Annotated in this window: 44 protein-coding genes (1 of these 44 cut by a window edge); 29 read left to right on the forward strand and 15 right to left on the reverse strand. The window is 54.3% G+C overall.

Going from position 1 to position 45,999, the window contains the following annotated elements; translation table 11 throughout:
- Positions 1 to 1,254, forward strand: the 3' portion of a protein-coding gene (gene clcA / locus C5687_RS06850) for a H(+)/Cl(-) exchange transporter ClcA (protein WP_104556638.1). It extends 147 nt beyond the left edge of the window; the window shows 1,254 of its 1,401 coding nt (coding positions 148-1,401); its start codon lies off the left edge, out of view; the stop codon is at positions 1,252 to 1,254.
- A gap of 85 nt (positions 1,255 to 1,339) precedes the next feature.
- Positions 1,340 to 1,684: an iron-sulfur cluster insertion protein ErpA gene (gene erpA, locus C5687_RS06855; protein ID WP_008501923.1), complete on the forward strand. Its 345-nt coding sequence runs from the start codon at positions 1,340 to 1,342 to the stop codon at positions 1,682 to 1,684.
- A 93-nt stretch (positions 1,685 to 1,777) separates the two neighbouring features.
- Here erpA and C5687_RS06860 read toward each other — a convergent pair whose 3' ends face one another.
- From C5687_RS06860 to mtnN, 3 genes are read right to left on the reverse strand one after another with little or no spacing between them, the layout of a single operon-like run.
- Positions 1,778 to 2,395, reverse strand: a complete 618-nt coding sequence (locus C5687_RS06860; protein ID WP_025756809.1) for a TRIC cation channel family protein — start codon at positions 2,393 to 2,395, stop codon at positions 1,778 to 1,780.
- A 21-nt stretch (positions 2,396 to 2,416) separates the two neighbouring features.
- Positions 2,417 to 3,217: a vitamin B12 ABC transporter substrate-binding protein BtuF gene (gene btuF, locus C5687_RS06865; protein ID WP_047957781.1), complete on the reverse strand. Its 801-nt coding sequence runs from the start codon at positions 3,215 to 3,217 to the stop codon at positions 2,417 to 2,419.
- Complete coding sequence (mtnN, locus tag C5687_RS06870) at positions 3,210 to 3,908, reverse strand: 5'-methylthioadenosine/S-adenosylhomocysteine nucleosidase (protein ID WP_025756811.1); 699 nt, start codon at positions 3,906 to 3,908, stop codon at positions 3,210 to 3,212. Before mtnN ends, btuF begins: the two co-directional genes overlap by 8 nt.
- 82 nt (positions 3,909 to 3,990) lie before the next feature.
- On the opposite strand from mtnN, the gene dgt reads away from it, so the two are divergent.
- From dgt to cdaR, 3 genes are all read left to right on the forward strand, one after another.
- Positions 3,991 to 5,505: a dGTPase gene (gene dgt / locus C5687_RS06875; protein ID WP_104556639.1), complete on the forward strand. Its 1,515-nt coding sequence runs from the start codon at positions 3,991 to 3,993 to the stop codon at positions 5,503 to 5,505.
- 131 nt (positions 5,506 to 5,636) lie between these two features.
- The gene (gene degP, locus C5687_RS06880) at positions 5,637 to 7,073 is read left to right on the forward strand and encodes a serine endoprotease DegP (RefSeq protein WP_025756813.1); all 1,437 of its coding nucleotides are present in this window, start codon (positions 5,637 to 5,639) and stop codon (positions 7,071 to 7,073) included.
- A 146-nt stretch (positions 7,074 to 7,219) separates the two neighbouring features.
- Complete coding sequence (gene cdaR, locus C5687_RS06885; RefSeq protein WP_025756814.1) at positions 7,220 to 8,377, forward strand: DNA-binding transcriptional regulator CdaR; 1,158 nt, start codon at positions 7,220 to 7,222, stop codon at positions 8,375 to 8,377.
- Positions 8,378 to 8,481: 104 nt separating this feature from the next.
- Here the strand turns inward: cdaR and C5687_RS06890 are convergent, their stop codons facing one another.
- From C5687_RS06890 to map, 4 genes are all read right to left on the reverse strand, one after another.
- Positions 8,482 to 8,871 carry a DUF3461 family protein gene (locus C5687_RS06890; RefSeq protein WP_008501916.1) on the reverse strand — a complete coding sequence of 130 codons (390 nt, stop codon included), beginning with the start codon at positions 8,869 to 8,871 and terminating at the stop codon, positions 8,482 to 8,484.
- A 111-nt stretch (positions 8,872 to 8,982) separates the two neighbouring features.
- Positions 8,983 to 9,807 (reverse strand): 2,3,4,5-tetrahydropyridine-2,6-dicarboxylate N-succinyltransferase, encoded by an 825-nt coding sequence (gene dapD, locus C5687_RS06895; protein WP_008501915.1) that lies wholly within the window; start codon positions 9,805 to 9,807, stop codon positions 8,983 to 8,985.
- Positions 9,808 to 9,839: 32 nt separating this feature from the next.
- On the reverse strand, positions 9,840 to 12,515 hold the full coding sequence (gene glnD / locus C5687_RS06900; RefSeq protein WP_025756815.1) for a bifunctional uridylyltransferase/uridylyl-removing protein GlnD: 2,676 nt from the start codon (positions 12,513 to 12,515) through the stop codon (positions 9,840 to 9,842).
- Positions 12,516 to 12,578: 63 nt separating this feature from the next.
- Positions 12,579 to 13,373 carry a type I methionyl aminopeptidase gene (gene map / locus C5687_RS06905; protein ID WP_013095652.1) on the reverse strand — a complete coding sequence of 265 codons (795 nt, stop codon included), beginning with the start codon at positions 13,371 to 13,373 and terminating at the stop codon, positions 12,579 to 12,581.
- A gap of 321 nt (positions 13,374 to 13,694) precedes the next feature.
- Between map and rpsB the strand changes: the two genes are divergently transcribed.
- The 20 genes from rpsB to tilS all read left to right on the forward strand — a co-directional run bounded on the left by rpsB (position 13,695) and on the right by tilS (position 37,179).
- Entirely contained in the window at positions 13,695 to 14,420 is a 726-nt protein-coding gene (gene rpsB / locus C5687_RS06910) for a 30S ribosomal protein S2 (protein WP_013095653.1), read from the forward strand.
- 117 nt (positions 14,421 to 14,537) lie between these two features.
- Complete coding sequence (gene tsf / locus C5687_RS06915) at positions 14,538 to 15,389, forward strand: translation elongation factor Ts (RefSeq protein ID WP_008501911.1); 852 nt, start codon at positions 14,538 to 14,540, stop codon at positions 15,387 to 15,389.
- A gap of 151 nt (positions 15,390 to 15,540) precedes the next feature.
- Positions 15,541 to 16,266, forward strand: a complete 726-nt coding sequence (gene pyrH / locus C5687_RS06920) for a UMP kinase (RefSeq protein WP_003856194.1) — start codon at positions 15,541 to 15,543, stop codon at positions 16,264 to 16,266.
- A 167-nt stretch (positions 16,267 to 16,433) separates the two neighbouring features.
- A complete protein-coding gene (gene frr / locus C5687_RS06925; RefSeq protein WP_008501909.1) occupies positions 16,434 to 16,991 on the forward strand; it encodes a ribosome recycling factor in 558 nt (185 codons plus the stop codon).
- A 95-nt stretch (positions 16,992 to 17,086) separates the two neighbouring features.
- Positions 17,087 to 18,286 (forward strand): 1-deoxy-D-xylulose-5-phosphate reductoisomerase, encoded by a 1,200-nt coding sequence (gene ispC / locus C5687_RS06930; RefSeq protein ID WP_104556640.1) that lies wholly within the window; start codon positions 17,087 to 17,089, stop codon positions 18,284 to 18,286.
- Between the two features lie 186 nt (positions 18,287 to 18,472).
- Entirely contained in the window at positions 18,473 to 19,231 is a 759-nt protein-coding gene (gene ispU / locus C5687_RS06935; protein WP_104556641.1) for a (2E,6E)-farnesyl-diphosphate-specific ditrans,polycis-undecaprenyl-diphosphate synthase, read from the forward strand.
- A 12-nt stretch (positions 19,232 to 19,243) separates the two neighbouring features.
- A complete protein-coding gene (gene cdsA, locus C5687_RS06940; RefSeq protein ID WP_025756818.1) occupies positions 19,244 to 20,101 on the forward strand; it encodes a phosphatidate cytidylyltransferase in 858 nt (285 codons plus the stop codon).
- A gap of 11 nt (positions 20,102 to 20,112) precedes the next feature.
- On the forward strand, positions 20,113 to 21,465 hold the full coding sequence (gene rseP, locus C5687_RS06945) for a sigma E protease regulator RseP (protein WP_059385825.1): 1,353 nt from the start codon (positions 20,113 to 20,115) through the stop codon (positions 21,463 to 21,465).
- 31 nt (positions 21,466 to 21,496) lie between these two features.
- Positions 21,497 to 23,914, forward strand: a complete 2,418-nt coding sequence (bamA, locus tag C5687_RS06950) for an outer membrane protein assembly factor BamA (protein WP_045285877.1) — start codon at positions 21,497 to 21,499, stop codon at positions 23,912 to 23,914.
- A 121-nt stretch (positions 23,915 to 24,035) separates the two neighbouring features.
- On the forward strand, positions 24,036 to 24,530 hold the full coding sequence (gene skp, locus C5687_RS06955) for a molecular chaperone Skp (RefSeq protein WP_023334576.1): 495 nt from the start codon (positions 24,036 to 24,038) through the stop codon (positions 24,528 to 24,530).
- 3 nt (positions 24,531 to 24,533) lie between these two features.
- Complete coding sequence (lpxD, locus tag C5687_RS06960; RefSeq protein ID WP_025756821.1) at positions 24,534 to 25,559, forward strand: UDP-3-O-(3-hydroxymyristoyl)glucosamine N-acyltransferase; 1,026 nt, start codon at positions 24,534 to 24,536, stop codon at positions 25,557 to 25,559.
- 102 nt (positions 25,560 to 25,661) lie between these two features.
- On the forward strand, positions 25,662 to 26,117 hold the full coding sequence (gene fabZ / locus C5687_RS06965; RefSeq protein ID WP_010426706.1) for a 3-hydroxyacyl-ACP dehydratase FabZ: 456 nt from the start codon (positions 25,662 to 25,664) through the stop codon (positions 26,115 to 26,117).
- Between the two features lie 3 nt (positions 26,118 to 26,120).
- Positions 26,121 to 26,909 carry an acyl-ACP--UDP-N-acetylglucosamine O-acyltransferase gene (gene lpxA, locus C5687_RS06970; RefSeq protein WP_025756822.1) on the forward strand — a complete coding sequence of 263 codons (789 nt, stop codon included), beginning with the start codon at positions 26,121 to 26,123 and terminating at the stop codon, positions 26,907 to 26,909.
- A complete protein-coding gene (lpxB, locus tag C5687_RS06975) occupies positions 26,909 to 28,057 on the forward strand; it encodes a lipid-A-disaccharide synthase (protein ID WP_045285879.1) in 1,149 nt (382 codons plus the stop codon). Before lpxA ends, lpxB begins: the two co-directional genes overlap by 1 nt.
- A complete protein-coding gene (gene rnhB / locus C5687_RS06980) occupies positions 28,054 to 28,650 on the forward strand; it encodes a ribonuclease HII (protein ID WP_025756824.1) in 597 nt (198 codons plus the stop codon). The genes lpxB and rnhB overlap by 4 nt, the downstream gene beginning before the upstream one ends.
- A gap of 38 nt (positions 28,651 to 28,688) precedes the next feature.
- Entirely contained in the window at positions 28,689 to 32,171 is a 3,483-nt protein-coding gene (gene dnaE, locus C5687_RS06985; RefSeq protein ID WP_094917980.1) for a DNA polymerase III subunit alpha, read from the forward strand.
- A 12-nt stretch (positions 32,172 to 32,183) separates the two neighbouring features.
- Positions 32,184 to 33,143, forward strand: a complete 960-nt coding sequence (gene accA / locus C5687_RS06990) for an acetyl-CoA carboxylase carboxyl transferase subunit alpha (RefSeq protein ID WP_025756826.1) — start codon at positions 32,184 to 32,186, stop codon at positions 33,141 to 33,143.
- 100 nt (positions 33,144 to 33,243) lie between these two features.
- Positions 33,244 to 35,376 carry a lysine decarboxylase LdcC gene (locus tag C5687_RS06995; RefSeq protein ID WP_095451918.1) on the forward strand — a complete coding sequence of 711 codons (2,133 nt, stop codon included), beginning with the start codon at positions 33,244 to 33,246 and terminating at the stop codon, positions 35,374 to 35,376.
- A 65-nt stretch (positions 35,377 to 35,441) separates the two neighbouring features.
- Complete coding sequence (locus C5687_RS07000) at positions 35,442 to 35,831, forward strand: VOC family protein (RefSeq protein WP_025756828.1); 390 nt, start codon at positions 35,442 to 35,444, stop codon at positions 35,829 to 35,831.
- 58 nt (positions 35,832 to 35,889) lie between these two features.
- A complete protein-coding gene (tilS, locus tag C5687_RS07005; protein ID WP_104556642.1) occupies positions 35,890 to 37,179 on the forward strand; it encodes a tRNA lysidine(34) synthetase TilS in 1,290 nt (429 codons plus the stop codon).
- A gap of 28 nt (positions 37,180 to 37,207) precedes the next feature.
- Here the strand turns inward: tilS and rof are convergent, their stop codons facing one another.
- Both rof and C5687_RS07015 read right to left on the reverse strand, forming a co-directional pair.
- Positions 37,208 to 37,468: a Rho-binding antiterminator gene (gene rof, locus C5687_RS07010; RefSeq protein WP_025756830.1), complete on the reverse strand. Its 261-nt coding sequence runs from the start codon at positions 37,466 to 37,468 to the stop codon at positions 37,208 to 37,210.
- Complete coding sequence (locus C5687_RS07015; protein ID WP_008501889.1) at positions 37,455 to 37,655, reverse strand: YaeP family protein; 201 nt, start codon at positions 37,653 to 37,655, stop codon at positions 37,455 to 37,457. Before C5687_RS07015 ends, rof begins: the two co-directional genes overlap by 14 nt.
- Positions 37,656 to 37,851: 196 nt before the next feature.
- Between C5687_RS07015 and C5687_RS07020 the strand changes: the two genes are divergently transcribed.
- From C5687_RS07020 to nlpE, 3 genes are read left to right on the forward strand one after another with little or no spacing between them, the layout of a single operon-like run.
- Positions 37,852 to 38,397 (forward strand): YaeQ family protein, encoded by a 546-nt coding sequence (locus tag C5687_RS07020; RefSeq protein WP_025756831.1) that lies wholly within the window; start codon positions 37,852 to 37,854, stop codon positions 38,395 to 38,397.
- Positions 38,394 to 38,816, forward strand: coding sequence for an alternative ribosome rescue aminoacyl-tRNA hydrolase ArfB (arfB, locus tag C5687_RS07025; RefSeq protein WP_059385820.1), 423 nt, complete (start codon positions 38,394 to 38,396; stop codon positions 38,814 to 38,816). The genes C5687_RS07020 and arfB overlap by 4 nt, the downstream gene beginning before the upstream one ends.
- Positions 38,817 to 38,850: 34 nt before the next feature.
- The gene (nlpE, locus tag C5687_RS07030) at positions 38,851 to 39,549 is read left to right on the forward strand and encodes an envelope stress response activation lipoprotein NlpE (protein ID WP_047957790.1); all 699 of its coding nucleotides are present in this window, start codon (positions 38,851 to 38,853) and stop codon (positions 39,547 to 39,549) included.
- Positions 39,550 to 39,596: 47 nt separating this feature from the next.
- Here the strand turns inward: nlpE and proS are convergent, their stop codons facing one another.
- The 6 genes from proS to metN all read right to left on the reverse strand — a co-directional run bounded on the left by proS (position 39,597) and on the right by metN (position 45,176).
- Positions 39,597 to 41,315, reverse strand: coding sequence for a proline--tRNA ligase (proS, locus tag C5687_RS07035; RefSeq protein ID WP_045285883.1), 1,719 nt, complete (start codon positions 41,313 to 41,315; stop codon positions 39,597 to 39,599).
- Between the two features lie 112 nt (positions 41,316 to 41,427).
- Complete coding sequence (gene tsaA, locus C5687_RS07040) at positions 41,428 to 42,135, reverse strand: tRNA (N6-threonylcarbamoyladenosine(37)-N6)-methyltransferase TrmO (protein WP_104556643.1); 708 nt, start codon at positions 42,133 to 42,135, stop codon at positions 41,428 to 41,430.
- Positions 42,132 to 42,536 (reverse strand): Rcs stress response system protein RcsF, encoded by a 405-nt coding sequence (rcsF, locus tag C5687_RS07045; protein WP_104556644.1) that lies wholly within the window; start codon positions 42,534 to 42,536, stop codon positions 42,132 to 42,134. The genes tsaA and rcsF overlap by 4 nt, the downstream gene beginning before the upstream one ends.
- Before the next feature lie 106 nt (positions 42,537 to 42,642).
- Positions 42,643 to 43,458, reverse strand: a complete 816-nt coding sequence (gene metQ / locus C5687_RS07050) for a methionine ABC transporter substrate-binding lipoprotein MetQ (RefSeq protein ID WP_104556645.1) — start codon at positions 43,456 to 43,458, stop codon at positions 42,643 to 42,645.
- Between the two features lie 40 nt (positions 43,459 to 43,498).
- Positions 43,499 to 44,152: a methionine ABC transporter permease MetI gene (locus tag C5687_RS07055; RefSeq protein ID WP_003856130.1), complete on the reverse strand. Its 654-nt coding sequence runs from the start codon at positions 44,150 to 44,152 to the stop codon at positions 43,499 to 43,501.
- Positions 44,145 to 45,176 carry a methionine ABC transporter ATP-binding protein MetN gene (metN, locus tag C5687_RS07060; protein WP_023334590.1) on the reverse strand — a complete coding sequence of 344 codons (1,032 nt, stop codon included), beginning with the start codon at positions 45,174 to 45,176 and terminating at the stop codon, positions 44,145 to 44,147. The genes C5687_RS07055 and metN overlap by 8 nt, the downstream gene beginning before the upstream one ends.
- A 188-nt stretch (positions 45,177 to 45,364) precedes the next feature.
- Between metN and gmhB the strand changes: the two genes are divergently transcribed.
- Positions 45,365 to 45,931 (forward strand): D-glycero-beta-D-manno-heptose 1,7-bisphosphate 7-phosphatase, encoded by a 567-nt coding sequence (gene gmhB, locus C5687_RS07065; RefSeq protein ID WP_025756838.1) that lies wholly within the window; start codon positions 45,365 to 45,367, stop codon positions 45,929 to 45,931.
- The last annotated feature ends 68 nt before the right edge of the window (positions 45,932 to 45,999 follow it).

Consider the following 45,999-nt stretch of genomic DNA (forward strand, 5'->3'; position numbering starts at 1 on the left):
GGTGTGGCGTTTGAAAAAGCGGTGAATGCCGTTCTCAACTGGCGAGTGGGCACCGTAGCCGGTTTCGCCGACAACCCCTGGCTGGTCTGGGCTGGGGCATTCTGGCTCTCTGCGCTGTTTGCCATGGTGGGCTATTTTTTGGTGCGCAAATTTGCGCAGGAGGCGGGGGGCTCTGGCATCCCGGAAATTGAAGGTGCGCTGGAGGAGTTACGCCCGGTGCGCTGGTGGCGGGTGATCCCGGTGAAATTTATCGGTGGTATGGGAACCCTCGGTGCGGGGATGGTGCTGGGACGTGAGGGACCGACCGTACAGCTGGGCGGGAATGTCGGGCGTATGGTGGGGGACCTGTTTCGGATGCGCAGCGCGGAAGCGCGCCATACGCTGCTGGCCACCGGTGCGGCAGCGGGGCTTTCAGCCGCGTTCAACGCGCCGCTGGCGGGGATTTTGTTCATCATTGAAGAGATGCGCGCCCAGTTCCGCTACAACCTGATCTCCATAAAAGCGGTCTTTACCGGCGTCATTATGTCGAGCATTGTTTTTCGCATTTTTAATGGCGAAAGCCCGGTGATAGAAGTGGGGAAACTGACCAATGCGCCGGTGAATACGCTGTGGCTTTACCTGATCCTCGGCATGATTTTTGGCGTGGTGGGCCCGCTGTTTAATATCTTTATTTTACGCGCTCAGGATATGTTCCAGCGTATTCATGGTGGGAATACAACCAAATGGGTTCTCATGGGCGGCCTGCTGGGCGGGATGTGCGGGGTGCTCGGCTTTATTGAACCGAACGCCGCCGGCGGCGGGTTCGGGTTGATCCCGATTGCGGCTGCGGGGAACTTTAGCGTGGGCCTGCTGCTGTTTATGTTTATCTCCCGTGTCATCACCACGGTGCTCTGTTTTTCCTCCGGTGCGCCCGGCGGGATATTCGCCCCGATGCTGGCGCTGGGAACGCTGCTCGGCACTGCCTTTGGCATGGCGGCCGAGGCCGGTTTTCCGGCATACCATCTGGAAGCCGGCACCTTTGCGATTGCCGGAATGGGGGCGCTGCTGGCGGCGTCCCTGCGTGCGCCGTTGACCGGGATCGTGCTGGTGCTGGAGATGACGGACAATTACCAGCTCATTTTGCCAATGATCATTACCTGTCTCGGCGCGACACTATTAGCCCAATTCCTGGGTGGAAAACCGCTATACTCCACCCTCCTTGCGCGTACTCTGGCAAAGCAAGAGGCTGAACGGGCCGCAACGCAGAATACTTGAATGAATTACCAGGGTATTAGATAATGACACAAAGAATTGGGTGAATTTTACCCAATAGCAGTAGCAGTATTCATGGGAGCATAAGATGAGTGATGATGTAGCTGTGCCGCTGGAATTTACCGAAGCAGCAGCCAACAAAGTGAAAACCCTGATTGCCGACGAAGACAATCCGGATCTGAAACTGCGTGTCTATATTACCGGTGGCGGCTGCAGCGGCTTCCAGTATGGTTTTACCTTTGACGATCAGGTCAACGATGGCGATATGACCATTGAGAAACAGGGCGTCGCGCTGGTGGTTGACCCGATGAGCCTGCAATATCTGGTGGGCGGTTCGGTGGATTATACCGAAGGTCTGGAAGGTTCGCGCTTTGTGGTGACCAACCCGAATGCGACAAGCACCTGCGGGTGTGGTTCTTCGTTCAGTATTTAAGAGGGTGCGGGCTGATGCCCTCACCCCGGCCCTCTCCCACAGGGAGAGGGAGAAAAGACTAAAAACGGTAACCTTGCGGTTACCGTTTTGCGTTTACCTGTCATCCAGCGCAAACGTCGGCAGCTTCAGATGCCAGCGTATCGCCGCTAAACGTATCACCAGCGTCACGACCATTCCCAGCATCGCTGCATTTTCCAGTGGGATCGCAAAGGTGTAATACGCGGTCGCGTGAACAATGCCGCCCGCAATACAGGCCGTTGCGTATATTTCAGTACGCAGGATCATTGGCACTTCACGCGCCAGAATGTCGCGGATGATCCCGCCGCCCACGCCGGTTAAAACGCCCATGCAGATCGCCACCATCGGGCCGGTGCCCGCATTAAACGCCTTGTTTACGCCGATCCCGACAAACACGGCCAGGCCCACCGCATCCAGTACCGGCAGTATCCATTTCGGTAATCGGCGAGGCTGGCGAACCAGCACAATGGTTAACAGGCAGGTGACCATCGCCACCACCAGATCGGTCGGATCTTTTACCCAAAATACCGGGCCATTTGCCAGCGCCATATCACGGATAGTCCCACCTCCCACGGCGGTGACCACGCCCAGCACCAGCACGCCAAACGGATCCATGCGTAGTTTTCCGGCGAGCAGGACGCCGGAGATAGCAAAAACGGCTGTGCCAAGAATATCCAGCCAATAAACGAGCATCGTTAAATCCTCGAACGAATGTTAGTGACTCTCTGCCAGCGCGGCACAGAGCTGTTTTGCGGCGAGGATAATACGCGGGCTGGCGCGTTCAAACCAGTCGCTGTTGAGCGGGATCACCGGAATTTTTAGCTGCCTTTGCCAGAATTGTTCAATTTTAGGAATCTCGCTCGCATTTCCGACCACGACGATAGCCTGTGGCTGGCGCGCCAGAACCTGTTCACGGCTTACCTGGGGCCACGGTACGCGGCTGGCCGCAAAAATATTCTCACCACCACAGACTTCCAGTACCTGGTTCTGAATCGATCCCTTTCCGGTGGTGAACAGCGGCTGGCTGCCAAACTGCAGGAAGATGCGCTTTTTCACGGGCGTGTCGTAGCGGGCTTTCAGCGCGGCATAGGCGCTGAGCATCTGTCTGGCGGCGTCTTCCGCCTTTTTGGGGGTAGGGCTATAGGGAGCCAGGGCGCGTAGCGCCTGCGCGACTTGTTCAATGCTCACCGCGTCAACCCACATCACCCTGATGCCAAGCGAGGTCAGCTGGTTGACCTGCCGCTCGGCGTTGCCGCCGCGCCAGGCCAGCACGAGATCCGGTTTAAGCGCCACGATGCGCTCAAGGTTCATCCCTTGCCAGGTCGCCACCTGTTCAATGCCCGCAGCCTGCGGGGGATAATCGGAAAAGCTGCTCACACCAACGGGGGTAATGCCGGCGGCAAACGCCAGTTCAGTGTTCGCGGGGGAGAGCGTAATCACACGCGGTACCGCATAGAGCCACAGCGGTGCGAAAAGAAGCAGGGCGGCCAGCGCCCTGATGCTATGTTTAGCCACGTGCCAGAGTCTGCACCAGACGTTCCACCATCACGGTGGACTGTTTTGCCGCAACGGTAAGGAACTCGTCGAAGCTGATGTGGGACTGCTGGTCAGCCACGTCTGAGATGGCGCGAACCACCACGAACGGCACGCTGAAGTTATGGCAAACGTGAGCGATCGCGGTCGCTTCCATCTCAACGGCCACCGCCTGCGGGAAGTTATGGCGAATTTTCGCCAGACCCACGGAGCCATTGATAAACGCATCGCCGCTGACAATCAGGCCGCGTACCGCGTTGAGATTGAGCTCCGCAATGCAGGTTTCTGCCGCGGCAATTAGTTTGTCGTCAGCCTTGAATCCTGCCGGACAGCCCGGGAGCTGGCCGTACTCGTAGCCGAAGGCGGTCACGTCTGCATCGTGGTAACGCGCTTCGTCGGAGACCACGATATCACCCACTTTCAGCGTCGGCGCCAGGCCGCCTGCAGAGCCGGTATTAACGATCACGTCCGGCTTGCAGCGCTCAAGCAGCAGGGTTGCACCCAGCGCAGCAGCCACTTTACCGATGCCTGATTTCAGCAGAGCCACGTCAACACCGTTCAGCTGGCCGGTGTAGATCTCACAACCCCCCAGAGAGAGTGTCTGACGGTTCTCAATTTTGTCACGCAGCAGCGTAACTTCTTCTTCCATTGCACCAATAATGCCGATTTTCATAGATTTACTCGCGATGTGCCTTGTTAAGATGCATAGTCTATCATGCGGTTAAGGGGAAACGCATTCTCAGGCGGGGGAGCACATGTCACCAATCGATTTTCGCACCAAAATTAACTGGCACCGACGTTTCCGTTCGCCGCAGGGCGACAAGAGCGAACATGAGATCCTGCGTATCTTCGAAAGCGACCGCGGACGGATCATCAACTCGCCCGCCATCCGTCGTCTGCAGCAAAAGACCCAGGTGTTTCCGCTTGAGCGTAACGCTGCGGTGCGCACGCGCCTGACCCACTCCATGGAAGTGCAGCAGGTGGGGCGCTATATTGCCAAAGAGGTGTTGAGCCGCCTGAAAGAACAGCGTTTGCTGGAAACCTATGGTCTGGACGAACTGACGGGACCTTTCGAGAGCATTGTTGAGATGGCCTGTCTGATGCATGACATCGGCAACCCGCCTTTCGGTCACTTTGGTGAGGCGGCAATTAATGACTGGTTTAAACAACGGCTGTACCCCTCGGATGCGGTCAGTCAGCCCCTCAGTGATGATCGCTGTATCGTAGGCGATCTCCGCCTGCGTGAAGGGGAAGAGGGGTTGAACGATCTGCGGCGTAAAGTGCGCCAGGATCTCTGTCACTTCGAGGGTAACGCACAGGGCATCCGACTGGTCCATTCACTGATGCGTATGAACCTGACCTGGGCCCAGGTCGGCTGCATCCTGAAATATACCCGCCCCGCATGGTGGATGGGGGAGACGCCTGCATCCCACAGCTATTTAATGAAAAAACCGGGTTATTACCTTTCTGAAGAGGCCTATATTGAACGGCTGCGTAAAGAACTCTCATTGACGCCAAACGGCCGCTTTCCATTGACCTGGATTATGGAAGCTGCGGATGATATTTCCTATTGCGTGGCCGATCTGGAAGACGCCGTTGAGAAAAGAATCTTCAGCGTCGAGGAACTTTATCAGCATCTTTATGCGGCGTGGGGGACCCATGAAAAAGGGTCGCTGTTTGCGCAGGTTGTCGAAAATGCCTGGGAAAAATCACGCTCAAATACATTAAGCCGTAGTACGGAAGATCAATTCTTTATGTATTTGCGGGTCAATACATTAAATAAACTGGTGCCGTATGCGGCGTCGCGCTTTATTGATAATTTACCGCTGATTTTCGACGGGGAATTCAATCATGCGCTGCTGGAGGATGACAGTAGTTTCAGTCAACTGCTCGAACTTTATAAACATGTGGCGATGCGGCATGTGTTCAGCCATCCGGATGTTGAACAGTTAGAGCTGCAGGGTTACCGGGTAATCAGTGGGTTACTGGAAATTTATTCCCCGTTGCTTCAGCTGTCGGTCGACGAGTTCAATGAGTTGGTGGAACACGAGCGCGTGCGCCGAATACCTATTGAATCGCGACTTTATCAGAAACTCTCTACCCGTCATCGTCTGGCGTATGTCGAAGCGATGAGCAAGCTGGATCGCCATTCTCCTCAATGGCCGGTGATGGAATATTATTATCGCTGCCGTCTTATCCAGGACTATATCAGCGGCATGACCGACCTGTATGCCTGGGATGAATACCGCAAGCTCATGGCGGTGGAATAACCCCGGAGTTTTGTAAAGACGGCCAATAAATTTTTACCTTTTCCATAAACTTATCGCCGGAACTAAGCGGTATAAAATGAATCTGAGTTACACAGCAATTTTGCGTTACCTGTAAATCGAGATTGAGAAACATGAAAAAAACCACATTAGCAATGAGTGCACTGGCTCTGAGTTTAGGTTTAGCGCTGTCTCCTCTGACTGCTACTGCAGCCGAGACCGCGTCGTCGGCAGCAACCGCGCAGCAGATGCCAAGCCTGGCACCGATGCTCGAAAAAGTGATGCCATCGGTGGTGAGTATTAACGTTGAGGGTAGCACGACCGTCAATACGCCGCGCATGCCGCGTAACTTCCAGCAGTTCTTTGGCGACAACTCGCCGTTCTGCCAGGACGGTTCACCTTTCCAGAGCTCTCCGTTCTGTCAGGGCGGTGGCGCGGGGGATGACAGCCAGGGCGGCGGCCAGCAACAGAAATTCATGGCGCTTGGCTCGGGGGTCATTATTGATGCAGCGAAAGGCTACGTCGTGACCAACAACCACGTTGTTGATAACGCTAACAGCATTAAAGTTCAGCTCAGCGATGGTCGTAAATTCGACGCTAAAGTGGTCGGTAAAGATCCGCGCTCTGACATCGCGCTGATCCAGATTCAGGATCCGAAAAACCTGACGGCGATTAAGATTGCCGACTCCGACGCGCTGCGCGTGGGCGACTATACCGTCGCGATCGGTAACCCGTTCGGTCTGGGTGAAACGGTGACCTCCGGTATCGTCTCTGCCCTGGGGCGCAGTGGCCTTAATGCCGAAAACTATGAAAACTTCATCCAGACGGATGCGGCGATCAACCGCGGTAACTCCGGCGGCGCGCTGGTGAACCTGAACGGTGAACTGATCGGTATCAATACCGCGATCCTGGCACCGGACGGCGGCAACATCGGTATCGGCTTTGCGATCCCAAGTAACATGGTGAAAAACCTGACCGCGCAGATGGTGCAGTATGGCCAGGTGAAACGCGGTGAGCTGGGTATCCTCGGTACGGAGTTGAACTCCGAACTGGCGAAGGCGATGAAGGTTGACGCCCAGCGCGGGGCATTCGTCAGCCAGGTGATGCCGAACTCCTCTGCCGCAAAAGCGGGCATTAAAGCGGGGGATGTGATCACCTCCCTGAACGGTAAACCGATCAGCAGCTTTGCCGCCCTGCGTGCGGAAGTGGGTTCCATGCCAATTGGCAGTAAAGTCACCCTCGGCCTGTTGCGCGACGGCAAGGCGGTTAACGTCAGCCTGGAACTGCAGCAGAGCAGCCAGAATCAGGTTGATTCCAGTACCATCTTCAGCGGGATTGAAGGTGCCGAGATGAGCAACAAAGGGGCAGACAAAGGCGTGGTGGTGAACAACGTGAAGGCGAATTCACCAGCAGCCCGTATCGGCCTCAAGAAAGGCGATGTGATCATGGGCGCTAACCAGCAGCCGGTGAAAAACATCGCGGAACTGCGCAAAATTCTCGACAGCAAGCCTTCCGTGCTGGCGCTCAATATCCAGCGTGGTGACACCTCTATTTACCTGCTGATGCAGTAATCCTCTTAAGCCCCTGTACGCAGGGGCTTTCTCTTTTCTGTGACCCTTTCCACAAGTCCATACTTCTCCCCCCGGCTTTGTGCATCTGCACAATGCGACCGTAATGAAACTCCCCTATGCTTGAGCTCTGCTCACAGGAGGGTTACATGGCTGGCTGGCATCTTGATACCAAAATGGCGCAGGATATTGTGGCGCGCACCATGCGCATCATCGATACCAATATCAACGTAATGGATGCCCGTGGGCGCATTATAGGTAGCGGCGATCGTGAACGGATTGGGGAATTGCACGAAGGTGCGCTGCTGGTGCTTTCCCAGGGGCGGGTCGTGGATATCGACGATGCGGTAGCGAAACATCTTCACGGTGTTCGTCAGGGTATTAATTTACCGCTGCGCCTGGAAGGGGAAATTGTTGGCGTTATTGGCCTGACCGGGGAACCGGAGTCTCTGCGAAAATATGGCGAGCTGGTCTGTATGACGGCTGAAATGATGCTGGAGCAGTCGCGCCTGATGCACTTGCTGGCGCAGGACAGCCGCCTGCGCGAAGAGCTGGTGATGAATCTAATTCAGGCGGAAGAGCATACTCCTGCACTCAGTGAGTGGGCGCAGCGTCTGGGGATCGATCTGAACCAGCCACGCGTGGTGGCGGTGATTGAGGTGGATAGCGGCCAGCTTGGCGTGGATAGCGCGATGGCGGAGCTGCAGCAGCTGCAAAATGCGCTGGCGACGCCGGAACGCAATAATCTGGTGGCGATTGTTTCTCTGACGGAAATGGTGGTGCTCAAACCGGCGCTTAATCAGTTTGGTCGCTGGGATGCGGAAGATCATCGCCGTCGTGTGGAGCAGCTGATTGCGCGTATGCAGGAGAATGGTCACCTGCGTTTTCGCGTTGCACTGGGAAATTACTTTACCGGGCCGGGCAGTATCGCCCGCTCGTGGCGGACTGCACGTACCACCATGATGGTGGGCAAACAGCGGATGCCGGAAAGCCGTAGTTACTTTTATCAGGATCTGATGTTGCCGGTGTTGCTCGACAGCCTGCGCGGTGGCTGGCAGGCCAATGAGCTGGCGCGCCCGTTGGCACGCCTGAAAGCGATGGACAATAACGGTCTGCTGCGCCGGACGCTACAGGCGTGGTTCCGTCATAACGTGCAGCCGCTGGCAACGTCGAAGGCGCTGTTTATTCACCGCAATACCCTGGAGTATCGGCTCAACCGGATTTCGGAACTGACGGGGTTAGATCTGGGGAATTTCGACGACAGGTTGCTGCTGTATGTGGCGTTGCAGTTGGATGAACAGCGATGATGCTTTTTGCCGGGTGGCGGCTTCGCCTTACCCGGCCTACATGATGGTTTTCTCCCTCTCCCTGTGGGAGAGGGCCGGGATGAGGGCATCAGGCCGCACCCAACTTATTTGTTGCGAGTTAATTTCTCAAGATCCGCTTCAATCTCGCTGATCTTGTTAGTGACAACGCTTTCCAGATGACGCAGATCGTCAAGGATCTTACGCTTGAGATCAACTTCAGTACGGTCGCGCTGGCAGATCTGATCGAGTTCATCGATCACATAGCGCAGGTTAGGGCTGATTTCCTGTACTTCTTTGTAACCCTGTCCTACGCCGTCAGCAACGACGGTCTTACGCTGGCGTGGATATTTAAACTTCACGCTTTTGGCGAAAAACTCGCCTTTATCCTTGTGAAAATAGATTTTCAAAATATCGTTATTGGCTTCCTGACGGAGGCTGTAACGATCAATTTCATCAGGATTGGTAATGCCCAGACTTTTCAGATTATCGTACATAGCGGTACCCTTGATCTCAACATAACCTTTGAATAATTAACGAAAAAATCTAATTTCGCCACCCTCAGATACAAAAAAAGCGGGGTTGCCCCCGCTTTTTGTTATACCCGATTAATCGATGGTACGCAGCAACTCATTGATGCCGACTTTACCGCGGGTTTTCGCATCCACTTTCTTCACGATAACCGCACAGTACAGGCTGTATTTACCATCTTTAGACGGCAGGTTGCCGGAGACCACCACAGAGCCTGCCGGAACGCGGCCGTAATGCACTTCGCCGGTTTCGCGGTCGTAAATACGGGTGCTCTGACCGATGTAAACACCCATGGAGATCACGGAGCCTTCTTCAACGATCACGCCTTCTACTACTTCAGAACGCGCGCCGATGAAGCAGTTGTCTTCGATGATGGTCGGGTTAGCCTGCAGTGGCTCCAGAACACCACCAATGCCCACGCCGCCGGACAGGTGAACGTTTTTACCGATCTGCGCGCAGGAACCGACCGTCGCCCAGGTGTCTACCATCGTACCTTCGTCAACGTAGGCACCGATGTTCACGTAGGATGGCATCAGCACGGTATTGCGTGCGATGAATGCCCCCTGACGTACCGCCGCTGGCGGTACCACGCGGAAGCCTTCTTTCTGGAAACGTGCTTCGTCGTAGTCAGCGAATTTCATCGGCACTTTATCGAAGTAGCGGCTTTCAGCTCCGTCGATAACCTGGTTATCGTTGATACGGAAAGAGAGCAGCACGGCTTTTTTCAGCCATTGATGAGTGACCCACTGACCGTCGATTTTTTCTGCCACGCGCAGGGCGCCGGAATCCAGCAGGGAAATCACCTGGTTTACCGCTTCACGGGTCACGGTATCCACATTTGCCGGGGTAATCTCGGCGCGACGCTCAAAGGCGGACTCAATAACGTTCTGTAACTGCTGCATGGTTTACTCTTTCCATTTCACTAAAAAACACGTCACCCTTTATCGTTTGGATTGAGGGCTGCTGTCAACCGTTGTTGCACTTCAAGTTGCAGGTCATTATTAAGGGCACGCCGGTCCGCTGTGGCGATTATAAATAAATCTTCTACTCGCTCGCCAATGGTTGTAATTCTTGCCCCATGAAGCGAAATTCCCAGATCGGCAAAAACCTGGCCGACGCGGGCGAGGAGCCCAGGCTGGTCGAGCGCAATCAGCTCCAGGAACGATTTACGGTCGGTGTGGGTCGGCAGGAAATTGACCTCGGTATCGACGGTAAAGTGGCGCAGCTTCGCCGGCTGGCGACGCGGCTGCGGCGGCTGCCAGCTGCGCTGGGTAATCGCCTGTTCCAGACCAAAGCGTATTCCTTCATGTCTGTCAGACGACAGCGGGCTGCCGTCCGGTTCCAGTACAATAAAGGTATCCATCGCCATGCCGTCGCGGGTCGTGAAAATCTGCGCGTCGTGAACGCTCAGATTACGCCTGTCCAGCTCGGCGCACACCGCAGCAAACAGATAGGGCCGGTCCGGGCTCCAGATGAAAATCTCCGTCCCACCGCGCGTGGCCTGTGGGCTGAGCAGGATCATCGGCTGTGACAAGTCATGCCGGAGCAGGTGCCGCGCATGCCACGCAAGCTGGTTTGGGCTATGGCGGACAAAGTAGTTAGCGCGACAGCGGGCCCAAATCTGGTGTAACGCCTCTTCATCAATGTTGTCCATACGCAGCAGCGCCAGGGCCTGCAGCTGATGGTGGCGTACACGCTCGCGCATGTCCGGTGTATTTTGCATCCCGCGACGCAGCTGTTTTTCCGTCGCAAAGTAGAGCTCACGCAGCAGGCTCTGCTTCCAGCTGTTCCACAGCGTTTCGTTGGTGGCGCAGATATCGGCCACCGTCAGGCAGACCAGATAGCGCAGACGGTTTTCCGTCTGAACCTCCTCCGCAAACTGCTTGATGACCTCTGGATCCTGAATATCACGACGCTGGGCAGTGACAGACATCAGCAGGTGATGGCGCACCAGCCAGGCAACCAGCTGTGTTTCGCGTGAGTTCAGGCCGTGCAGCTCGGCAAATTTCAGCACATCCTGCGCGCCCAGGACCGAATGGTCACCGCCACGACCTTTGGCGATGTCGTGGAAGAGGGCGGCAATCAGGATCAGTTCAGGATGAGTAAGGCGCGGCCATAATTCCACGCACAGCGGGTGACGGGAGCGCGTCTCTTCTTTCGCAAAGCTTTCCAGCTTGAGCATAACGCGAATGGTATGTTCATCCACCGTGTAGGCGTGGAACAGATCGAATTGCATCTGCCCGACAATGTGCGACCACTGCGGCATATAGGCCCACAGCACGCTGTGGCGGTGCATCGGCAGCAGACCGCGGCTGACGGCGCCCGGGTGGCGAAGCATGCTCAGGAACAGCGATCGGGCTTCCGGGATATAGCACAGCGGCTCCGTCAAATGACGGCGCGCATGGCGCAGATGACGCAGGGTGGTGGAGTAGATCCCGGTGATGGTGCTGTTGCGAACCATGGTGTAGAACATCCGCAGGATCGCTTCCGGCTCGCGAATAAACAGCGTTTCGTCGCGCAGATCGATAAGCGTGCCGCGCAGCTGGAATTCGTCATCAATCGGGCGCGGTTTTTCGTCCGCCGTCAGCGCCAGGATGGCCTCGTCGAACAGCTGCAGCAGCATCTGGTTGAGCTCGGTGACGCGGCGGGTGACGCGGAAGAAATCCTTCATCATGTGCTCAACCGGCTCGTTTCCTTCACCGCTGTAGTTGAGGCGCTGGGCAACGCTGAGCTGGCGGTCAAACAGCAGACGGTTATCGTAGCGGGTGACTTCCAGATGCAGGGCAAAGCGAATGCGCCACAGCAGGTGCAGACACTCGTTGAGCTCGTTACGTTCGGCCTCGGTTAAGAAGCCAAAGCCCACCATTTCATCCAGCGAGGTGGCGCCAAAGTGGCGCCGGGCGACCCACTGTAAGGTGTGGATGTCGCGCAGGCCGCCAGGGCTGCTTTTAATATCTGGCTCAAGGTTATAGCTGGTGCCGTGGTAGCGCTGGTGGCGCTGGTTTTGCTCCTCGACCTTTGCCGCGAAGAACTTTTCTGACGGCCAGAAGCCGTCGCTGAAGATGTGTTTTTGCAGCTCCAGGAACAGCGCGACGTCGCCAATCAGCAGACGGGTTTCAATCAGGTTAGTGGCCACGGTCAGGTCCGATAACCCTTCCAGCAGACACTCTTCCAGGGTGCGCACGCTGTGGCCGACTTCCAGTTTGACGTCCCAGAGCAGGGTCAGCAGTTCGCCAATCTTTTGCGCCTGTTCGTCCGGCAGCTTTTTACGGCTTAAGATCAGGAGATCGATATCGGAAAGCGGGTGCAGCTCTCCGCGGCCATAGCCCCCGACGGCAACCAGCGCCACATCACTTATTTGGCCAAATCCGTAATCGATCCACAGACGCTGCAGCAGCTGGTCGATAAATTCGGTACGCGCTTCGATCAGCTGCTCGGCGGAGATACCGGCATCAAACGCGCTGCCCAGCCAGCGCTGGAAGACATCCATATGGGCTTTAATGCCGGCGCAGTTCAACTCGTGCTGCGGCCAGACGCCCGGGTTGTCGGGCTGATCGGGGAGGGTGGGAAGTGCTGTGTTAGCATACTGTTCGGGTAAAAGATTACTCATCGTGCGCCACCCATAAGAAAAAACTATAGCCATTAAAAAAGCCGGCATTTGCCGGCTTTTTTATCATTCATCGTGCGTCAGTATCGCCGGGATGGTGTCATCCTTGCGCAACGTCATAATTTCGCAGCCGTTGTCTGTTACCACAATAGTATGCTCGTACTGTGCAGACAAGCTTCTGTCTTTGGTTTTCACCGTCCAGCCGTCTTTCATGGTACGGATGCGGTAATCACCGGCGTTGACCATCGGTTCGATGGTAAAGGTCATCCCTTTTTGCAGCACTACGCCGCCGTCATCCGCATCATAATGCAGAACCTGCGGCTCTTCATGGAAGACGCGACCAATGCCGTGCCCGCAGTATTCACGCACCACGGAGAAACCTTCTGCCTCGACAAATTTCTGAATTGCCGCACCGATGGTACGCAGGCGAATGCCCGGTTTCACCATTTTCAGCGCCAGGTAGAGGCTCTCTTGCGTCACTTTGCACAGACGCTCGCCAAGAATCGTTGGCTTGCCCACGATGAACATTTTTGAAGTGTCACCGTGGTAGTCATCTTTGATAACGGTGACGTCGATGTTGACGATGTCGCCATCTTTCAGCAGTTTTTCGTCGTCCGGGATACCGTGGCACACCACTTCATTAATGGAGATGCAGACGGATTTCGGGAAACCGTGGTAGCCGAGGCAGGCGGAAACCGCGTGCTGCTCGTTCACGATATAGTCATTACAGATGCGGTCCAATTCACCGGTGCTGACGCCCGGCTTCACGAACGGCTCGATCATTTCCAGCACTTCCGCGGCCAGACGACCGGCGACGCGCATCTTTTCAATTTCTTCAGGGGTCTTAATAGAGATAGCCATGTAATCTGTCCATCGGTGTCGATTTTTTCGACAATACTAGTCTAAGTGTTGTCAATGGTATCAGTCAGGCACACCCCGTGCCAAATTGAGAATCATTAACAGCACACTCCGCCAACAACTGTTGGTTTATGGCGGCGTTTTGTGGTATAAAGCGCGCCGGACTTCCGATCCATTTCAGATACACAGGCTGGACGGAAGCGACAAATCTCACTTTGTGTAACAACACACACGTATCGGCACATATTCCGGGGTGCCCTTTGGGGTCGGTAATATGGGATACGTGGAGGCATAACCCCAACTTTTAATATAGAGGTTTTAAACATGGCAACTGTTTCCATGCGCGACATGCTCAAGGCTGGTGTTCACTTTGGTCACCAGACCCGTTACTGGAACCCGAAAATGAAGCCTTTCATCTTCGGCGCTCGTAACAAAGTTCACATCATCAACCTTGAGAAAACTGTACCAATGTTCAACGAAGCCCTGGCTGAGCTGAACAAGATCGCTTCCCGTAAAGGTAAGATTCTGTTCGTTGGTACTAAGCGCGCTGCAAGCGAAGCTGTGAAAGATGCTGCTAACAGCTGCGACCAGTTCTTCGTGAACCATCGCTGGTTGGGCGGCATGCTGACTAACTGGAAAACTGTTCGTCAGTCCATCAAACGCCTGAAAGATCTGGAAACCCAGTCTCAGGACGGTACTTTCGACAAGCTGACTAAGAAAGAAGCGCTGATGCGCACTCGTGAACTGGACAAGCTGGAAAACAGCCTGGGCGGTATCAAAGATATGGGCGGCCTGCCAGACGCGCTGTTCGTAATAGATGCAGACCACGAGCACATCGCAATCAAAGAAGCTAACAACCTGGGTATCCCGGTATTTGCTATCGTTGATACCAACTCCGATCCGGACGGTGTTGACTTCGTTATCCCGGGTAACGACGACGCAATCCGTGCTGTTAGCCTGTACCTGAGCGCTGTTGCTGCTACCGTTCGTGAAGGCCGTTCCCAGGATCTGGCTTCTCAGGCGGAAGAAAGCTTCGTAGAAGCTGAATAATAAGGTTTTACCCCTTATTAGTACCGTGTATGAATAGGGGCCCATTACCGGCCCCTTTTTTCAATTTACACTGTTTGGCCTCCGGCCGGGCAGTTCACATCTCCCGAGGATTTAAGAATGGCTGAAATTACCGCATCCCTGGTAAAAGAGCTGCGCGAGCGTACTGGCGCAGGCATGATGGATTGCAAAAAAGCGCTGACTGAAGCGAACGGCGACATCGAGCTGGCAATCGAAAACATGCGTAAATCCGGTGCGATCAAAGCAGCTAAAAAAGCAGGCAACGTTGCTGCTGACGGCGTGATCATCACTAAGATCGACGGCAACTACGGTATCATTCTGGAAGTTAACTGCCAGACTGACTTCGTGGCTAAAGATGGTGGTTTCCAGGCATTTGCTAACAAAGTTCTGGACGCTGCTGTTGCAGGCAAAATCACTGACGTTGAAGTTCTGAAAGCACAGTTCGAAGAAGAGCGTGTTGCGCTGGTTGCTAAAATCGGTGAGAACATCAACATCCGTCGCGTTGCTTCTCTGGAAGGCGACGTTCTGGGCTCTTACCAGCACGGTGCACGTATCGGTGTTCTGGTTGCGGCTAAAGGCGCTGACGAAGAGCTGGTTAAACAGCTGGCTATGCACATCGCTGCAAGCAAACCAGAATTCGTTAAGCCAGAAGACGTGTCTGCTGAAGTGGTAGAAAAAGAGTACCAGGTTCAGCTGGACATCGCGATGCAGTCTGGTAAACCAAAAGAAATCGCAGAGAAAATGGTTGAAGGCCGCATGAAGAAATTCACCGGCGAAGTTTCTCTGACTGGCCAGCCATTCGTTATGGATCCAAGCAAGTCTGTTGCTCAGCTGCTGAAAGAGCACAACGCTGACGTGACTGGCTTCATCCGCTTCGAAGTGGGCGAAGGCATCGAGAAAGTTGAGACTGACTTCGCAGCAGAAGTTGCTGCAATGTCCAAGCAGTCTTAATGATTGAAAAGGAGCCGCCTGAGGGCGGCTTCTTTTTGTCACCCGTCAGACGAAAATCAGACAGGATCCCGTATCGCTGTGCTGATATGCGACATACTATGTCGCCAGAATTAACCCCCATCTTAATCGTTGACAGTCTCAGGAAAGAAACATGGCTACCAATGCAAAACCCGTGTACAAACGCATTCTGCTTAAGCTGAGTGGCGAAGCACTGCAGGGATCGGAAGGCTTCGGTATTGATGCAAGCATCCTTGATCGCATGGCACAGGAAATCAAAGAACTGGTCGAACTGGGTATCCAGGTTGGCGTGGTCATTGGCGGTGGCAACCTCTTCCGTGGTGCTGGTCTGGCGAAAGCGGGGATGAACCGCGTTGTAGGCGACCACATGGGTATGCTGGCAACCGTCATGAATGGTCTGGCAATGCGTGATGCGCTGCATCGTGCCTATGTGAATGCCCGCCTGATGTCCGCGATTCCACTGAATGGCGTGTGCGATAATTACAGCTGGGCAGAAGCCATCAGCCTGCTGCGCAACAACCGCGTGGTGATCCTCTCCGCCGGTACGGGTAACCCGTTCTTTACGACCGATTCCGCTGCCTGCCTGCGCGGTATCGAGATTGAAGCCGATGTGGTACTGAAAGCGACCAAAGTCGATGGCGTGTTTACTGCCGACCCGGCAAAAGATCCTTCTGCCACCATGTACGATCAGCTGAGCTACAGCGAAGTACTGGAAAAAGAGCTGAAAGTGATGGATCTTGCCGCCTTCACGCTGGCTCGCGACCACAAACTGCCGATCCGTGTCTTCAACATGAACAAACCTGGCGCACTGCGTCGCGTGGTCATGGGTGAAAAAGAAGGCACTTTGATCACGGAATAATTTCCGTTGACGATAAATACAGGTAAGATTCCGCTTTATTTTGTAGTGGTATCTTACCCGGACGCGCCTTTGGCGTTGTCATGAATTAAACGCGACTATACTTAGCACACCTGTAGCGCTGTGCTGGCGGATAGTCTGCCTGAGACAAGTTTTCAAGGATTCGTAACGTGATTAACGACATCAGAAAAGATGCTGAAGTACGCATGGAAAAATGCGTAGAAGCGTTCAAAACCCAAATCAGCAAAATCCGTACTGGCCGTGCTTCCCCAAGCCTGCTGGATGGCATCATCGTAGAGTACTACGGTACGCCAACCCCGCTGCGCCAGCTGGCGAGCGTTACCGTAGAAGATACCCGTACGCTGAAAATCAACGTATTCGATCGTTCTATGGGCCCGGCGGTTGAGAAAGCGATTATGGCGTCTGACCTCGGTCTGAACCCAAGCTCTGCAGGCGCTGACATCCGCGTTCCGCTGCCTCCGCTGACCGAAGAGCGTCGTAAAGACCTGATCAAAGTGGTGCGTGGTGAAGCTGAGCAGGGTCGTGTTTCCGTCCGTAACGTGCGTCGCGACGCTAACGATAAAGTTAAAGCGCTGCTGAAAGAAAAAGAGATCAGTGAAGATGACGATCGTCGTTCCCAGGACGACATTCAGAAAATGACTGACGCTGCCATCAAGAAAATTGATGCGGCGCTGGCAGATAAAGAAGCGGAACTGATGCAGTTCTGATTTCTGTCGTACACTGATAAACGCCGTTCAGAGGGACTTCGGGTCTTGCTGGCGGCGTTTTGCTTTTATCTGGTCTAACTTTTTTCGGGCATCTCATGAAGCATTTAACTCTCCTCGGCTCAACCGGATCTATTGGTTGCAGCACTCTCGACGTTGTTCGCCATAATCCTGAACTTTACACCGTGACAGCACTGGTGGCCGGTAAGAATGTGCAGCGAATGGTCGAGCAGTGTCTGGAGTTTACGCCCCGTTATGCGGTGATGGATGATGAAGAGAGTGCCCGCCAGGTAAAGGCACTGCTGCAGGAGAAGGGCGGTCGTACCGAGGTCCTGAGCGGCCAACAGGCCGCCTGCGAGATGGCTGCGCTGGGTGATGTTGATCAGGTCATGGCGGCCATTGTCGGTGCGGCCGGACTGCTGCCGACGCTTGCCGCGATTGATTCCGGTAAAGACGTTTTGCTGGCCAATAAAGAGTCGCTGGTCACCTGCGGACGCCTGTTTATGGACGCGGTGAAGCAGCGCGGCGCGCGTCTTTTGCCCGTAGACAGCGAGCACAACGCGATTTTTCAGAGTTTACCGCAACCTTTTCAACAGAACCTGGGGTACGCTGACCTTGAGCAGAATGGCGTGGTATCTATTCTGCTTACCGGGTCTGGTGGCCCGTTCCGTGAAACGCCACTGTCTGAACTGCGTGCAATGACGCCGGATCAGGCGTGCCGCCATCCGAACTGGTCGATGGGGCGTAAAATCTCCGTTGACTCTGCCACCATGATGAACAAAGGTCTGGAATACATTGAAGCGCGCTGGCTGTTTAATGCGTCAGCGAAACAGATGGAAGTACTGATTCACCCGCAATCGGTGATTCACTCGATGGTACGTTATCAGGATGGCAGCGTGCTGGCCCAGTTGGGCGAGCCGGATATGCGTACGCCTATCGCACATTCCATGGCGTGGCCGAATCGGGTGAAATCCGGCGTGAAGCCGCTTGATTTCTGCAAGCTAAGTTCCCTGACATTCAGTGAACCAGACTATGACCGCTATCCTTGTCTGAAGCTTGCGATGAATGCCTTTGACCAGGGGCAGGCGGCGACGACGGCACTGAACGCAGCCAATGAAATTACTGTTGAAGCATTTCTGAATCAGCAGATCCGTTTTACCGATATCGCGTCGTTAAATTTATCGGTACTGGAGAAGATGGATTTGCGCGAACCACAAAGCGTGGAAGAGGTGCTGGCGGTGGATACAGCTGCACGTGATATTGCGCGCCACCAGGTGACACGTCTCGCAAGCTGGTGATAAAGCAAGCACTAGTCGTCGTGCTATTTGTTAGCGTTGGGCTTCAGTGATATAGTCTGCGCCACCTGATCGCAGGTATTTGACTTTAAGTGGTCAGGTAAGCCGTGGTTTGACACGGCTTTTTTATGTATAGGCTTCAGTATTCCTGAGTACCGTTAAATCCTTTTCAGGGACAAAAAACGCGTTATGTTGTCTGCGAATCAACCAATAAGCGAAAACTTGCCAGCTCATGGCTGCCGTCATGTAGCAATCATTATGGATGGCAATGGCCGCTGGGCGAAAAGACAAGGGAAGATACGAGCCTTTGGGCATAAAGCTGGGGCGAAATCGGTTCGCCGCGCCGTTTCTTTTGCCGCCAATAACGGCATTGATGCGTTAACGCTCTATGCTTTTAGCAGTGAAAACTGGAATCGACCGCAGCAGGAAGTGACCGCGTTGATGGAATTGTTTGTGTGGGCGCTAGACAGCGAAGTAAAAAGCCTGCACCGCCACAATGTCCGCCTGCGTATCATTGGCGATACCAGTCGTTTTAACTCACGTTTGCAGGAACGAATTCGTAAGGCTGAAGCGCTGACTGAAAATAATACCGGTCTGACGCTGAATATTGCGGCGAATTACGGCGGACGCTGGGATATTATCCAGGGCGTTCGGCAACTGGCCGAGCAGGTTCAGGAAGGGCTGTTGAGACCCGACCAAATTGATGAAGAGGCGCTGAGCAAGCAAATCTGCATGAATGAACAGGCGCCTGTGGATTTGGTAATTAGGACAGGGGGAGAACATCGCATAAGTAACTTTTTGATATGGCAAATTGCCTATGCCGAACTTTACTTTACAGATGTTCTTTGGCCCGATTTTGATGAACAAGACTTTGAAGGTGCGCTGCATGCCTTTGCCAATCGAGAGCGTCGTTTCGGCGGCACCGAGCCTGGTGGCGACAAAGCCTGATGGGGGTAGCTTTTGCTGAAGTATCGCCTGATTTCCGCTTTTGTATTAATACCCATTGTCATTGCGGCGCTGTTTTTACTGCCCCCAGTGGGATTCGCTATTGTTACGCTGGTGGTGTGCATGCTCGCCGCGTGGGAATGGGGACAGTTTAGCGGCTTTACTTCGCGCAGTCAGCGAGTATGGCTTGCGGTACTCTGTGGCTTCATTCTGGCCATAATGCTGTTTACGTTGCCTGAATATCACCATGATATCCATCAACCGCTGGTTGCTGGCTCCTTGTGGATATCCCTGGCCTGGTGGGTTGCAGCGCTACTGCTGGTGCTGTTTTATCCTGGCTCTGCGGCGCTATGGCGTAATTCAAAAGTGCTGCGACTGATTTTCGGCTTGCTCACCATTATTCCCTTCTTCTGGGGGATGGTCGCGCTGCGCGCCTGGCACTACGACGAAAATCACTACAGCGGTGCGATCTGGCTGCTTTATGTGATGATTCTCGTCTGGGGGGCTGACTCCGGGGCCTATATGTTTGGTAAACTGTTTGGCAAACATAAACTGGCGCCGAAGGTTTCTCCGGGCAAAACCTGGCAAGGCTTCATCGGCGGCTTGTTTACGGCAGCAATTATCTCCTGGGGCTACGGCGTCTGGGCGAATCTGGAAGTGGCACCGTCAATACTGCTGGTGTGCTCGATTTTTGCTGCGCTTGCCTCGGTGCTCGGTGATTTAACCGAAAGTATGTTCAAGCGTGAAGCAGGGATTAAGGACAGCGGACACCTGATTCCAGGGCATGGCGGTATACTGGATCGCATTGATAGCCTGACAGCGGCTGTTCCAGTGTTTGCTTGCTTGCTTTTACTGGTATTCGGGACGATTTAACGGAAGGTTTTATGCTGAGCATTCTCTGGAATCTGGCGGCGTTCATTGTTGCACTGGGTGTGCTGATTACCGTGCATGAATTTGGCCATTTCTGGGTTGCTCGCCGTTGTGGTGTGCGGGTAGAGCGGTTTTCCATCGGTTTTGGCAAATCGCTCTGGACGCGCACCGACCGTCACGGTACGGAATTTGTCATCGCCCTCATCCCGCTGGGCGGTTACGTCAAAATGCTCGACGAACGCGTTGAGCCTGTCGCCCCTGAGCTGCGACACAGCGCCTTCAACAATAAAACAGTTGGACAACGCGCCGCCATCATTGCTGCCGGACCGGTAGCTAACTTCATCTTTGCTGTTTTCGCTTACTGGCTGGTGTTTATCATCGGCGTCCCCGGCGTGCGTCCGGTAGTGGGTGAAATAGCGCCCAACTCCATCGCGGCGAGTGCGCAAATTACATCCGGGATGGAACTTAAAGCGATTGATGGCATCGAAACCCCTGATTGGGATGCCGTGCGACTGCAGCTGGTAGCCAAAATTGGCGATCAGCAGACCACCATCAGCGTATCGCCGTTTGGTTCTGACACGCGCCAGGACAAAGTGCTCGATTTACGTCACTGGCGTTTCGAGCCAGACAAAGAGGATCCCGTCGCTGCGCTGGGTATTCGTCCACGTGGTGCACAGATCGAGCCGGTGTTAGCCGAAGTACAGGCAAATTCGGCCGCGAGCAAAGCAGGTTTGCAAGCAGGCGACAGGATCGTTAAAGTCGATGGTCAACCATTAACAGAGTGGATGACCTTTGTTACTCTGGTGCGCGATAATCCGGGAACGTCTCTCGCGCTGGAAGTTGAAAGGCAAGGCAGTCCGCTTTCGCTGACGCTGATCCCGGATACGAAGTCGGTCGGCAAAAAGGCAGAAGGGTTTGCAGGCGTAGTGCCAAAAGTGATCCCGCTGCCAGATGAGTACAAGACAATACGCCAGTATGGGCCGTTCAGTGCCATCCTTGAAGCCACGGATAAAACATGGCAATTGATGAAACTGACGGTCAACATGTTGGGGAAATTGATAACCGGTGACGTGAAACTGAACAACCTCAGTGGGCCAATTTCGATTGCCCAGGGGGCTGGGATGTCAGCGGAATTCGGGGTGATTTACTATCTCATGTTCCTCGCGCTCATTAGCGTGAACCTTGGGATAATCAACCTGTTCCCGCTTCCCGTTTTAGACGGGGGGCATCTGCTGTTTTTAGCGATTGAAAAGCTAAAAGGCGGACCGGTATCCGAGCGAGTTCAAGACTTTAGTTATCGCATTGGCTCGATTTTGCTGGTGCTGTTAATGGGGCTTGCACTTTTCAATGATTTCTCTCGGTTGTAAGAGAGTTAGTTAGGAAGAACGCATAATAACGATGGCGATGAAAAAGTTGCTCATAGCGTCGCTGCTGTTTAGCAGCGCCACCGTATACGGTGCTGACGGGTTCGTAGTGAAAGACATTCATTTCGAAGGCCTTCAGCGTGTCGCCGTTGGTGCGGCCCTCCTCAGTATGCCTGTGCGCCCCGGCGATACGGTTAATGATGATGACATCAGTAACACCATCCGTGCTCTGTTTGCCACCGGCAACTTCGAGGATGTCCGCGTCCTGCGCGATGGTGATACCCTGCTGGTACAGGTAAAAGAACGTCCAACGATCGCCAGTATCACTTTCTCCGGTAACAAGTCGGTGAAAGATGACATGCTCAAGCAGAACCTTGAAGCATCCGGTGTTCGTGTGGGGGAATCTCTGGACCGCACAACCCTTTCAGACATTGAAAAAGGTCTGGAAGACTTCTACTACAGCGTCGGTAAATACAGCGCCAGCGTGAAAGCGGTGGTGACGCCACTGCCACGTAACCGCGTTGACCTGAAACTGGTCTTCCAGGAAGGTGTTTCAGCGAAGATCCAGCAGATCAACATTGTCGGTAACCACGCGTTCAGCACCGACGAACTGATCTCCACTTTCCAGCTGCGTGACGAAGTGCCGTGGTGGAACGTGGTGGGCGATCGCAAATACCAGAAACAGAAACTGGCGGGCGATCTTGAAACTCTGCGCAGCTACTATCTGGATCGTGGCTATGCGCGTTTCAACATTGACTCGACTCAGGTCAGCCTGACGCCGGACAAGAAAGGTATCTACATTACGATTAACATCACTGAAGGCGATCAGTACAAGCTTTCGGGTGTTGAAGTGAGTGGTAACCTGGCGGGGCATTCTGCTGAAATCGAATCGCTGACCAAAATTCAGCCAGGCGATCTCTACAGCGGCTCCAAAGTCACCAAAATGGAAGACAGCATTAAGAAGCTGCTCGGCCGTTATGGTTATGCCTATCCGCGCGTACAAACGCAGCCGGAAATCAACGATGCGGATAAAACCGTTAAGCTGCACGTTAATGTTGATGCGGGCAACCGTTTCTACGTGCGTAAGATCCGCTTCGTCGGTAACGACACCTCCAAAGACTCCGTTCTGCGTCGCGAAATGCGTCAGATGGAAGGCGCATGGTTAGGTAGCGATCTCGTTGATCAGGGTAAAGAGCGTCTGAACCGTCTGGGCTATTTTGAAACGGTTGATACCGATACCCAGCGCGTACCGGGCAGCCCGGACCAGGTTGATGTCGTTTATAAAGTGAAAGAGCGTAATACCGGTAGCTTCAACTTCGGTGTGGGCTACGGTACTGAAAGCGGCGTGAGCTTCCAGGTCGGTGTACAGCAGGATAACTGGCTGGGTACGGGTTACTCTGTGGGTATTAACGGTACCAAAAACGACTACCAGACCTATTCGGAGTTCTCTGTCACTAACCCATACTTCACCGTTGACGGTGTGAGCCTGGGCGGTCGTATCTTCTATAACGACTTTAAAGCGGACGATGCGGATCTGTCTTCGTACACCAACAAGAGTTACGGTGTGGACGGTACGCTTGGCTTCCCGGTTAACGAATACAACACCCTGCGTGCGGGCTTAGGCTACGTGCATAACGACCTGTCCAATATGCAACCGCAGGTGGCCATGTGGCGTTACCTGGATTCTATTGGCCAGTCAGCGAGCAAAAACAGCGATAACAACGGTTTTGCGGCGGATGACTTCACCTTCAACTATGGCTGGACCTATAACCGTCTCGACCGTGGTTACTTCCCAACGGAAGGTTCTCGCGTCAACCTGAACGGTAAAGTTACCGTGCCGGGTTCCGATAACGAGTTCTATAAGGTCACTCTGGATACCGCGTCCTACTTCCCGATCGATGACGATCATAAGTGGGTGGTTCTGGGCCGTACCCGTTGGGGCTATGGTGATGGCTTAGGTGGCAAAGAACTGCCATTCTATGAAAACTTCTATGCGGGTGGTTCCAGCACCGTTCGTGGCTTCCAGTCCAACAACATTGGTCCGAAAGCGGTTTACTACGGCGGGAACGACAAAGATAACTGCGATAAGTCCTCCTCATCTGAAGTCTGTAGTTCTGATGATGCGGTGGGCGGTAACGCGATGGCCGTTGCCAGCCTGGAGTTCATCACCCCAACGCCGTTTATCAGTGATAAATACGCGAACTCCGTCCGTACGTCCTTCTTCTGGGATGCCGGTACGGTGTGGGATACCAACTGGGAGAATACGGCCCAGATGCGTGCGGCAGGTGTTCCAGACTACAGCGATCCGAGCAATATTCGCATGTCTGCCGGTATCGCATTACAATGGATGTCACCGCTGGGGCCGTTGGTCTTCTCTTACGCCCAGCCGTTTAAGAAATATGATGGAGATAAGTCGGAGCAATTCCAGTTTAACATTGGTAAAACCTGGTAATAATCCGCGGCAAAGGAATGCGTTGGCAGTGTAGCGCTGACAACTGGCGATCGGTAAACGGTCGCCTTGCCACGCAAAGAACGGTACCTTCTGGTGCCAATGGGATGGTAAGGAGTTAATTGTGAAAAAGTGGTTATTAGCTGCAGGTCTCGGTTTAGCGATGGCAACTTCTGCTCAGGCAGCAGACAAAATTGCAATCGTCAACATGGGTAATTTGTTCCAGCAGGTTGCACAGAAAACTGGTGTTTCTGCGACTCTGGAAAACGAATTCAAAGGCCGTGCAAGCGAACTGCAGGGTATGGAAAACGATCTTCAGTCCAAAATGCAGCGTCTGCAGCGTGATGGTTCTACCATGAAAGCAAGCGACCGCAGCAAACTGGAAAAAGACGTAATGGCTCAGCGCCAGGCGTTCTCCCAGAAAGCGCAGGCTTTCGAGCAGGATCGTCAGCGTCGTTCTAACGAAGAACGTGGCAAGCTGGTGACTCGCATTCAGACCGCTGTTAAAGCAGTGGCTGCCGATCAGAGCATCGATCTGGTTGTTGATGCGAACGCCGTTGCTTTCAACAGCAGCGATGTTAAAGACATCACCGCTGATGTTCTGAAACAGGTTAAATAAGTAATGCCTTCAATTCGACTGGCTGATTTAGCTCAGCAGTTGGATGCAGAATTACACGGTGATGGCGATATCGTCATCACCGCTGTTGCGTCCATGCAATCTGCTAAAGCTGGCACGATTACCTTCATGGTAAGCCCTAAGTACCGTGAGCAACTGGCTCAATGCCAGGCGTCAGCTGTTGTTCTGACGCAGGACGATCTTCCGTTTGCCACTAGCGCGGCACTGGTAGTGAAAAATCCCTACCTGACGTATGCACGCATGGCTCAAATTCTTGATACCACGCCGCAGCCGGCCCAGAACATTGCTGCCAGTGCAGCGATTGATCCGACGGCGCAGCTGGGTAACAACGTCGCCGTGGGCGCCAATGCGGTTATTGAGTCCGGCGTCGTGCTGGGCGATAACGTCGTCATTGGCCCGGGTTGCTTCGTTGGGAAAAATACGAAAATCGGCGCGGGGACCCGTTTATGGGCTAATGTGTCCGTTTATCATGAAGTTGAAATTGGCGAAAATTGCCTCGTCCAGTCCAGCACCGTGATTGGTTCTGATGGCTTTGGTTACGCTAACGATCGGGGTAATTGGGTTAAGATCCCACAACTGGGTCGCGTTATCATTGGCGATCGCGTGGAGATCGGCGCCTGTACCACCATTGACCGTGGCGCGCTGGACGATACCATCATCGGCAATGGTGTTATCATCGATAACCAGTGTCAGATTGCGCATAACGTTGTGATTGGCGACAATACCGCGGTTGCGGGGGGCGTCATCATGGCCGGCAGCCTGAAAATTGGCCGTTATTGTATGATTGGCGGCGCAAGCGTGATTAATGGCCACATGGAAATATGCGACAAGGTGACGGTGACGGGTATGGGCATGGTAATGCGTCCCATCACTGAACCTGGCGTCTATTCCTCAGGCATTCCGCTGCAACCCAACAAGGTATGGCGTAAAACAGCAGCTCTGGTGATGAACATTGATGATATGAGCAAGCGCCTCAAGTCCCTTGAGCGCAAGATCGATCAACAAGACTAAGCGTCATCCGTTTAACGCTATTTTTCCCGGCCTGTCGGCTTTCTAATAAACCGGCAGGCCGTGTTATTATTGTTATCAGTACATTTTGACAGGAAGAGTATTTTGACTACTGACACTCATACTCTGCATATTGAAGAGATTTTAGAACTTCTGCCGCACCGCTACCCGTTTCTGCTGGTAGACCGTGTGCTGGACTTTGAAGAAGGTCGTTTTCTGCGCGCAGTGAAAAATGTTTCCGTGAATGAGCCGTTCTTCCAGGGACACTTCCCGGGGAAACCCATCTTCCCGGGCGTGTTGATCCTCGAAGCCATGGCACAGGCTACCGGTATTCTGGCGTTTAAAAGCGTTGGCAAACTGGAGCCAGGTGAACTGTATTACTTCGCGGGTATCGATGAAGCACGCTTTAAGCGTCCTGTCGTGCCTGGTGATCAGATGATCATGGAAGTCACTTTTGAAAAAACGCGTCGTGGCCTGACTCGCTTCAAAGGCGTAGCGCTGGTTGACGGCAAAGTTGTTTGCGAAGCGACAATGATGTGTGCTCGTAGCCGGGAGTCCTGATACGTGATTGATAAATCCGCCTTTATTCATCCTACCGCCATTGTGGAAGTGGGTGCCATCATTGGTGCTAACGCCCATATTGGTCCGTTTTGTATTGTTGGACCCCATGTCGAAATTGGTGAGGGTACAGTACTGAAATCTCACGTTGTGGTGAATGGTCACACGACCATCGGCTGCAATAACGAGATCTATCAGTTCGCCTCCATCGGCGAAGTTAACCAGGATCTTAAATATGCTGGTGAGTCGACCCGTGTGGAAATCGGCGATCGTAACCGTATTCGCGAAAGCGTCACCATTCATCGTGGAACAGTACAGGGTGGTGGGTTGACGAAGGTGGGCAGCGATAACCTGTTTATGGTTAATGCGCATATCGCGCACGACTGTACCGTGGGTGACCGCTGTATTCTTGCCAACAATGCCACGCTGGCAGGACACGTATCGGTTGATGACTTCGCAATTATTGGCGGCATGACCGCAGTCCATCAGTTCTGCATCATTGGTGCGCACGTGATGGTCGGCGGATGCTCCGGTGTGGCGCAGGACGTCCCACCTTATGTGATTGCGCAGGGCAACCATGCCACGCCGTTTGGCGTGAACATCGAAGGCCTCAAGCGTCGTGGTTTTAGCCGCGAAGCGATTACTGCCATCCGCAACGCGTACAAACTGCTGTACCGTAGCGGTAAAACGCTGGAAGAGGCGAAGCCGGAAATTGCCGAACTGGCGAAAAAGCACCCGGAAGTGAACGCGTTCATGGAATTCTTTGACCGTTCCACGAGGGGTCTGATTCGTTAATGGTCGACAGTCGTCCGCTTACGATAGCCCTGGTCGCCGGAGAAACCTCCGGCGATATTCTTGGTGCAGGTCTCATCCGCGCGCTGAAGGCGCGTGTCCCTGACGCACGCTTTGTGGGCGTTGCTGGCCCGCTGATGCAGGCCGAAGGCTGTGAAGCCTGGTACGAAATGGAAGAGCTGGCCGTGATGGGCATCGTTGAGGTGCTGGGGCGGTTACGCCGTTTACTGCATATTCGTGCCGATCTCACCCGCCGCTTTACCGAGCTCAAACCCGATGTCTTTGTCGGTATTGATGCGCCTGATTTCAACATTACCCTCGAAGGGAATCTGAAAAAGCAGGGCATTAAAACCATTCACTACGTCAGTCCGTCCGTCTGGGCGTGGCGACAGAAACGTGTTTTCAAAATTGGGCGGTCCACCAACCTGGTGCTGGCTTTCCTGCCTTTCGAAAAAGCGTTTTACGATAAATTCAATGTTCCGTGCCGTTTTATCGGACATACCATGGCGGATGCGATGCCGCTGGATCCGGATAAAAACGCGGCGCGTGACGTGCTGGGTATCCCGCATGATGCGCACTGTCTGGCACTGCTGCCGGGCAGTCGTGGCGCAGAAGTGGAGATGCTTAGCGCGGACTTCCTGAAAACCGCGCAAATTCTGCGCAATACGTATCCCGATCTCGAAGTGGTTGTGCCGCTGGTGAATGCTAAACGCCGGGAGCAGTTTGAGCGTATTAAAGCCGAGGTTGCACCGGATCTCCACATCCATCTGTTGGATGGAAAAGGCCGTGAGGCGATGGTTGCGAGCGATGCCGCGCTGCTGGCCTCCGGTACGGCAGCCCTGGAGTGCATGCTGGCAAAATGCCCGATGGTGGTAGGCTATCGCATGAAGCCGTTCACGTTCTGGCTGGCAAAACGTCTGGTGAAAACGGAGTATGTCTCCCTGCCAAACCTGCTTGCCGGGCGCGAGCTGGTGAAAGAACTGCTGCAGGATGAGTGTCAGCCTCAGGCGTTGGCCGATGCGTTGTTACCGCTGCTCGCCAACGGTAAGACCAGCCACCAGATGCATGATACGTTCCGCGAACTGCATCAGCAGATCCGCTGTAATGCCGATGAGCAAGCGGCTGATGCGGTGCTGGAGTTAGCAAAATGATGGAATTTGTTTATCCTCACACCCACCTTGTGGCGGGTGTGGACGAAGTCGGCCGTGGTCCGTTAGTGGGGGCTGTAGTGACCGCTGCGGTGATCCTCGATCCGGCCCGTCCGATTATCGGGCTGAACGACTCTAAAAAATTGTCCGAAAAGCGGCGACTGGCGCTGTTTAGTGAGATTCAGGAGAAGGCGCTGGCCTGGAGCCTGGGACGTGCTGAGCCGCATGAAATAGACGAGCTGAATATTCTGCATGCCACGATGCTGGCGATGCAGCGTGCGGTCGCGGGTCTGAAAATTGCGCCTGAATATGTCCTGATTGACGGCAACCGCTGTCCGGCATTGCCCATGCCTTCCATGGCGGTTGTCAAAGGCGATAGCCGGGTCGCGGAAATCAGCGCAGCTTCTATTATTGCCAAAGTGACACGCGACGCCGAAATGGCCGCGCTGGATCTTACTTACCCTCAGTATGGCTTCGCCCAGCATAAGGGCTATCCTACGGCTTTCCATCTGGAAAGACTGGCTGAACATGGCGCAACCGAACATCACCGGCGCAGTTTTGGCCCGGTGAAACGCGCGCTGGGACGGGTGTCCTGAATCAATACGCAAGCAATTAAGTAACGCGGAATCTGAAGATGGCTGAACCACGTTTCGTACACCTGCGGGTGCATAGCGACTACTCCATGATCGATGGGCTGGCGAAGACCGGGCCGCTGGTAAAAAAGGCGGCCTCTCTTGGCATGCCTGCGCTGGCGATCACCGATTTTACCAACCTGTGTGGCCTGGTGAAGTTCTACGGAACGGCGCATGGCGCGGGGATGAAGCCGATCGTCGGCGCTGATTTTCACGTGCAGAGCGATCTCATCGGCGATGAAATGACGCAAATCTCCGTGCTGGCGATGAACAACACGGGATATCAAAACCTCACGCTGCTTATCTCAAAAGCCTATCAGCGCGGTTATGGCGCGTTAGGGCCGTGGATCGATCGCGACTGGCTGGCGGAGCTGAACGAAGGGCTGCTGCTAATCTCAGGCGGCCGTATGGGTGACGTCGGCAAATCCCTGTTGCGTGGCAATATGGCGCTGGTGGATCAGTGTGTGTCGTTCTATGAAGAGCACTTCCCGGATCGTTATTATCTGGAATTGATCCGTACCGGCCGTCCGGATGAAGAGCGCTATCTCCATGCCGCCGTGGCGCTGGCTGAAGAGCGTGGGTTGCCTGTGGTTGCCACCAACGATGTGCGCTTCCTTGAGGCCGGTGATTTTGACGCCCACGAAATTCGCGTAGCGATCCATGATGGCTTCACCCTTGACGATCCCAAACGTCCGCGCAATTACTCGTCGCAGCAGTATATGCGCAGCGAGGAGGAGATGTGCGAACTCTTCTCCGATATCCCGGAAGCGCTGGAAAACAGCGTTGAGATAGCCAAGCGTTGTAACGTTACCGTTCGCCTCGGCGAATACTTCCTGCCGCAGTTCCCGACGGGAGATATGACCACGGAAGACTTCCTGGTCATGAAATCAAAAGAAGGTCTGGAAGAGCGTCTGGCATTCCTCTTCCCGGATGAAGAAGAACGTAAAAAACGTCGCCCGGAGTATGACGAACGCCTGGATATTGAACTCCAGGTGATTAACCAGATGGGGTTCCCGGGCTACTTCCTGATCGTGATGGAGTTTATCCAGTGGTCGAAGGATAACGGCGTACCGGTCGGACCGGGCCGTGGCTCCGGTGCAGGCTCGCTGGTGGCCTATGCGCTTAAAATCACCGACCTCGATCCGCTGGAATTTGACCTGCTGTTCGAACGTTTTCTTAACCCGGAACGTGTTTCGATGCCCGACTTCGACGTCGACTTCTGCATGGAAAAACGTGACCAGGTTATTGAGCACGTGGCTGACATGTATGGCCGTGACGCGGTATCGCAGATTATTACCTTCGGTACGATGGCGGCAAAAGCGGTTATCCGCGACGTGGGCCGCGTGCTGGGGCATCCGTATGGTTTCGTCGATCGCATCTCTAAACTGGTGCCGCCCGATCCGGGCATGACGCTGGCGAAAGCCTTCGAAGCCGAGCCGCAGCTGCCGGAAATCTACGAAGCGGACGAAGAGGTCAAAGCGCTGATCGACATGGCGCGTAAGCTGGAAGGCGTGACGCGTAACGCCGGTAAGCATGCGGGTGGGGTGGTTATCGCCCCTACCAAAATCACCGATTTTGCGCCGCTCTACTGCGATGAAGCGGGCCAGCATCCGGTAACCCAGTTTGATAAGAACGACGTAGAATACGCCGGGCTGGTGAAGTTCGACTTCCTCGGTCTGCGTACGCTCACCATCATCAACTGGGCGCTGGAGATGATCAACGCCCGCCGCGAAAAGAACGGCGAACCGCCGCTGGATATCGCCGCTATCCCGCTGGATGACAAGAAAAGTTTCGACATGCTGCAGCGCTCGGAGACCACCGCGGTCTTCCAGCTTGAATCCCGCGGCATGAAAGATCTGATTAAGCGTCTGCAGCCTGACTGCTTCGAAGATATGATCGCACTGGTGGCGCTGTTCCGTCCGGGCCCGCTGCAGTCGGGGATGGTGGATAACTTTATCGACCGTAAGCACGGGCGCGAAGAGATTTCCTACCCGGACGTGCAGTGGCAGCATGAAAGCCTGAAGCCGGTACTGGAGCCAACATACGGCATCATCCTGTATCAGGAACAGGTTATGCAGATTGCCCAGGTGCTCTCAGGCTATACGCTCGGCGGCGCGGACATGCTGCGTCGTGCGATGGGTAAGAAAAAGCCGGAAGAGATGGCCAAGCAGCGCTCCATCTTCGAAGACGGCGCGAAGAAAAACGGCATTGACGGCGAACTGGCGATGAAAATCTTCGACCTGGTGGAGAAATTCGCCGGGTACGGATTTAACAAATCCCACTCCGCCGCCTATGCTTTGGTTTCGTATCAGACGCTGTGGTTGAAAGCGCACTATCCCGCTGAGTTTATGGCGGCGGTAATGACCGCCGATATGGACAACACCGAGAAAGTCGTGGGGCTGGTGGACGAGTGCTGGCGTATGGGGCTGAAGATCCTGCCGCCGGATATCAACTCAGGCCTTTATCATTTCCACGTTAACGAGCACGGGGAAATTGTCTACGGGATCGGTGCGATCAAAGGCGTGGGCGAGGGGCCGATCGAGGCGATCATCGAAGCGCGTAACAACGGCGGTTATTTCCGCGAGCTGTTCGATCTGTGCGCCCGTACCGATACCAAAAAACTGAACCGTCGCGTGCTTGAAAAACTGATCATGTCCGGCGCATTCGACAGGCTGGGGCCACACCGCGCGGCGCTGATGAACTCCCTCGGGGACGCCCTGAAAGCGGCGGATCAGCACGCCAAAGCGGAAGCCATTGGCCAGGCGGATATGTTCGGCGTGCTGGCGGAAGAGCCGGAGCAGATCGAACAGTCTTATGCCAACTGTCTGCCGTGGCCAGAACAGGTGGTGCTGGACGGTGAACGTGAAACGCTGGGCTTGTACCTGACGGGTCACCCGATCAACCAGTACATTAAAGAAATTGAGCGCTATGTCGGAGGCTATCGGCTGAAAGACATGCATCCGACAGAACGTGGTAAAATCACCACGGCTGCGGGGCTCGTGATTGCTGCAAGGGTTATGGTCACCAAGCGCGGCAATCGTATCGGCATCTGTACGTTGGATGACCGTTCCGGGCGTCTGGAGGTGATGTTGTTCACCGACGCGCTGGATAAATACCAGCAATTGCTGGAAAAAGACCGCATACTTATCGTCAGCGGACAGGTCAGCTTTGATGACTTCAGTGGGGGGCTTAAAATGACCGCCCGCGAAGTGATGGACATTGACGAAGCCCGGGAAAAATATGCTCGCGGGCTTGCTATCTCGCTGACGGACAGGCAAATTGATGACCAGCTTTTAAACCGACTCCGTCAGTCTCTGGAACCCCACCGCTCGGGGACAATTCCAGTACATCTCTACTATCAGAGGGCGGATGCACGTGCGCGGTTGCGCTTTGGTGCAACGTGGCGTGTCTCTCCGAGCGATCGTTTACTGAACGATCTCCGTGGCCTCATTGGTTCGGAGCAGGTGGAACTGGAGTTTGACTAATACAGGAATACTATGAGTCTGAATTTCCTTGATTTCGAACAGCCGATTGCTGAGCTGGAAGCGAAAATCGATTCTCTGACAGCGGTAAGCCGTCAGGATGAAAAACTGGATATTAACATCGACGAAGAAGTGCATCGTCTGCGCGAAAAAAGCGTAGAGTTGACGCGCAAAATCTTTGCCGATCTCGGCGCATGGCAGGTAGCCCAGCTGGCACGCCACCCGCAGCGTCCGTACACCCTGGATTATGTCCGCCTGGCGTTTGACGAATTTGACGAACTGGCAGGCGATCGCGCATACGCTGACGACAAAGCTATCGTTGGCGGTATCGCGCGTCTGGACGGACGCCCGGTGATGATCATTGGTCATCAGAAAGGTCGTGAAACCAAAGAGAAAATCCGTCGTAACTTTGGTATGCCAGCACCGGAAGGTTACCGTAAAGCCCTGCGTCTGATGGAGATGGCTGAGCGTTTTAATATGCCAATCATCACCTTTATTGACACCCCGGGGGCATACCCTGGCGTGGGCGCGGAAGAACGCGGTCAGTCTGAAGCTATCGCACGTAACCTGCGTGAGATGTCCCGTCTGAAGGTACCGGTCATTTGTACCGTTATTGGTGAAGGCGGTTCCGGCGGCGCGCTGGCGATTGGCGTGGGCGATAAAGTGAATATGCTGCAGTACAGCACCTATTCCGTTATCTCCCCGGAAGGCTGTGCGTCCATTCTGTGGAAAAGTGCCGACAAAGCGCCTCTGGCTGCAGAAGCGATGGGCATCATTGCGCCACGCCTGAAAGAGCTGAAGCTTATTGATTCCATCATTCCGGAACCGCTGGGTGGTGCGCATCGTAAGCCGGAAGCGATGGCGGCTTCCCTGAAAGCGCAGCTGCTGGCTGACCTGGCGGATCTTGATGTGCTGAGCACAGAGGATCTCCTCAATCGTCGTTACCAGCGTCTGATGACCTACGGTTACGCGTAAGCTTCACAATTATCTGAAAAGCCGCACAATGTTGCGGCTTTTTTTATACCTGCCGTTTACCTTAACTATGCTTAGCTAATGTTTTTCAAGGAGGTAAACCGTGAACATCATTGCCATTATGGGGCCGCACGGCGTCTTCTATAAAGACGAGCCCATCAAGGAGCTGGAGCAGGCCCTGCAGGCGCGCGGGTATCAGCTGATCTGGCCGCACAACAGCGCTGACCTGCTGAAGTTCATCGAGCACAACCCACGTATCTGTGGGGTGATCTTCGACTGGGATGAATATGATCTCGAACTGTGCAGCGATATCAACAAGCTGAACGAATACCTCCCGCTATACGCATTTATTAATACCCACTCGACCATGGACGTCAGCGCCAATGATATGCGTATGGCGCTGTGGTTCTTTGAATATTCGCTCGGCGTTGCGGAAGATATTGCGACCCGTATTCAGCAATATACCGGTGAATATCTCGAAAATATTACCCCGCCGTTTACCCGCGCGCTCTTCACCTACGTGAAGGAGGGCAAATATACCTTCTGTACGCCAGGCCATATGGCGGGGACAGCCTATCAAAAGAGCCCGGTGGGCTGCCTGTTCTACGACTTCTTCGGTGGCAACACGCTGAAAGCGGACGTATCCATTTCAGTCACTGAACTGGGCTCTCTGCTCGATCACACCGGCCCGCATCTTGAAGCCGAAGAGTACATCGCCCGCACCTTTGGTGCCGAGCAGAGCTATATGGTCACCAACGGTACTTCGACCTCGAACAAAATCGTCGGGATGTACGCTGCACCTGCTGGCAGCACTCTGCTGATTGACCGTAACTGCCATAAATCGCTGGCACACTTGCTCATGATGAGCGACGTCGTACCGCTCTGGCTGTCGCCCACGCGAAACGCGCTTGGTATTCTTGGCGGTATTCCGCGGCGCGAGTTTACGCATGACGCCATTGAAAGCAAGGTTGCGGCCATTCCCGGCGCAAGCTGGCCTGTCCATGCGGTGATCACCAATTCAACCTATGACGGTCTGCTGTACAACACGGACTGGATCAAAAAGACGCTGGACGTGCCGTCGATCCACTTCGATTCCGCATGGGTACCGTACACCAATTTCCACCCGATTTACGCAGGGAAAAGCGGCATGAGCGGTGAACGCGTACCGGGCAAAGTGTTCTTCGAAACGCAGTCGACGCACAAAATGCTGGCGGCGTTTTCTCAGGCTTCGCTTATTCACATCAAAGGCGAGTACGATGAAGAGACCTTTAACGAAGCCTTTATGATGCACACCACTACCTCACCGAGCTATCCGCTGGTGGCTTCCATTGAAACGGCGGCGGCGATGCTACGCGGTAATCCGGGCAAACGTCTTATTAATCGTTCAGTGGAGAGGGCGCTGCATTTCCGCAAAGAAGTTCAGCGGTTAAAAGAGGAAGCCGACGGCTGGTTCTTTGATATCTGGCAGCCGGAAGAGATTGATGAGGCGGCGTGCTGGCCGGTTTCACCCGGTGAAGGCTGGCATGGCTTCCGGGATGCCGATGGCGATCACATGTTCCTCGATCCGGTAAAAGTGACGATCCTGACGCCGGGTATGGATGAACAGGGCAGGATGAGCGATGAGGGGATCCCGGCCGCGCTGGTGGCGAAGTTCCTTGATGAACGGGGCGTGGTAGTGGAAAAAACGGGCCCCTATAACCTCCTGTTCCTCTTCAGCATTGGGATTGATAAGACCCGGGCGATGGGGCTGTTGCGCGGCCTGATGGAGTTTAAGCGCGCCTACGATCTCAACCTGCGGGTGAAGAATATGCTGCCGGATCTCTACGCGGAGGATCCTGATTTCTACCGCAATATGCGCATTCAGGATCTGGCCCAGGGGATCCACAGGCTGATCCGTCAGCACGATCTGCCGCGCCTCATGCTTCAGGCTTTTGATGTCTTGCCCGAGATGAAACTCACGCCGCACAACGCCTGGCAGCGCCAGGTGAAAGGGGAGGTTGAAACCGTCGAGCTGGAAAACCTGGTCGGACGCGTATCGGCTAACATGATCCTGCCTTACCCGCCGGGCGTACCGCTCCTGATGCCAGGAGAGATGATTACCGAAGCGAGCCGGGCCGTGCTCGATTTCCTGCTGATGCTCTGTTCAGTAGGACGTCACTACCCGGGTTTTGAGACGGATATTCACGGGGCGAAGCGCGATGAAAACGGTGTTTACTGGGTGCGAGTCCTAAAATAAAGGTGACCGCTTGCCAGGTGTGGGTTTTCGGTTGTAACGTTCAGGCATCATAAAAAGGAGAAGCTATGCTGGGTTTAAAACAGGTTCACCATATTGCGATCATTGCGACCGATTACGCGAAAAGTAAGGCCTTCTACTGCGATATCCTCGGTTTTACGCTGATGAGCGAGGCGTACCGTGAGGAGCGTGACTCCTGGAAGGGCGATCTGGCGTTGAACGGGCAATATGTGATTGAGCTGTTCTCTTTTCCTTTTCCGCCTGCGCGTCCGTCCCGCCCGGAGGCCTGTGGGCTACGTCATCTTGCCTTCAGCGTTGATGACCTGGATAACGCAGTCAAACATCTGGAAGCGCACGGCGTCGCGTGCGAGGCGATCCGTGTCGATCCGTTCACCGACAAGCGTTTTACCTTTTTCAACGATCCGGACGGTTTGCCGCTGGAGCTTTACCAGCAGTAATGTTTGTCCTGTGTGATAATGCCCGCTCCGTTCGGGCATTTTTTATGTGTAATTTCCTATGACCTTACCCGCAATCGCACAAGCCGTTTCACCTTACCGCCAGCTGCTGGTGGGGTTTAGCGGTGGTCTGGATTCCACCGTTCTGCTCCATCGTCTTAAATGCTGGCGCGACCAGGAACCCGATGTCGAGCTTCGGGCAATGCATATTCATCATGGATTAAGCCCTCACGCAGAGGCGTGGGTGGCGCACTGTGAAGCCTTGTGTGCAGCCTGGGCAATCCCACTGCTTGTGGAGCGCGTCACGCTTAAGGATGAGGGGCTGGGCGTTGAGGCGCAGGCGCGTAAAGCCCGCTATGCTGCGTTTGCCGGCGCGCTACAGCCCGGCGAAGTGTTGGTCACGGCCCAGCATCTGGATGACCAGTGCGAAACCTTTTTGCTGGCGCTTAAGCGGGGCAGCGGGCCGGCGGGGCTTTCAGCCATGCCGGAGCGGGCTGAGTTTGCCGGGACGCAATTACTGCGCCCACTGCTTGGCGAAACGCGTGCGTCGCTGGAAGCCTGGGCACGAGAACATCAGCTGAACTGGATTGATGATGAGAGCAACCAGGATGACGGCTATGACCGTAACTTTCTGCGTTTGCGCGTTCTCCCGCTGTTGCGCGAGCGCTGGCCGCATTTTGCCGATGCGACAGCAAGAAGCGCCATACTGTGCGCCGAACAGGAAGCATTGCTCGATGAGTTGTTAAGCGAAGAGCTGGCTGAACTGATCTCTGAAAATGGGGCGCTGGCAATTGCACCGCTGCAAGGGAGGAGCCCGGTACGTCGCGCCGCATTGTTACGACGCTGGCTGGCCTCTCATCACGCAGCGATGCCGTCGCGGGCGATGCTGAGCCGCATCTGGGACGAGGTCGCAATGGCCCGGGAAGATGCTGCCCCTTGCGTACACCTGAACGGCTTTGACGTAAGACGCTTTAAAGGTGAGCTCTGGTGGGTAAAATCTACGCCTTCACTCACTGATGTGGTGCTCGACTGGTCTTCCCCTGACGCACCGCTGATATTGCCCTGTGAGATCGGGCGTGTAACTCTGGTGCCGTCTGGGCATGTGCGACTGCCTGCGTCAGGAGAGCCGGTAACCGTTCGCTTTAAGGCTGGCGGTATGCTGCATATCGTCGGGCGTAATGGGGGACGCAAGCTTAAGAAGATCTGGCAGGAGTGCAACGTGCCGCCATGGCTGCGCGACACCACGCCGCTGCTGTTTTACGGTGAAACGCTGATTGCTGCTGCGGGTGTTTTCATCACGGAAGCGGGGTGGTCGGAAGAGGGCGTCAGTTTTGAGTGGCAGAAAGCGTAACGGGCAGCCAGGCTGCCCGTTAGTCTCATCAGGATTCGCTCACCACGACGGTGCCGATTTGCGGGTGGCTGAAGCTGGCAATTTTATCCAGACGCAGCTCACGCGTCGCCCCGCCATCTTCCACTACCAGATATTCCACATTCTTACGTGAAACCAGATCGCTGGCTTTCGCCTTCAACACTTCGCCATCTTTTAGCTCCAGCGTCAGTATTAAATGATGCTGGCAGGCGAGTTCGAGGTTGTCATAGTCATCACAATTGATGGGTTGATAGGTATCATTCATCGACATAATCGCTCACCAGTAAATTCGCCGCAGCATACGCTGCTTTTTCCCTGACCGACTCTGAAAGGCTCTCATCAGAGGCCACTTCATTAAGCACTTTCAATACACAGCCCAACGCGTCCGGGACATACCCCAGATCTCCGCTGGCGATTTCCGCATACCGTTTGCGAATTAACTCACAATAATTGTTCACATCCCCTCCCGCCAGCGCACTGACTTACTGTGAGATCTCATTAAGCCTACGAAGATAAACTCGGTTTAGCAAGGTGACTATACCATACTCATTTAAGCAATATCAGAGCCTTGATAGTGGTGTATTTATCACCCCGTAACAGCCTTTTGCCGCTGTTTTCGCTACAATGTGCGCCTGAATCGAATGGAGTTCTCTCATGGCGCTGAAAGCGACAATTTATAAAGCAGTGGTCAATGTGGCCGATCTTGATCGCAACCAGTTTCTGGATGCGTCGCTGACCCTGGCTCGCCACCCTTCCGAAACCCAGGAGCGCATGATGCTGCGCCTGCTGGCGTGGATTAAGTACGCCGACGAGCGGCTGCAATTTACCCGTGGGCTAAGCGCTGAAGATGAGCCTGAAGCCTGGCTGCGCAACGATCATCTGGGTATCGATTTGTGGATCGAACTCGGTCTGCCGGATGAACGCAGAATGAAGAAGGCCTGCACGCAATCCGCAGAAGTGGCCTTATTCGCATATAATCAGCGCGCTGCGGAGATTTGGTGGCAGCAAAACAAGAGCAAGTGCGCACAGTTTAAAAATCTCACGGTCTGGTATCTGGATGATGAGCAGCTGGCGCAGCTGAGCGAATTCGCTGGCCGGACCATGGTTTTGCAGGCGACGATTCAGGATGGCGCCATCTGGCTCTCTGATTCTCAGAATAATCTGGAAATTCATTTAACGGCGTGGCAGCCCGCGTCATGATCGTCTTGTCCCGAAGCGTCAGCATCCCTGACAGCGAGCTGGAGATCACCGCCATCCGTGCGCAGGGGGCTGGCGGGCAGCACGTCAACAAGGCGTCGACGGCTATCCATTTGCGTTTTGACATTCGGGCCTCAAGCCTGCCAGAGTATTACAAAGAAAGCCTGCTCGCCGCCAGCCATCACCTCATTACCAGCGATGGTGTGATGGTGATTAAAGCTCAGGAATACCGCAGCCAGGAGTTAAACCGGGAAGCGGCAATAGCCAGGCTGGTGGCGGTCATCAAAGAATTAACGACGGTACAAAAAAGCCGTCGGGCCACGCGGCCAACCCGCGCATCGAAAGAGCGCCGGCTGTCCTCGAAGGCTCAGAAATCCACAGTGAAAGCACTACGCGGTAAAGTTCGTCGCCCGACAGAGTGACGAAAGGGAACACAATTTTCATAAGGAATTCATTGTGAAAAAAGCATTATTGTCAGCGCTGGCGGTGAGTACGCTGTTTGCGCTTTTTGGGTGTAACAACCGTTCTGAAACGCAGGTTTTGCAGCCTGCACAGAATGAAGAGTTAAAGCCGATGCAGCAGAGCTGGCGCGGTGTATTGCCTTGCGCAGACTGTGAGGGCATTGAAACCTCTCTTTTCCTGCAAAAAGACGGAACCTGGGTGATGAATCAGCACTATCAGGGCGCGAAAGAACCTTCGTCATTTGCCTCTTACGGGACATGGGCGCGAACGGCGGAGAAGCTGGTTCTGACGGATACCGCCGGCGAGAAAACGTATTTCCGCGCCAAAGGCGAGGGGATGGAGATGTTGGATCGCGAAGGCAATCCAATCGAATCCCAGTTCAACTATACGCTGGCGCCGGTAAAAGCGGCCCTGCCTGCGACGCCAATGGCAATGCGGGGAATGTATTTCTACATGGCGGATGCGGCGATATTCACCGACTGCGCAACCGGCAGGAAAGTCAGCGTGGCAAACAATGCGCAGCTTGAACGCGATTATGCCGTGGCGCGCGGCAATGACAGCAAGCCGGTATTACTGACGGTTGACGGTCACTTTACGCTGGAGCCCAACCCGGATAGCGGTGAGATGGTGAAAACGCTGGTGGCAGATAAAGACGCGAAGTTTGTCGCGGGCAAAGACTGTAACAGCAAATAAGCTGACGTTGAGCCATTAAAAAACCCCGCCTGAGCGGGGTTTTTTGTTTAGCCCTTGATGGCTTTGACCAGGTAATCAAGAATGTCGCCGGTCTTGATCATCTGTTTTTCGCCGCTGCGACGGTATTTGTATTCAATCTCGTCGCTGTCGAGGTTACGGTCGCCGATGACGACAGTGTGCGGTATGCCGATCAGTTCCATATCGGCAAACATCACGCCTGGACGCTCTTTACGGTCGTCCATCAGCACTTCGATACCCTGAGCGCGCAGCTCGGCGTACAGTTTCTCGGCCAGCTCCTGCACACGGTAAGATTTGTGCATGTTCATTGGCAGAATAGCCACCTGGAACGGCGCGATGTTGTCCGGCCAGACGATGCCACGCTCGTCGTAGTTCTGCTCAATCGCCGCAGCCACCACACGCGTCACCCCGATACCGTAGCAACCCATGGTCAGGATCTGGTTACGGCCATCTTCACCCTGAACCGCGGCGTTCAGTGCACGAGAGTATTTATCACCCAACTGGAAGATGTGACCGACTTCGATACCGCGCTTGATCATCAGAGTACCCTGGCCATCCGGGCTTGGATCGCCAGCGACCACGTTACGGATGTCTGCTACTTCAGGGGTTGCGACGTCGCGATCCCAGTTGATGCCGAAGTAGTGTTTGCCGTCGATGTTAGCGCCCGCGGAGAAATCGCTCATCGCGGCTACCGTGCGGTCAATAACCACAGGTACTGGCATATTCACCGGACCCAGCGAGCCTGGACCTGCATTTACCACGGCACGGATTTCCGCTTCCGTTGCGAAGGTCAGCGGGCTGGCGACCTGCGGCAGCTTCTCTGCTTTCACTTCGTTAAGCTCGTGATCGCCACGCACCAGCAGGGCTACCAGCGGGTAAGCGCTTCCTTCGGTGGATTTCACCAGCAGCGTTTTCACGGTTTTTTCGACAGGCAGGTTGAACTGCTCAACCAGCTCGGCAATGGTTTTCGCGTTTGGCGTATCTACCAGCGTCATTTCCTGCGTTGCGGCAGCACGAGGTTCTTTTGGTGCCAGTGCTTCTGCAAACTCGATATTCGCCGCGTAATCAGAAGAGTCAGAGAAGATCACATCGTCTTCACCGCTCTGTGCCAGCACCTGGAATTCATGGGATGCGCTACCGCCGATGGAGCCGGTATCGGCCTGCACAGCACGGAAATCCAGCCCCATGCGGGAGAAGATTTTGCTGTATGCCTCGTACATTTTGTCGTAGGTCTCTTGCAGGGATTCCTGAGAGGTATGGAAAGAGTAGGCGTCTTTCATCAGGAATTCGCGAGAGCGCATTACGCCGAAGCGTGGGCGAACTTCGTCACGGAATTTGGTCTGGATCTGGAAGAAGTTCAGCGGCAGCTGTTTGTAAGAGCTCAGCTCATTACGAATCAGGTCGGTGATGACTTCTTCATGCGTTGGGCCGAGAACGAACGGACGCTCGCCACGATCGACAAAGCGCAGCAGTTCAGGACCATACTGTTCCCAACGACCGCTCTCCTGCCACAGGTCAGCGGGCTGAACCACAGGCATGGACACCTCGATAGCACCGGCGTTGTTCATCTCTTCACGCACGATGTTTTCGACTTTTTTCAGGACGCGCACGCCGGTCGGCAGCCAGGTGTATAACCCGGAGGCCAGCTTGCGGATCATCCCGGCGCGCAGCATCAGCTGATGGCTGATCACTTCGGCGTCGGCAGGCGTCTCCTTCAGAGTGGAGAGCAGATATTGGCTAGTACGCATGTTGTTACGGTTCCATTTCGACGATTGGAACAGGCTGAAACACCAGCCTGACACAAAAAAAGTGGTTTAGTTTACCAGTGTGGCAAAGATGCCAAAAGAGAGGAGAACAAAATTACCTGGGTTCAAGAGCAAACACTTCAAAACCTGCCCCGGTGACGCGCCAGCGAACGTTAAAATCGAGCAGCCAGACGGCGTACGTTTTTCCTGCTTCCTCTTCTTTACGGTAGGCCGGACGGGGGTCCTGCGCCAGCACTTCGGTGATGAAATTCCGCAAACGAGGGTAGCGTTTCTCCAGCTGACTGAGCTGCGAGTCTATCTCAGGGGTAAACCAGACCGGCATATCCGCCTGGGGAGCATCCTGAGCATAACTTGCGCGCGCATTCGGGAGGGCTTCGGCAAAAGGCAAATAGGGTTTGATGTCGATAACCGGCGTGCCGTCGACCAGATCCAGGCTACCCAGCTCGAGTACCACCTGATCTTTCTGGCAACGTATGCCTTTCAGCTCAACCAGCGACATGCCAACCGGGTTTGGACGGAAAGTCGAGCGAGTCGCAAACACGCCCATTCTCGCATTTCCGCCAAGACGAGGAGGACGCACGGTAGGACGCCAGCCGCCTTCCATCGTCTGGTGAAACACGAACACCACCCAGAGATGGCTAAAGGCATCGAGCCCGCGCACCGCATCAGCCTGATTGTAAGGGGCTATCAGGTGAAGCTCGCCGTTGCCGCTGGTAACAAGACCGGGCTGGCGGGGCACGGCGAACTTCTCTTTATAAGGAGAGTGGATGATGCCTATCTGCTCGAACTGAAATGCACTCATTTCGCCGTAATGTTCAGCGCAGATCCGATGCAGACCGCCTGACGGTAGCAGCTTGGAGTGCCGCTGGTCACTTCGCAGCTGTGCAGCAGGACCGCATTGGCTTTCATTTTTGCCGCGTTAATCTGCATACGTTTACGCGCGGTCGGAATATTCGGTGGTGAGTCCTGATTGGTCGCCTGACAAGATTCACCGCTCACTTCACCCAGCTCACGGAACGGTTTACCAACGAGTTCGTCCGCCTTCGTGATGATGCGAACTGGCGCAGCGCGAACCACTTTCGGTTTCGCAGGCTCGGTTTTTGGCGGGGTTGCCGTGCTTTGAACAGGTTCAACGGGAGATCTGCTTAGCATAGAACAGCCGCTCAGCATGAGTGCTAAAAGACAGATCGGTAAAGCACGCATAATATTTCCTCAATGGATAATCAAAACGTCAGATATTGAATCAGTTGCCTGCACAAATGACAAGACGGGCATAAGCCCGTCCTGATGATATTACACTGAGGTGAGATTACCAGCCTTTAACCGCGCCGCCGTTAAACACTTTGTTGGCTTCCTGGTAAACTTCTTCAGACTGATAGGCCTGAACGAACTTTTTCACGTTTTCCGCGTCTTTGTTGTCTTCGCGAGTCACGATCAGGTTTACGTATGGGGAGTCCTTATCCTCAACGAAGATACCGTCTTTCGCTGGCGTCAGGCCAATCTGGCTGGCATAGGTAGTGTTGATAACGGCCAGCGCAATCTGCGCATCATCCAGGGAACGTGGCAGCTGAGGCGCTTCCAGTTCCACAATTTTCAGATTTTTCGGGTTCTCGGTCACATCCAGAACGGTCGGCAGCAGGCCCACACCGTCTTTCAGCTTGATCAGGCCCACTTTCTGCAGGAGCAGCAGGGAACGGCCGAGGTTGGTTGGGTCGTTTGGCACGGCAACCTGAGAGCCTGGCTGCAGCTCGTCCAGCGATTTAATTTTTTTGGAGTAACCGGCGATTGGGTAAACGAAGGTGTTGCCTACTGATACCAGTTTATAGCCACGATCTTTGATCTGCTGATCCAGGTAAGGCTTATGCTGGAAGGCGTTCGCATCGATATCGCCTTTGCTCAGCGCTTCGTTCGGCAGAACATAATCGTTAAAGGTCACCAGCTCAACGTCCAGGCCATACTTCTCTTTTGCCACCTTCTGCGCGACTTCCGCGACCTGCTGTTCTGCACCCACGATAACGCCCACTTTAATGTGGTTTGGATCTTTTTCGTCCTGACCGCAACCCACCAGTGCCAGAGAGCCGATTAGCGCGCCTACTGCTGCAAAGGTCTTTAATTTAAACGCCATGTTTTATCCTTAACTCGTCGAGTTTGTGTTGTGTGTAACGTTATTTGTGCGTAACGGCCCGGACGATGCGATCGCCAGAGAACTGGATTAAATAAACCAGAACAACCAGCAATACCAGAACGGTATTCATCACGGTAGCGTTATATCCAATATAGCCGTACTGGTAACCAATCTGACCTAAACCACCGGCACCGACGGCACCACCCATCGCGGAATACCCCACCAGGGTGATAAGCGTAATGGTAGCGGCATTCACCAGGCCCGGCAGTGCTTCAGGGAGCAGGACTTTGCGAACGATCTGCATTGGCGTGGCACCCATCGCGCGGGACGCTTCGATCAAACCGGTTGGAATCTCCAGCAGGGCGTTTTCCACCATACGAGCGATAAACGGCGCGGCACCGACGGTCAGCGGAACGATGGCCGCCTGCAGTCCGATAGAGGTCCCGACGATCACGCGGGTAAATGGAATCATCCACACCAGCAAAATAATGAACGGGATAGAACGGAAGATGTTTACCAGCGCAGAGAGCGTGCGGTACAGCTTCGCGTTCTCAATGATTTGACCCGGACGCGTTACGTACAGCAGCACCCCGACCGGCAGGCCAATGACAAAACCAAAAAAGCCAGAGACAAAGGTCATTGCCAGCGTTTCCCAAACGCCGCGAACCAGTAGCCACATCATCGGCTCAGACATAACCCAGTACCTCTACTTTTACGTGATGTTCTTGCAGCCAGGCAATGGCTGCCTGGGTTTCTTCTTGTGTGCCGTGCATTTCTGTCAACATGATGCCGAACTTCACGCCACCGGCGTAATCCATCTGCGCGCTGATGATGTTGTTGTTCACGTTAAAGCGACGCGCGGTTTCGGAAAGCAGGGGAGCATCAACGGACTGACCGGTAAACTCCATGCGCAGCATCGGGACGCTGTCAGCTGTCGGTTCTGTTTTCAACCGTTCCAGATAATCTTCCGGAATATCCAGGTGCAGCGTGGACTGGATGAACTGCTGCGCGAGCGGGGTTTTCGGATGGGAGAACACTTCGCTTACCGTGTCCTGCTCAATCAGTTCGCCGTTGCTGATCACCGCGACGCAATCACAGATGCGTTTCACGACGTCCATTTCATGGGTAATCAGAAGGATCGTCAGGCCCAGGCGACGGTTAATGTCCTTCAGCAGTTCCAGAATAGAACGCGTGGTGGCCGGGTCTAATGCGCTGGTGGCTTCATCGCACAGCAATACTTTAGGATTGCTGGCCAGCGCGCGGGCAATGGCCACACGTTGCTTTTGCCCACCAGACAGATTTGCCGGGTAACTATCATGTTTGTCGCCCAGACCGACAAGGTCGAGCAGTTCGGTGACGCGACGCTTCACTTCTTCTTTCGGCGTGTTATCCAGCTCAAGCGGCAGGGCGACGTTGCCGAAAACGGTGCGGGATGCCAGCAGATTAAAGTGCTGGAAAATCATGCCAATCTGACGACGCGCTTTAGTGAGTTCTTTCTCTGAAAGCGCGGTAAGCTCTTGCCCGCCAACTTCTACACTACCCTGGGTTGGGCGCTCAAGCAGGTTAACACAACGGATCAGCGTGCTTTTACCTGCACCCGATGCGCCAATGACGCCATAAATCTGACCAGCAGGAACATGCAGGCTGACGTTGTTCAGCGCCTGAATGGTTCGGTTCCCCTGCTGGAACACTTTGGTGATATTGGAAAGTTTAATCATTAGATTATTTTTATCGTATGTAAGTTAGCCGTGGCATTTTCTTCTGCCAGATACGGGTGATGACCGTAAACAAAACGGATGTTAAGGCATCCAGACGTCTAAATCAATCCAACTCTGTGCGATGGGCACTTTATTGCGCTGCGATTCATGAGATACTAGCTGAACATGCCTTTTTCAGGAGCAAACCGGTGGCAAAATCAGTACCCGCAATTTTTCTCGACCGTGACGGCACTATTAATGTGGATCACGGTTATGTTCATGAGATTGATGAGTTCGAGTTTATCGAGGGCGTAATAGAGGCAATGCGCCAGCTGAAAGAGATGGGTTATGCGCTGGTGGTGGTAACGAACCAGTCCGGTATTGCGCGGGGTAAATTCACCGAAGCGCAGTTCGAGACGCTGACCGAATGGATGGACTGGTCCCTGGCTGACCGTGGGGTGGATCTTGATGGTATCTATTATTGTCCGCACCACCCACAGGGGAGTGTAGAAGAGTATCGTCAGACCTGTGACTGCCGTAAGCCGCATCCGGGTATGTTCATCTCTGCGCAAGAGTTCCTGCACATTGATATGGCTGCTTCTTATATGGTGGGCGATAAACTGGAAGATATGCAGGCAGCAGCGGCTGCGGGCGTGGGCACCAAAATATTGGTTCGCACCGGTAAGCCAGTCACGCCAGAAGCGGAGAAAGCGGCGGATTGGGTGATTAATAGTCTGGCGGACCTGCCAAAAGAAATTAAAAAGCACCAAAACTAGTCTTTTTGGTGAAAAGATGAGCGGTTGAAATAAAAATGCATTTTTCCGCTTGTCATTCCTCGGCGGCC

The organism is Enterobacter sichuanensis (assembly GCF_002939185.1).
Classification (GTDB): Bacteria; Pseudomonadota; Gammaproteobacteria; order Enterobacterales; family Enterobacteriaceae; genus Enterobacter; species Enterobacter sichuanensis.

What these genes read in the sequence shown, in the direction of transcription:
- erpA (WP_008501923.1), top strand. Translation starts at nt 1,340, where the DNA reads ATGAGTGATGATGTAGCTGTGCCGCTGGAATTTACCGAAGCAGCAGCC.
- C5687_RS06860 (WP_025756809.1), bottom strand. Translation starts at nt 2,395, where the DNA reads ATGCTCGTTTATTGGCTGGATATTCTTGGCACAGCCGTTTTTGCTATC.
- mtnN (WP_025756811.1), bottom strand. Translation starts at nt 3,908, where the DNA reads ATGAAAATCGGCATTATTGGTGCAATGGAAGAAGAAGTTACGCTGCTG.
- dgt (WP_104556639.1), top strand. Translation starts at nt 3,991, where the DNA reads ATGTCACCAATCGATTTTCGCACCAAAATTAACTGGCACCGACGTTTC.
- degP (WP_025756813.1), top strand. Translation starts at nt 5,637, where the DNA reads ATGAAAAAAACCACATTAGCAATGAGTGCACTGGCTCTGAGTTTAGGT.
- cdaR (WP_025756814.1), top strand. Translation starts at nt 7,220, where the DNA reads ATGGCTGGCTGGCATCTTGATACCAAAATGGCGCAGGATATTGTGGCG.
- C5687_RS06890 (WP_008501916.1), bottom strand. Translation starts at nt 8,871, where the DNA reads ATGTACGATAATCTGAAAAGTCTGGGCATTACCAATCCTGATGAAATT.
- dapD (WP_008501915.1), bottom strand. Translation starts at nt 9,807, where the DNA reads ATGCAGCAGTTACAGAACGTTATTGAGTCCGCCTTTGAGCGTCGCGCC.
- glnD (WP_025756815.1), bottom strand. Translation starts at nt 12,515, where the DNA reads ATGAGTAATCTTTTACCCGAACAGTATGCTAACACAGCACTTCCCACC.
- map (WP_013095652.1), bottom strand. Translation starts at nt 13,373, where the DNA reads ATGGCTATCTCTATTAAGACCCCTGAAGAAATTGAAAAGATGCGCGTC.
- rpsB (WP_013095653.1), top strand. Translation starts at nt 13,695, where the DNA reads ATGGCAACTGTTTCCATGCGCGACATGCTCAAGGCTGGTGTTCACTTT.
- tsf (WP_008501911.1), top strand. Translation starts at nt 14,538, where the DNA reads ATGGCTGAAATTACCGCATCCCTGGTAAAAGAGCTGCGCGAGCGTACT.
- pyrH (WP_003856194.1), top strand. Translation starts at nt 15,541, where the DNA reads ATGGCTACCAATGCAAAACCCGTGTACAAACGCATTCTGCTTAAGCTG.
- ispC (WP_104556640.1), top strand. Translation starts at nt 17,087, where the DNA reads ATGAAGCATTTAACTCTCCTCGGCTCAACCGGATCTATTGGTTGCAGC.
- ispU (WP_104556641.1), top strand. Translation starts at nt 18,473, where the DNA reads ATGTTGTCTGCGAATCAACCAATAAGCGAAAACTTGCCAGCTCATGGC.
- rseP (WP_059385825.1), top strand. Translation starts at nt 20,113, where the DNA reads ATGCTGAGCATTCTCTGGAATCTGGCGGCGTTCATTGTTGCACTGGGT.
- bamA (WP_045285877.1), top strand. Translation starts at nt 21,497, where the DNA reads ATGGCGATGAAAAAGTTGCTCATAGCGTCGCTGCTGTTTAGCAGCGCC.
- lpxD (WP_025756821.1), top strand. Translation starts at nt 24,534, where the DNA reads ATGCCTTCAATTCGACTGGCTGATTTAGCTCAGCAGTTGGATGCAGAA.
- lpxB (WP_045285879.1), top strand. Translation starts at nt 26,909, where the DNA reads ATGGTCGACAGTCGTCCGCTTACGATAGCCCTGGTCGCCGGAGAAACC.
- rnhB (WP_025756824.1), top strand. Translation starts at nt 28,054, where the DNA reads ATGATGGAATTTGTTTATCCTCACACCCACCTTGTGGCGGGTGTGGAC.
- dnaE (WP_094917980.1), top strand. Translation starts at nt 28,689, where the DNA reads ATGGCTGAACCACGTTTCGTACACCTGCGGGTGCATAGCGACTACTCC.
- accA (WP_025756826.1), top strand. Translation starts at nt 32,184, where the DNA reads ATGAGTCTGAATTTCCTTGATTTCGAACAGCCGATTGCTGAGCTGGAA.
- C5687_RS07000 (WP_025756828.1), top strand. Translation starts at nt 35,442, where the DNA reads ATGCTGGGTTTAAAACAGGTTCACCATATTGCGATCATTGCGACCGAT.
- tilS (WP_104556642.1), top strand. Translation starts at nt 35,890, where the DNA reads ATGACCTTACCCGCAATCGCACAAGCCGTTTCACCTTACCGCCAGCTG.
- rof (WP_025756830.1), bottom strand. Translation starts at nt 37,468, where the DNA reads ATGTCGATGAATGATACCTATCAACCCATCAATTGTGATGACTATGAC.
- C5687_RS07020 (WP_025756831.1), top strand. Translation starts at nt 37,852, where the DNA reads ATGGCGCTGAAAGCGACAATTTATAAAGCAGTGGTCAATGTGGCCGAT.
- arfB (WP_059385820.1), top strand. Translation starts at nt 38,394, where the DNA reads ATGATCGTCTTGTCCCGAAGCGTCAGCATCCCTGACAGCGAGCTGGAG.
- proS (WP_045285883.1), bottom strand. Translation starts at nt 41,315, where the DNA reads ATGCGTACTAGCCAATATCTGCTCTCCACTCTGAAGGAGACGCCTGCC.
- tsaA (WP_104556643.1), bottom strand. Translation starts at nt 42,135, where the DNA reads ATGAGTGCATTTCAGTTCGAGCAGATAGGCATCATCCACTCTCCTTAT.
- rcsF (WP_104556644.1), bottom strand. Translation starts at nt 42,536, where the DNA reads ATGCGTGCTTTACCGATCTGTCTTTTAGCACTCATGCTGAGCGGCTGT.
- metQ (WP_104556645.1), bottom strand. Translation starts at nt 43,458, where the DNA reads ATGGCGTTTAAATTAAAGACCTTTGCAGCAGTAGGCGCGCTAATCGGC.
- C5687_RS07055 (WP_003856130.1), bottom strand. Translation starts at nt 44,152, where the DNA reads ATGTCTGAGCCGATGATGTGGCTACTGGTTCGCGGCGTTTGGGAAACG.
- metN (WP_023334590.1), bottom strand. Translation starts at nt 45,176, where the DNA reads ATGATTAAACTTTCCAATATCACCAAAGTGTTCCAGCAGGGGAACCGA.